This is a genomic window from Xanthomonas vasicola (assembly GCF_000772705.2).
GTDB classification, from domain to species: Bacteria; Pseudomonadota; Gammaproteobacteria; order Xanthomonadales; family Xanthomonadaceae; genus Xanthomonas; species Xanthomonas vasicola.
Genome location: NZ_JSBW02000002.1, coordinates 1 through 57,259 on the forward strand (window position 1 = coordinate 1; position 57,259 = coordinate 57,259).

Annotated in this window: 49 protein-coding genes, 1 other RNA gene and 6 pseudogenes (1 of these 56 cut by a window edge); 32 read left to right on the forward strand and 24 right to left on the reverse strand. The window is 64.1% G+C overall.

Features of this window, described 5'->3' with window-relative positions:
* Positions 1-388: 388 nt before the first annotated feature.
* Positions 389-1,600 carry a tyrosine--tRNA ligase gene (gene tyrS, locus NX05_RS00065; protein WP_039431503.1) on the reverse strand — a complete coding sequence of 404 codons (1,212 nt, stop codon included), beginning with the start codon at positions 1,598-1,600 and terminating at the stop codon, positions 389-391.
* 170 nt (positions 1,601-1,770) lie between these two features.
* Between tyrS and NX05_RS00070 the strand changes: the two genes are divergently transcribed.
* Both NX05_RS00070 and NX05_RS00075 read left to right on the forward strand, forming a co-directional pair.
* Positions 1,771-3,189 (forward strand): M23 family metallopeptidase, encoded by a 1,419-nt coding sequence (locus tag NX05_RS00070; RefSeq protein WP_039431506.1) that lies wholly within the window; start codon positions 1,771-1,773, stop codon positions 3,187-3,189.
* Positions 3,190-3,572: 383 nt separating this feature from the next.
* Positions 3,573-4,706, forward strand: a complete 1,134-nt coding sequence (locus tag NX05_RS00075; protein WP_039431508.1) for an anhydro-N-acetylmuramic acid kinase — start codon at positions 3,573-3,575, stop codon at positions 4,704-4,706.
* 41 nt (positions 4,707-4,747) lie between these two features.
* On the opposite strand, the gene NX05_RS00080 is transcribed toward NX05_RS00075, so the two are convergent.
* The 3 genes from NX05_RS00080 to NX05_RS00090 all read right to left on the reverse strand — a co-directional run bounded on the left by NX05_RS00080 (position 4,748) and on the right by NX05_RS00090 (position 7,449).
* Positions 4,748-4,975, reverse strand: coding sequence for a hypothetical protein (locus tag NX05_RS00080; RefSeq protein ID WP_039431512.1), 228 nt, complete (start codon positions 4,973-4,975; stop codon positions 4,748-4,750).
* A 58-nt stretch (positions 4,976-5,033) separates the two neighbouring features.
* Positions 5,034-6,329: an AmpG family muropeptide MFS transporter gene (locus NX05_RS00085; RefSeq protein ID WP_017115463.1), complete on the reverse strand. Its 1,296-nt coding sequence runs from the start codon at positions 6,327-6,329 to the stop codon at positions 5,034-5,036.
* 319 nt (positions 6,330-6,648) lie between these two features.
* Positions 6,649-7,449 carry an exodeoxyribonuclease III gene (locus tag NX05_RS00090; RefSeq protein ID WP_039431517.1) on the reverse strand — a complete coding sequence of 267 codons (801 nt, stop codon included), beginning with the start codon at positions 7,447-7,449 and terminating at the stop codon, positions 6,649-6,651.
* Positions 7,450-7,570: 121 nt separating this feature from the next.
* Between NX05_RS00090 and pyrE the strand changes: the two genes are divergently transcribed.
* From pyrE to NX05_RS00140, 9 genes are all read left to right on the forward strand, one after another.
* Complete coding sequence (gene pyrE, locus NX05_RS00095; RefSeq protein WP_010381976.1) at positions 7,571-8,230, forward strand: orotate phosphoribosyltransferase; 660 nt, start codon at positions 7,571-7,573, stop codon at positions 8,228-8,230.
* A 22-nt stretch (positions 8,231-8,252) separates the two neighbouring features.
* Positions 8,253-8,933, forward strand: a complete 681-nt coding sequence (locus NX05_RS00100; protein ID WP_042504360.1) for a hypothetical protein — start codon at positions 8,253-8,255, stop codon at positions 8,931-8,933.
* A gap of 115 nt (positions 8,934-9,048) precedes the next feature.
* Entirely contained in the window at positions 9,049-9,846 is a 798-nt protein-coding gene (locus tag NX05_RS00105; protein WP_039431521.1) for a ParA family protein, read from the forward strand.
* Positions 9,846-10,775, forward strand: coding sequence for a ParB/RepB/Spo0J family partition protein (locus NX05_RS00110; RefSeq protein WP_010374720.1), 930 nt, complete (start codon positions 9,846-9,848; stop codon positions 10,773-10,775). Before NX05_RS00105 ends, NX05_RS00110 begins: the two co-directional genes overlap by 1 nt.
* 35 nt (positions 10,776-10,810) lie before the next feature.
* Entirely contained in the window at positions 10,811-11,119 is a 309-nt protein-coding gene (locus tag NX05_RS00115) for a helix-hairpin-helix domain-containing protein (protein ID WP_039431524.1), read from the forward strand.
* 204 nt (positions 11,120-11,323) lie between these two features.
* On the forward strand, positions 11,324-12,289 hold the full coding sequence (locus NX05_RS00125) for an NAD-dependent epimerase/dehydratase family protein (RefSeq protein WP_039431527.1): 966 nt from the start codon (positions 11,324-11,326) through the stop codon (positions 12,287-12,289).
* A 380-nt stretch (positions 12,290-12,669) separates the two neighbouring features.
* Positions 12,670-13,392, forward strand: coding sequence for a glycosyltransferase family 2 protein (locus NX05_RS00130; RefSeq protein WP_039431530.1), 723 nt, complete (start codon positions 12,670-12,672; stop codon positions 13,390-13,392).
* A complete protein-coding gene (locus NX05_RS00135; RefSeq protein WP_010374733.1) occupies positions 13,392-13,733 on the forward strand; it encodes a lipid-A-disaccharide synthase N-terminal domain-containing protein in 342 nt (113 codons plus the stop codon). Before NX05_RS00130 ends, NX05_RS00135 begins: the two co-directional genes overlap by 1 nt.
* Positions 13,734-14,138: 405 nt before the next feature.
* Entirely contained in the window at positions 14,139-14,708 is a 570-nt protein-coding gene (locus NX05_RS00140) for a hypothetical protein (protein WP_039431534.1), read from the forward strand.
* 108 nt (positions 14,709-14,816) lie between these two features.
* Here NX05_RS00140 and NX05_RS00145 read toward each other — a convergent pair whose 3' ends face one another.
* From NX05_RS00145 to coaBC, 3 genes are read right to left on the reverse strand one after another with little or no spacing between them, the layout of a single operon-like run.
* Positions 14,817-17,165: a phosphomannomutase/phosphoglucomutase gene (locus NX05_RS00145; RefSeq protein WP_039431536.1), complete on the reverse strand. Its 2,349-nt coding sequence runs from the start codon at positions 17,163-17,165 to the stop codon at positions 14,817-14,819.
* Between the two features lie 13 nt (positions 17,166-17,178).
* Positions 17,179-17,646, reverse strand: a complete 468-nt coding sequence (dut, locus tag NX05_RS00150) for a dUTP diphosphatase (protein ID WP_010374738.1) — start codon at positions 17,644-17,646, stop codon at positions 17,179-17,181.
* Positions 17,643-18,914, reverse strand: a complete 1,272-nt coding sequence (coaBC, locus tag NX05_RS00155; RefSeq protein ID WP_039431540.1) for a bifunctional phosphopantothenoylcysteine decarboxylase/phosphopantothenate--cysteine ligase CoaBC — start codon at positions 18,912-18,914, stop codon at positions 17,643-17,645. Before coaBC ends, dut begins: the two co-directional genes overlap by 4 nt.
* Positions 18,915-19,010: 96 nt before the next feature.
* Here coaBC and radC point away from each other — a divergent pair, with 96 nt between their 5' ends.
* The 5 genes from radC to NX05_RS00180 all read left to right on the forward strand — a co-directional run bounded on the left by radC (position 19,011) and on the right by NX05_RS00180 (position 23,849).
* On the forward strand, positions 19,011-19,688 hold the full coding sequence (gene radC, locus NX05_RS00160; RefSeq protein WP_010381948.1) for a RadC family protein: 678 nt from the start codon (positions 19,011-19,013) through the stop codon (positions 19,686-19,688).
* 87 nt (positions 19,689-19,775) lie between these two features.
* Positions 19,776-21,464 (forward strand): arginine--tRNA ligase, encoded by a 1,689-nt coding sequence (argS, locus tag NX05_RS00165; protein ID WP_039431543.1) that lies wholly within the window; start codon positions 19,776-19,778, stop codon positions 21,462-21,464.
* A 168-nt stretch (positions 21,465-21,632) separates the two neighbouring features.
* Positions 21,633-22,514: an SPOR domain-containing protein gene (locus NX05_RS00170; protein WP_039431545.1), complete on the forward strand. Its 882-nt coding sequence runs from the start codon at positions 21,633-21,635 to the stop codon at positions 22,512-22,514.
* A gap of 6 nt (positions 22,515-22,520) precedes the next feature.
* Positions 22,521-23,054 carry a hypothetical protein gene (locus NX05_RS00175; RefSeq protein ID WP_039431547.1) on the forward strand — a complete coding sequence of 178 codons (534 nt, stop codon included), beginning with the start codon at positions 22,521-22,523 and terminating at the stop codon, positions 23,052-23,054.
* Between the two features lie 39 nt (positions 23,055-23,093).
* The gene (locus tag NX05_RS00180; RefSeq protein ID WP_010374757.1) at positions 23,094-23,849 is read left to right on the forward strand and encodes an SDR family NAD(P)-dependent oxidoreductase; all 756 of its coding nucleotides are present in this window, start codon (positions 23,094-23,096) and stop codon (positions 23,847-23,849) included.
* 170 nt (positions 23,850-24,019) lie between these two features.
* On the opposite strand, the pseudogene NX05_RS24590 reads toward NX05_RS00180, so the two are convergent.
* From NX05_RS24590 to speA, 6 genes and pseudogenes are all read right to left on the reverse strand, one after another.
* Positions 24,020-24,142: pseudogene (locus NX05_RS24590) on the reverse strand (acyltransferase family protein); the annotation flags it as partial.
* A pseudogene (locus NX05_RS00185) lies at positions 24,139-24,264 on the reverse strand (acyltransferase family protein); the annotation flags it as partial. The pseudogenes NX05_RS00185 and NX05_RS24590, both read right to left, overlap by 4 nt.
* A 100-nt stretch (positions 24,265-24,364) precedes the next feature.
* Positions 24,365-25,696: a glycosyltransferase gene (locus NX05_RS00190; protein ID WP_039431549.1), complete on the reverse strand. Its 1,332-nt coding sequence runs from the start codon at positions 25,694-25,696 to the stop codon at positions 24,365-24,367.
* A 151-nt stretch (positions 25,697-25,847) separates the two neighbouring features.
* Positions 25,848-26,324 (reverse strand): annotated as a pseudogene (locus tag NX05_RS25315) (non-ribosomal peptide synthetase); the annotation flags it as partial.
* Positions 26,317-27,813 (reverse strand): annotated as a pseudogene (locus NX05_RS00195) (condensation domain-containing protein); the annotation flags it as partial. The pseudogenes NX05_RS00195 and NX05_RS25315, both read right to left, overlap by 8 nt.
* Positions 27,814-28,711: 898 nt before the next feature.
* A complete protein-coding gene (gene speA / locus NX05_RS00200) occupies positions 28,712-30,598 on the reverse strand; it encodes an arginine decarboxylase (protein WP_010379314.1) in 1,887 nt (628 codons plus the stop codon).
* 237 nt (positions 30,599-30,835) lie between these two features.
* Here speA and speE point away from each other — a divergent pair, with 237 nt between their 5' ends.
* Both speE and NX05_RS21305 read left to right on the forward strand, forming a co-directional pair.
* Positions 30,836-31,693 carry a polyamine aminopropyltransferase gene (gene speE / locus NX05_RS00205; RefSeq protein ID WP_039431552.1) on the forward strand — a complete coding sequence of 286 codons (858 nt, stop codon included), beginning with the start codon at positions 30,836-30,838 and terminating at the stop codon, positions 31,691-31,693.
* A 456-nt stretch (positions 31,694-32,149) separates the two neighbouring features.
* A non-coding RNA gene (locus NX05_RS21305) (sX9 sRNA) lies at positions 32,150-32,225 on the forward strand.
* Between the two features lie 62 nt (positions 32,226-32,287).
* Here NX05_RS21305 and NX05_RS00210 read toward each other — a convergent pair.
* The gene (locus NX05_RS00210) at positions 32,288-32,896 is read right to left on the reverse strand and encodes a PH domain-containing protein (RefSeq protein WP_039431554.1); all 609 of its coding nucleotides are present in this window, start codon (positions 32,894-32,896) and stop codon (positions 32,288-32,290) included.
* A 193-nt stretch (positions 32,897-33,089) separates the two neighbouring features.
* Positions 33,090-33,880 (reverse strand): annotated as a pseudogene (locus tag NX05_RS00215) (outer membrane beta-barrel protein).
* Positions 33,881-34,441: 561 nt separating this feature from the next.
* On the opposite strand from NX05_RS00215, the gene NX05_RS00220 reads away from it, so the two are divergent.
* Entirely contained in the window at positions 34,442-35,098 is a 657-nt protein-coding gene (locus NX05_RS00220) for a kinase (protein ID WP_039431557.1), read from the forward strand.
* 213 nt (positions 35,099-35,311) lie between these two features.
* Here NX05_RS00220 and NX05_RS00225 read toward each other — a convergent pair whose 3' ends face one another.
* On the reverse strand, positions 35,312-37,297 hold the full coding sequence (locus tag NX05_RS00225) for a glycoside hydrolase family 84 protein (RefSeq protein WP_039431560.1): 1,986 nt from the start codon (positions 37,295-37,297) through the stop codon (positions 35,312-35,314).
* Positions 37,298-37,923: 626 nt separating this feature from the next.
* Positions 37,924-38,298: a P-II family nitrogen regulator gene (locus NX05_RS00230; RefSeq protein ID WP_276329941.1), complete on the reverse strand. Its 375-nt coding sequence runs from the start codon at positions 38,296-38,298 to the stop codon at positions 37,924-37,926.
* 153 nt (positions 38,299-38,451) lie between these two features.
* Between NX05_RS00230 and ubiK the strand changes: the two genes are divergently transcribed.
* The 3 genes from ubiK to NX05_RS00245 all read left to right on the forward strand — a co-directional run bounded on the left by ubiK (position 38,452) and on the right by NX05_RS00245 (position 41,209).
* The gene (ubiK, locus tag NX05_RS00235) at positions 38,452-38,730 is read left to right on the forward strand and encodes a ubiquinone biosynthesis accessory factor UbiK (RefSeq protein WP_010374776.1); all 279 of its coding nucleotides are present in this window, start codon (positions 38,452-38,454) and stop codon (positions 38,728-38,730) included.
* A gap of 16 nt (positions 38,731-38,746) precedes the next feature.
* On the forward strand, positions 38,747-40,267 hold the full coding sequence (locus NX05_RS00240; RefSeq protein WP_039431563.1) for a YifB family Mg chelatase-like AAA ATPase: 1,521 nt from the start codon (positions 38,747-38,749) through the stop codon (positions 40,265-40,267).
* A 432-nt stretch (positions 40,268-40,699) separates the two neighbouring features.
* A complete protein-coding gene (locus NX05_RS00245) occupies positions 40,700-41,209 on the forward strand; it encodes a lipocalin family protein (protein ID WP_039431682.1) in 510 nt (169 codons plus the stop codon).
* Positions 41,210-41,378: 169 nt separating this feature from the next.
* On the opposite strand, the gene NX05_RS24300 is transcribed toward NX05_RS00245, so the two are convergent.
* A complete protein-coding gene (locus tag NX05_RS24300; protein ID WP_010374782.1) occupies positions 41,379-41,555 on the reverse strand; it encodes a hypothetical protein in 177 nt (58 codons plus the stop codon).
* A 383-nt stretch (positions 41,556-41,938) separates the two neighbouring features.
* Between NX05_RS24300 and NX05_RS00250 the strand changes: the two genes are divergently transcribed.
* Positions 41,939-43,501, forward strand: coding sequence for an EAL domain-containing protein (locus NX05_RS00250; RefSeq protein WP_039431566.1), 1,563 nt, complete (start codon positions 41,939-41,941; stop codon positions 43,499-43,501).
* A 65-nt stretch (positions 43,502-43,566) separates the two neighbouring features.
* Here NX05_RS00250 and NX05_RS00255 read toward each other — a convergent pair whose 3' ends face one another.
* The gene (locus tag NX05_RS00255) at positions 43,567-44,688 is read right to left on the reverse strand and encodes a fatty acid desaturase family protein (RefSeq protein ID WP_026112168.1); all 1,122 of its coding nucleotides are present in this window, start codon (positions 44,686-44,688) and stop codon (positions 43,567-43,569) included.
* A 9-nt stretch (positions 44,689-44,697) separates the two neighbouring features.
* Positions 44,698-45,774, reverse strand: a complete 1,077-nt coding sequence (locus NX05_RS00260; protein WP_010374790.1) for a ferredoxin reductase — start codon at positions 45,772-45,774, stop codon at positions 44,698-44,700.
* Positions 45,775-45,866: 92 nt separating this feature from the next.
* Here NX05_RS00260 and fabR point away from each other — a divergent pair, with 92 nt between their 5' ends.
* From fabR to NX05_RS00280, 4 genes and pseudogenes are all read left to right on the forward strand, one after another.
* On the forward strand, positions 45,867-46,514 hold the full coding sequence (fabR, locus tag NX05_RS00265; RefSeq protein ID WP_010374793.1) for an HTH-type transcriptional repressor FabR: 648 nt from the start codon (positions 45,867-45,869) through the stop codon (positions 46,512-46,514).
* A gap of 710 nt (positions 46,515-47,224) precedes the next feature.
* Positions 47,225-47,585 (forward strand): annotated as a pseudogene (locus NX05_RS24595) (SPFH domain-containing protein); the annotation flags it as partial.
* A gap of 54 nt (positions 47,586-47,639) precedes the next feature.
* Complete coding sequence (locus NX05_RS00275; protein ID WP_017121515.1) at positions 47,640-48,860, forward strand: RtcB family protein; 1,221 nt, start codon at positions 47,640-47,642, stop codon at positions 48,858-48,860.
* Between the two features lie 206 nt (positions 48,861-49,066).
* Positions 49,067-49,867 carry a hypothetical protein gene (locus NX05_RS00280; RefSeq protein ID WP_010374802.1) on the forward strand — a complete coding sequence of 267 codons (801 nt, stop codon included), beginning with the start codon at positions 49,067-49,069 and terminating at the stop codon, positions 49,865-49,867.
* Positions 49,868-50,124: 257 nt separating this feature from the next.
* Here the strand turns inward: NX05_RS00280 and NX05_RS00285 are convergent, their stop codons facing one another.
* The 3 genes from NX05_RS00285 to NX05_RS24305 all read right to left on the reverse strand — a co-directional run bounded on the left by NX05_RS00285 (position 50,125) and on the right by NX05_RS24305 (position 52,340).
* Positions 50,125-50,994, reverse strand: a complete 870-nt coding sequence (locus NX05_RS00285; RefSeq protein WP_039431578.1) for an alpha/beta hydrolase family protein — start codon at positions 50,992-50,994, stop codon at positions 50,125-50,127.
* Positions 50,994-52,088, reverse strand: coding sequence for a DUF3182 family protein (locus tag NX05_RS00290; protein ID WP_039431581.1), 1,095 nt, complete (start codon positions 52,086-52,088; stop codon positions 50,994-50,996). Before NX05_RS00290 ends, NX05_RS00285 begins: the two co-directional genes overlap by 1 nt.
* Positions 52,089-52,175: 87 nt before the next feature.
* A complete protein-coding gene (locus NX05_RS24305) occupies positions 52,176-52,340 on the reverse strand; it encodes a hypothetical protein (RefSeq protein WP_010374806.1) in 165 nt (54 codons plus the stop codon).
* Positions 52,341-52,745: 405 nt separating this feature from the next.
* On the opposite strand from NX05_RS24305, the gene NX05_RS00295 reads away from it, so the two are divergent.
* The 4 genes from NX05_RS00295 to NX05_RS00310 all read left to right on the forward strand — a co-directional run bounded on the left by NX05_RS00295 (position 52,746) and on the right by NX05_RS00310 (position 55,124).
* Positions 52,746-53,027 (forward strand): hypothetical protein, encoded by a 282-nt coding sequence (locus NX05_RS00295; protein ID WP_003486531.1) that lies wholly within the window; start codon positions 52,746-52,748, stop codon positions 53,025-53,027.
* A gap of 52 nt (positions 53,028-53,079) precedes the next feature.
* Complete coding sequence (locus tag NX05_RS00300) at positions 53,080-53,355, forward strand: hypothetical protein (RefSeq protein ID WP_010379292.1); 276 nt, start codon at positions 53,080-53,082, stop codon at positions 53,353-53,355.
* A gap of 78 nt (positions 53,356-53,433) precedes the next feature.
* Entirely contained in the window at positions 53,434-54,027 is a 594-nt protein-coding gene (locus tag NX05_RS00305; protein WP_039431584.1) for a DUF4142 domain-containing protein, read from the forward strand.
* 209 nt (positions 54,028-54,236) lie between these two features.
* Positions 54,237-55,124, forward strand: a complete 888-nt coding sequence (locus NX05_RS00310) for a TIGR01777 family oxidoreductase (protein WP_039431589.1) — start codon at positions 54,237-54,239, stop codon at positions 55,122-55,124.
* Positions 55,125-55,396: 272 nt separating this feature from the next.
* On the opposite strand, the gene NX05_RS00315 is transcribed toward NX05_RS00310, so the two are convergent.
* Positions 55,397-56,248, reverse strand: coding sequence for a hypothetical protein (locus NX05_RS00315; protein ID WP_039431591.1), 852 nt, complete (start codon positions 56,246-56,248; stop codon positions 55,397-55,399).
* Between the two features lie 242 nt (positions 56,249-56,490).
* Here NX05_RS00315 and NX05_RS00320 point away from each other — a divergent pair, with 242 nt between their 5' ends.
* Positions 56,491-57,259 carry the 5' portion of a Do family serine endopeptidase gene (locus NX05_RS00320; RefSeq protein WP_039431594.1) on the forward strand. The gene runs 668 nt beyond the window's last position, so the window shows 769 of its 1,437 coding nt (coding positions 1-769); the start codon lies at positions 56,491-56,493; its stop codon lies beyond the right edge, outside the window.

The following is a 57,259-nucleotide window of genomic DNA, read 5'->3' on the forward strand; positions in this document are numbered from 1 at the left end:
GCAGGCTTTTCATCCTCGTCAACCCCTCGTGAAGAGGAAGTTGCCGCCACTGCACCTCAATCCGCCGTAGCGTCTTTCCGTGTAGCTAGCCGCCCATCATAGCCGGCTTTTCCGTTTCGTCAACACCTTATTTCAAGGATTGTCGAACCCTTTCCGCTTCGGTTTCGCAGTTGCGATGCCGTTGCGTCGGGGAGGCGAACTATATGCCCGCCAAACCAATTTGGGAAGTGTTTTGTGAAAAATTTTTCACGAAATTGCCAAAAATTTGCGCTACGCCCCAGTCACCCTTGCGAAAGGCCTTCAAGGCCCCTGCAACCGCTACCTCTATCTGATAGGTACGCAGTGTATGACCACAGAGATTGCCGCCCTGCAGCAACCTCGATGCGCTCTATCCAATAACCAGCGACACGCGGGCAAAATTGCGCTTACCCACTTGGATGAGGCCTTCAAAGCCCTGAGTGAAAACGCGGCTGGCGTCTTCCATCACTTCCCCGTCGATCCTGACCGCGCGTTCCTTGAGCTTGCGGGTCGCTTCGGAATTGCTGGGCGTCAGCCCGGCAGTAGTCAGCAGGCTGGCGATACGCAAACCTTCGGCCGGCACCAGGATTTCCTGCAACGGCAATAGACTGGTGTCACCCTGCCCTGTTACCACGGCATGCCAGCCGGCAATGGCCTGCTCTGCCGTTGCGGCATCGTGGAACCGTGTGGCCAGTTCGCGCGCCAGCCGCAATTTGACCTCGCGCGGGTGCAGTTCACCGGAGGCGACCTGCTCTTTCAGGCGCAACGCTTCGGCCACGCTGATATCGAAGGACAGCAGATCGATCCAGCGCCAGGTCAGTTCGTCGCCGATCTTCATGGTCTTGGTAACGATGTCGATGGCTGGCTCGTTGATGCCGATGTAATTGCCCAAGGACTTGGACATCTTGGCGACACCGTCCAGGCCTTCCAGCAGCGGCATGGTCAGCACGATCTGCGGGGCCTGGCCGTAATGCTCCTGCAGGCCGCGACCCATCAACAGGTTGAACTTTTGATCGGTGCCGCCCAGCTCGACGTCCGCCTTCAAGGCGACCGAGTCGTACCCCTGCACCAATGGATAGAGGAATTCATGGATGGCGATCGGCTGCTGGCTGCCGAACCGCTTGGCGAAATCGTCGCGTTCGAGCATGCGCGCGACCGTGTGCTGGGCGGACAGCTTGATCATGTCCGCCGCGCTCATCTGGCCGAACCATTCAGAGTTGAAGCGTACTTCGGTGCATTCGCGGTCCAGGATCTTGAAGACCTGCTCTTCATAAGTCCGTGCGTTGGCCAGCACATCCTCACGGCTAAGCGGCTTGCGGGTGGCATTCTTGCCGCTCGGGTCGCCAATCATTCCGGTGAAGTCGCCAATCAGGAAAATCACCTGATGACCAAGCTGCTGGAACTGCCGCATCTTGTTGAGCAGCACGGTGTGGCCCAGGTGCAGATCCGGCGCGGTGGGATCGAAGCCGGCCTTCACCCGCAATGGCATGCCTGATTTCAGCCGTACTTCGAGCTGATCGAACTTGAGGATCTCTTCAGCGCCACGGCCGATGAGTGCGAGGGATTCTTCGATAGTGGCCAACTACAGACTCCAGCGGCGCTTGCCGTCAAAAACGTGAACGATGTTAAACGCGAGTTAATTTTGCGCCGAACGAAAATAATGAACAGGCTCAATGGTTTGACGCGCTGTTACAGGCTCTCTATGGTACTGGCGATTGGGCTCGCACTTCGAGCCAGTTAGGAATTTGAACGATGCAGAATTCAGAGCAGGGCCGTGCACGCAAGCGGCGCTTTCAAGAACGCCTCCACGTCCTCCACGACACTGCACTGCATCGCAAGCTCAAGGCGCATCTTCCGGCAGCATTCAAAGACCGTTGGACCCGCCGCCATTGGATCCATGCCAGCCTGTTCGCCACGATCGGCGCGCTAGTTGCCACGATTGTGCCGGGCTTCTCCAACGCGATCGACACACCGCTTTCCAGCCCTTCCACGCTGGCATTGCCGTTGCCGCCGCTGCTGCCCAGCCGAAAGCAGCTGGCGCCGAGTACCGACTGGGAAATTCTGCAGGTCAAGCCAGGCCAGACGCTGAGCACCTTGTTCGGCGAGCTGGGGATTCCGACCACGGTGATGTATCAGGTGCTGGCGCATCCCGGCACCAAGGAGGCGCTGACCAAGCTGCGTCCGGGCGCAGAGATCGCTTTCGATATGCCGACACCGGGGCAGTTGCGCGCACTGCGCTTTGATCGCGACGACAGTCATCGGGTGGAGCTGCGCCTGCTGGGCGACAGCGTGCGCGAGAACGTCACCGAGCGCGCGACCACCACGCGCACGGTGGTGGCTAGCGGCGAGATCAGCAGTTCGCTCTATGCATCGGCCAACAAATCCGGGCTATCGCCAGCGGCGGTAGCGATCATGACCGACGAGATCTTCAAGTACGACATCGACTTCGACAAAGATCTGCAACCCGGCGACCGTTTCAGCGTGGTGATGGATGAGACCTGGCGCGAAGGCGAGCGGATCAGCACCGGCGACATCCTGGCGGCGACGTTCACCACTGGCGGCAAGACCTACACCGGCTTCCGCTTCGAGCGCGCCGGCAAGCCGGCCGAGTACTTTGATATCAATGGCCGGCCGCTGAAGAAAAGCTTCATCCGCATGCCGGTGGCCTATAGCCGGATCAGCTCCACCTTCGGTGCGCGCATGCATCCGGTACTGGGGACCATGCGCATGCACAAGGGCGTGGACTACGCGGCCGCCTCGGGGACGCCGATCATGGCGGCTGGCGATGCGCGGGTGGTGTTTGTCGGCACCCAGCGCGGTTACGGCAACGTGGTGATCCTGGATCACGGCAAGAACTACAGCACCCTGTACGGGCACATGTCGCGCTTCGGCAAGATCAAGGCCGGGCAGCACATCAACCAGGGCACCGTGATCGGCTATGTCGGCATGACCGGCATGGCCACCGGACCGCACCTGCATTACGAATTCCGCGTGGCCGGGCAGCAGCGCAACCCGATGTCGGTGACGATGCCGCCACCGGAACCGCTGCAGGGCGCCGAGCTGGCGGCTTTCCGTGCGCAGACGGCGCCAGCCATGGCGCGCATAGAAGGGATGGAGAAGCTGATCTACGCCGATGCGGGCAAGCCTGCCAATGGCAAGTCGCGCGGCTAATTGCGTGCGGCTGAGCAACTGCGCCGGCCGTTGAGGTGGTTGCACAGTGCAAGGTCCGCCGAAGCTGACATCGCGTGCAGTGATGACGCGCGGCGAGCTGCCGTGCGGGCACTTGCTGCAACCAACTATGCGCAATGACGGCCCGACTTCACGCACACGGTGTTGGGCCTGACCTGTCGCCCCGCATGCCGTGAACGCGTTCATTAGAGATGCCTGCGGCTTGCGGGCAATCTCGAAGCCTCCCCCGATCGGCGGCAACGCGCGTAGCGCAGGTACCGGTGCCGCGGTGATTTCCCGCTGCGCATCTATTTCCAGATGCAAGAAGAGTTGACGGACATGGCACAGCTGCACAAGCTGGCCGACCGTGCATATTTGGCCTCGGCATGCCTGTCCTGGAACACGTTGACTCCCCTCTTTATCTGGGCCTGATGTCGGGCACCAGCGCCGACGGCATCGATGCGGCACTGGTACGCTTTGCCGATGACACCCACCGCCGCTGCGAATTGGTGGCCGGGACGACGGTGGCGTGGGAGCCGCAGTTGCGCGAGACCTTGGTGGCGCTCGGCCAGGGCGCCGAGACCGTGGCCATTGATGCGCTGGGGCAGTTGGATGCGCAGGTGGGGCTGGCATTCGCGGCGGCGGCCAATCAGTTGATCCGCGACAGCGGCGTGGCGCGCCGGCAGATTCACGCGATCGGCTCGCATGGGCAAACCATCCGCCACCGGCCAAAGGCCGACCCGGCCTTCACCTGGCAGATCGGCGATGCCAGCCGAATTGCCGAGCACACCGGCATCACCACGGTGGCCGATTTCCGCCGTCGCGACGTGGCCGCCGGTGGCCAGGGCGCGCCACTGATGCCTGCCTTCCATCTGGCCATGCTGGGCGCAGGCGACGAAGACCGCGCCGTACTCAATCTGGGTGGGATCGGCAATCTGACCTTGATTCCGCGCGATGGCGCGGTGCTGGGATTCGATACCGGCCCGGCCAATGCGCTGCTGGACAGCTGGTGCCAACGCCATCGCGGCACGTCGTTCGATGTCGATGGCGCGTTTGCGGCCAGCGGGCGCGTCGATGCAGCGGTGCTGCAGACGCTGTTGGCCGATCCGTGGTTTGCGTTGCCACCGCCCAAGAGCACCGGGCGCGAGCAATTCCATCTGGACTGGGCCCTGCAGTCGATGGGCAGCGCGACGCTGGATGCCGCCGATCTGCAGGCGACCTTGCTCGAACTCACCGCTGCCAGCGTGGCCGATGCCTTGCTGCGGCTGCAGCCAACCACGCGTCGCGTGCTGGTCTGCGGCGGCGGCGTGCGTAACCCGGTGCTGTTGGCGCGACTGGCGGCGCGGCTGCCGGGCGTGGTGGTGGAATCCAGCGCGCGCCACGGACTAGACCCGGATTACCTGGAAGCGATGGGCTTTGCCTGGTTGGCAGCCGAGCTGCTGGCCGGGCGCGCAGCCAATCTGCCTTCGGTGACTGGAGCGGCCGGGCCACGGTTGTTGGGAGCGATCTATCCGGCGTGACCCGGTCGGTCTATTCCAGGCTCGATGGAGCGACTGCGGCGCTAGGGATTATTTCCCGCCGGCAGCGCCTTGAGCGCGGCGATCGCTTCGGCCAGGGCATCGACCTCCGGGTGCTGCAGGCCGCCAGTGACCTCGTATTCGCTGGAGAACAGGCCTTGTTCGAGCAGATGCATGACGGTCTGGTGCTGGGTCCAGCCACGTGCGACGGAAATGCGGCGAATACGGTCTACCAGCACCGGGTCGATGTCACGCAATACCAAATCGGTCATGCCCTGCCTCGTGCAATGCGCTGCCCCGCGGGCATCATCGGCAACCTTTGCGGACGTTTCAATCCGGTCGTCTGTCGTGCGCCAACAGCCGCGGCCACAACCAAGCCAGCAGCATCAGGGTGGGAATGACGGTCAGGGCGCTGAGGATGAAGAACGTGCTGTACGAAGTCGCCTGGACGAGGAATCCAGACACACCACCTGCGAACTTGCCCGGCAGATTGGCCAGCGAGACCAGCAACGCGTACTGGGTGGCGGTGAAGTTGCGGTCGGTCAACGAAGACATGAAGGCCACCAGCACCGTGGCGGCAAACCCCTGGAACAGGTTATCGGCGCTGAGCGCGGCATAGAACGCCCACAGCTTACCGGGGTTGTGCGCCATCAGCAGGAACGCCAGGTTGGATAACGCCACACCCAACGCGGCTACCAGCAACATGCGCCGGAACCCGAACGCGGCGATTGCGGCACCGCCAGCGAAGGCACCGACGATGCCCATCCAGACGCCGAACAGTTTGGAGACGGTGGCGATATCGGCTTTGGTGAAGCCCGAATCCAGGTAGAACGGCCCCGCCATGACGCCAATCACTTGGTCGGGAAATTTGTACAAGCCCACGAACAGCAGCAGCACGACACCCATCGCCAGCCCATTGCTGGAGAAGAAACTGGAAATCGGCTGCCAGAAGGCGCCGACCACATCGATGCGACGCACCACGGTCGCCTCGGGACGGTCGGGCTCGCGGCACAGCAAGGTGGTGACGATCGGCACCAGCATCAGTGCGGCCATACCCACGTACGCCCACGTCCAATCCAGGTATTGGGCCATGTACAACGCGCCTGCACCGCCCAGGATCAGGCCGATGCGGTAGCCCAGCGTGTAAGTTGCCGCTAGCGCGGCCTGCGCGGCATCCGGAGCGATTTCAATGCGGTAGGCATCCACCACCGAGTCCTGGGTGGCACCCCAGAACGAGGCAAACAACACCCAGCCCACCAAGCCCGTAACGCTCAGATCCGGGCGCGAAAATGCCAGCGCGAACAGGCCGATGGTGACGCCGATCTGCGCCACCAACAGCCAGGAACGACGACGCCCCAGAAACGCGGTGAGCGGAAACGCATAGCGGTCGATCAGCGGCGCCCACAGAAACTTGAGCAGATAGAAGAAGCTGGCCAGGCTGATCAAGCCGATGCTGCCCAGGTCCAGCCCCACATCGCGCAAGCGGGTCGACAAGGTCTGCGAGGCGATCAGCAGGAACGGAAGACCACTGCCGAAGCCGAGCAGCGCCATGGTCGCCGCCGATGGCGTAGCGAAGGCGCGCTGGATGCCGCGCCAGCCTTTATAAGTGGATGCGGGCTTGGTCATGCGTCAAACCGGTGAGAACGAACGCCGGTAGCTGTGGCGGGCAAGGCAGACTGCGCCGCTGCGTGCAGCGCGCCGTCGACAACAACCATCGCCGCCGAAGTCATGCCTGCGATGGTGTGTGCGGCATCGCCACGACGCTGGGCCGTCCCGAAGAGAAACGCCTTGCTCGCCATCGACCGACCGCGTGATGGCGACTGAGAGCCACCGCGCGAGCTGCACTGCCCGAAGCGTGACCGAATGGCGATGCTGCCAGCAAGGCTGTCGCCTTGTTCAGTAAAACGCTGGCGCGATGTTGCGCAAACCACTGACCTCGCCTGCCTCACTGCGCGTAATCCACGATGTAGGGCGCGTGGTCGGAGAAGCGCTCTTCGCGGTAGATCGAGCAGGCCTTCAAGGTGTCGCGCAGGCCGGGGGTGACCAGTTGGTAGTCGATGCGCCAACCGACATTGTTGGTGCGCGCAGCGCCGCGGTTGCTCCACCAGGTGTAGTCCTGGCCTTGTGGATGCAGCACGCGGTAGCTGTCGACCCAGCCGCGGCCTTCGGCGGCGTTGGCGTCTTCTGGCACGTCGGCGCACAGGCCGTTGAGCCAGTCGCGCTCGGGCGGCAGGCAGCCGGAGTTCTTCTGGTTGGATTTCCAGTTCTTGATGTCCAGTGCAGTGCGCACGATGTTCCAGTCGCCGCACAGCACGTACTGGCGGCCACTGGCCAGCCATTCGTCCAGGATTGGCCGCAGCCATTCCATTACCTGGAACTTGTAGCCCTGGCGCAACTCGCCCGAGGAGCCGGAGGGAATATAGAAGGACACCACGCTGAGGTTGCCGAAGCGCGCTTCGATATAACGGCCTTCTTCGTCGAACTCGGGCCAGTCCAGCGCGGTACGCACCTCATCGGGCTCGTGCCGGCTGTAGATCGCCACGCCGCTGTAGCCCTTCTTGGTGCTGGCGTCGCGGAACCAGGCCTTGTAGCCGGTGGGCAGGAAGTCGGGCCCGGCCAGTTGGTGCTCCTGGGCCTTGGTCTCCTGCACGCACAGTACGTCGGCGTCCTGGGCGGCGAACCACGCGAAGAATCCCTTGCTGGCGGCCGAGCGCAGGCCGTTGGCGTTGAAACTGATGATGCGCATAGGGGCCGGGAATGGGAAATTGGGAATGGAGAATCGTAAAGCCTACCCCAGGCGCATGCGGAAGGCTGCCGGCGCGCGATGCGTTTACCATTCCCGATTCCCTATTCCCCATTCCTGGCCAATGACCGACCACCGCACCCGTTTCCTGCAGCTGGCCCTGGGCGCCGATGCCCTGCGCTTTGGCGAGTTCACGCTCAAGTCCGGGCGACTCAGCCCGTACTTCTTCAATGCCGGGCGCTTCGATTCGGGCGTCAAGACCGCGCAGCTGGCGCAGTGCTATGCCGATGCGATCGATGCGGCCGGGGTGGACTTCGACCTGTTGTTCGGGCCGGCCTACAAGGGCATCCCGTTGGCGACCGCGCTGGCGTGCGCCTATGCCGGGCGCGGGCGCGACCTGCCGCTGGCGTTCAACCGCAAGGAAGCCAAGGACCATGGCGAAGGCGGCACCCTGATCGGCGCGCCGCTGGCCGGGCGCAAGGTCTTGATCGTCGATGACGTGATCACCGCCGGCACCGCGATCCGTGAGGCGCTGGGGATTATCCGCGCCGCAGGCGGGGTTCCGTCGGGCATCGTGGTGGCGCTGGACCGCCAGGAGATCGCCTCCGAGCAGGATCGCCGTTCTGCCGCGCAGGCAGTCGCCGCCGAGGCCGGCATTCCGGTGATTGCGGTGGCAAACCTGGGCGACCTGCTTGCTTTTGCGGCAAGAAACGCCGACCTTGTGGACTTCCGGGAACCGCTGTTGGCCTATCGTGGCCGCTACGGGACCGACACCACAGGCTGACGGCAGGCGACAGGGGGCTGCGATGATGCCAATACACACACGTTTGGCGTTATTCGCCGCCATCGCGGCAAATGTCGCTGCGACATTTGCCGTTGCCGTACCGGCCGGTGCGCAAGACAAGGCGACAGCCAAGAAGCTGTACTGCTGGAACCAGAACGGCGCCCGTGTGTGCAGCGATACGCTGCCGCCGGAGGCAGTGAACCAGGCGCGCGACGAATTCAACGCCAAGAGCGGTATGCGCAGCGCCGAGGTGCAGCGCGCGATGAGCAGCGACGAGCGCACTGCCGCCGCGGCCAGCGAGCAGCAACGCCAGGCCGATCTGGCCGCCGAGCAGATGCGCCAGCGCACCGACCAGGCAATGTTGATGTCCTATCAGAGCGAGGACGACCTGCGCCGGGTGTTTAACGAGCGCATCGTCATCGTCGACAACAACATCCATACCGCGCGCTTCAACGTGACCAGCCTGCGTGAGGGGCTGGCCAGCATGCTGCGTAGCGCCGGCGACCGTGAGCTGGCCGGACAGGCGGTGGCCGACAAGCTGGCAGCCGACATCCAGCAACGCCATCGCGATTTGATGGCGCAGTTGCGTCTGCAGACCAGCTTCGAGCAGCAACGGGTGGCGCTGGACAGCGAGATCGCTGACATCCTGCAGCGCTACCGGGCCATGAAGGAGCCACCCGGCGGCGCCTCGCCCACCGGCTGACCGAGGCCTGCGTCATTCCCGCCCGTGCGGCGTACCGCCGCGGGCGGCATTTCCCGATCCGACGCCCTGCCCGCATAATGGCCGGTCTTACTCTTCGCCCACGAGGCTCTCCCGCATGGCCCGGATCATCGCCATTGCCAACCAGAAGGGCGGCGTCGGCAAGACCACGACCGCAGTCAATCTGGCGGCCGGCCTGGCGCGCGCGCCCAAGCGTGTGTTGCTGGTGGATCTGGACTCGCAGGGCAACGCCACCATGGGCAGCGGCATCGATAAGCGCGATGTGGCCGCCTCCACCTGCGATCTGCTGCTGGGCGAAAACACCGCCGCCGAGATTCGGGTGACCGCGCCGGAAGGCTTCGACCTGCTGCCGGGCAACATCGACCTGACCGCCGCCGAGATCCAGCTGATGGACCAGGGCGAGCGCGAACAGCGGCTCAAGCGCGCATTGGCGCCGATCCGCAACGAATATGACTTCATCCTGATTGACTGCCCGCCGGCGTTGTCGCTGCTCACGCTCAATGCGTTGACTGCGGCCGATTCGATCATTGTGCCGATGCAGTGCGAGTACTACGCCCTGGAAGGGCTAACCGCGCTGCTGGAAACCATCGAAGCGCTGCGCGCCAACCTCAACCCGGCGCTGGAAATCGAAGGCGTGCTGCGCACCATGTTCGACATCCGCAACAACCTGGCCAATGCGGTGTCGGCGGAGTTGACCGAGCATTTCGGCGACAAGGTGTTCCGCACCATCGTGCCGCGCAACGTCCGCCTGGCCGAGGCACCCAGCCATGGCCAGAGCATCGTCGGTTACGACCGCACCTCGCGTGGTGGGGTGGCTTACCTCGGGCTGGCCGGCGAGATCGTGCGCCGCCAGAACGACCGCAATAAGACCTACCGGCCGGTGGAGACCGTCTGATGAACAAGCCGATGCCCGCAAAGAAGCGTGGCCTGGGCCGTGGCCTGGAAGCGCTGTTGGGACCGAAGGGCGCAGCCGCCGCCGCAGCGCCAAGCGCCGCTAGCGAAGACGCGTTGCAGCCGGGCGACAGCTTGCGCCAGTTGCCGGTGACCCAGTTGCAGCCGGGCAAGTACCAGCCGCGCCGGGAGATGGACGAGGTCAAGCTGGCCGAGCTGGCGGAGTCGATCAAGGCGCAGGGCGTGATCCAGCCGATCGTGGCGCGCGCGCTGGCGCCGGGGCAGTTCGAGATCGTGGCCGGCGAACGCCGCTGGCGCGCCTCGCAGCTGGCCGGGCTGACCGAGGTGCCGGTGGTGGTACGCGAGCTGGACGACCGCACCGTCATCGCGATGGCGCTGATCGAAAACATCCAGCGCGAAGACCTCAATCCGTTGGAAGAAGCGCAAGCGCTGCAGCGGCTGATTGACGAATTTTCGCTGACCCATGCCGAAGCCGCCGGTGCGGTGGGGCGTTCGCGTGCGTCGGTCTCCAACCTGCTGCGGCTGCTGGAATTGCCGGTAGCGATCCGCGTGCTGCTGGAAACCCGCCGCCTGGAAATGGGCCATGCGCGTGCGCTGCTCACCCTGGCGCCGGAACTGGCCAGCAAGCTGGCGCAGGAAGCGGCCGACCAGGGCTGGTCGGTGCGCGAAGTCGAACATCGCGCGCAGCAGTTCGCCGCCGGCAAGGTGCCCGGCTCGCTGCGCAAGGGCAAACCGGCACCGGTGGCCCCACAGGCCGATATTGCCTCGCTGGAAACCGAACTGTCCGAGTCGCTGGGCACCAAGGTGGTGTTCAATCACGGCCGCGGCGGCAAGGGCAAGCTGGTGATCCATTACACCGATCTGGACACGCTGGACGGTGTGCTCGAACGTCTACGTCTGCAGCGCAGCTGATCGCTGTTGCGCATCCAACTGGATCCTCGCCGGCCATGAATCCCGCCAAGGTGGACCGCCAGCATCTGCTGCAGCTGACCGACCTGCCCAACGTCGGGCCGGCCTGTGAAAAGGATCTGCGCCTGATCGGCATCCGCGTGCCTGCGCAGCTGCGCGGTCGTGATGCCTACGACATGCATGCACAGCTGTGCCTGCGCACCGGCGTACTGCACGACCCATGCGTGATCGATGTGTTCCTGTCGATCCTGCGCTTCATGGACGGCGAGGCGGCGCAGCCGTGGTGGAAGTTCAGCGCCGAACGCAAGGCCAAGCTTGCCAGCGAAGTACCGCTCGCCCTGCGGTGAACGAACACGCATGGCGCGCTGCAGCCTTTACCCGGAGCACCGCATGAGCTGCGACCAGTGCGAATCACGCCTGACGCGCTGCGCATCGCAGGCGCGTCAACAGCATCAAAGCGCCGACGCCGTACGCGGCGATGTCTGCGGCGCGCCGCACGTGCAGATCAGTTGCGCCGGCCTTTTGTTTCCGCATTTCCCAGGATCACAGCCATGACCATTCTCGTCACCGGCGCTGCCGGCTTCATCGGTGCCTACACCTGCCGCGCGCTGGCGGCCCGCGGCGAGACGGTGGTGGGGTTGGACAACTACAACAGCTACTACGACCCGCAGCTCAAGCACGACCGCGTGGCGGCGCTGTGCCCCGGCCTCGATATCCGCACGCTGGACCTGACCGATAGCGATGGCCTGGCTGCGTTGTTCGATGAGATCCAGCCCACACGCGTGGTGCATCTGGCTGCGCAGGCAGGCGTGCGGTATTCGCTGGAGAACCCGTCTGCCTACGTCGACAGCAACCTGGTTGGCTTCGTCAACATGCTCGAGCTGTGCCGGCACCGCGGCGTGCAGCACTTGGTGTACGCCTCCAGTAGCTCGGTGTACGGCGATTCGGCTACCCCGCCGTTTTCCGAAGACCAGCGCGTGGATCAGCCGCGTTCGTTGTATGCGGCGACCAAGGCGGCCAATGAACTGATGGGCTACACCTACGCGCAGCTGTACGGCCTGCGTGCGACCGGGCTGCGCTTTTTTACCGTATACGGGCCGTGGGGCCGGCCGGACATGGCGCCGCTGATCTTCAGCCGCGCGGTGCTGGCGGGGCGGCCGATCGAGGTGTTCAACCACGGCAAGATGCAGCGCGATTTCACGTTCGTCGACGACATCGTGGCCGGCGTGCTGGGCGCGCTGGATACGCCCGGCAGCGAGCCGGTGCCGCACCGGGTGTTCAACCTGGGCAACCACACGCCGGTGGAGCTGGAATACTTCATCGACGTGATCGCGCAGGCCGCAGGCCGCCCGGCCGAGAAGGTCTACCGGCCGATGCAGCCAGGCGACATGATCCGCACCATGGCCGACACCCAGCGCGCGCAGGCCGCCTTCGGGTTCGATCCGGCCACCCCAGTCGAGCGTGGGTTACCGCAGGTGGTGGCTTGGTGCCGGCAGTATTTCGGCGAGCGCGCCTAGGGCTTGTCGGGAGTCGATAGGGTTGGGCGCGTTTGTGGTTGATGGGCGTGCGCGGCGTAGGGTGTTGCGCCACGGCCCGGGCTGCTGGCTGGGCTACGATGTTGCGGGGACCGTGACGCCTATTTTCGCCCTTGCAGCATCTGATCGCGTGCGGCGAACAGAGCAAGTCGCGGCGCAAGACTTCTGCACGGCTGCGCCGAAATGCACGATGTGCCCACTCACCCACGCAGTGTGACTCTCTCTGGTACGCGCCACACGCTCCAGACCGCTTCCCGATCGCTCCGATTCGCATAACGCATGCTTGCTTCATGCCTGACTCAGAGAGTCAGGGCACAATGCGCGATCTTTTCGCTCAGCCTTCATCCGGCCACCCTGCATCCATGAGCCAACCTCAGCTGTCCGTCGTCGTCCCGGTGTTCAACGAGCGCGATAACGTCGCCACGCTGGTGGGCGAAATCGTCAGCGCCCTGCGCGGCGTGGTGGCCTTCGAAATCGTGTACGTCGACGATCATTCGCGCGACGACACGCTGTCAGTGCTGCAGGGCCTGAAGAGCACCACGCCGGAACTGCGCGTGCTGCATCACGTCACCCAGAGCGGCCAGAGCACGGCGGTGCGCAGCGGGGTGAAGGCCGCACGCGCCAGCTGGATCGCCACGCTCGATGGCGACGGCCAGAACGATCCGGCCGACATCCCCAAGCTGCTCATCGCGCGCAGCCAGGCGCAGGCGCAGGTGAAGCTGTTCGCCGGCTGGCGGGTCAATCGCCAGGATTCCGGCTCCAAGCGCTGGGCCAGCAAGTGGGCCAACGCGATCCGCTCGCGCATGCTGCGCGACAACACGCCCGACACAGGATGCGGCATCAAGCTGTTTGAGCGTGAGGCGTTTCTGGACCTGCCCTACTTCGACCATATGCACCGCTACCTGCCGGCGCTGATGCAGCGCGCCGGCTGGCGTACGGTGAGCGTGCCGGTCAACCATCGCCATCGCACCGCTGGCGTCTCCAAATACAACAATCTCAATCGCGCCCTGGTCGGCATCCGCGACCTGCGCGGTGTGGCGTGGCTGATCACCCGCAGCAAGCGCACCGTGGTGCAGGAACGCTGATGGACCCGTCCTTTCTCGACCAACCACTGACCTGGCTGTACTGGACCGGGATCCACGTTACCGGCTGGAAGCTGATCGGCTATGTCGGCGCGCTGATGTTCGGCGGCCGCTGGCTGGTGCAGTTCGTGGCCTCCAAACGCGCCGGCAAACCGGTGATTCCGCGCTTGTTTTGGTACATGAGCGTGGTCGGCAGCCTGATGACGCTGAGCTATTTCGTGTTTTCCGCGAAGCAGGATTCGGTGGGCGTGCTGCAGAACCTGTTCCCGGCGTTTACCGCGTTTTACAGCCTGTATCTGGATGTGAAGCATCGCGGGTGGAAGCGGGATCGGGCGGGTCATTGAGGCGGGGATTGGGGTTCCGATCTTTGATCCGTAACGTCTGGTCTGGATGTTTGTTTAATGATGATCGATGGTCGCTGATGCACGTCATGGCGCGTTGATGCGATCCGGTTGCATGTGCCGATGCAGATGCATTCCTGGACCAAATCTTTGGGCGATCGATTTTGTTAGCGATGCCTCAGCGCATTGATGCGACCGGTGCATTGCCGATGCATCGGATGCCTGACTGGGTTGTTTAGGCGGTGATGCATCGTGAGTGATGCGCGCCGGAGCGCATTGACGTGATCAGCACGCATCAACCGAGGCACTGCTGATTGCTGGACGCGTAGCGCTATCGCTGAAGGTTGACGCCTGCTTTTCGGACACACCACTGCGCATGTGGCCGACGCGATAATAGGGCGCCAGCCGATGTTGCCGTCGTTACGCCGCGGGCAGGCTGTGGTCATGTCCAGCGCCCCCTCTCATCGCCCGATGTCCATGACAATGCGCGAGGCAGCGTATTGGTATCTGCGACTGCCCACGCATCAGAACGTGCCGTTGTTCGCGGACTGGCGTTGCGCGCGCGCAGCAGCTGCCAGCTTGGCGCTGCCGCGGCATTGGCCAGGTGCGCAGTTGCTGTGCTGGGTGCTGCTGCCGGACGCATGGTGCGGGTTGCTGCAGGCACCGGGCAAGGCCGTGTTGCTGCAAGTGGCCGCGACGGCGCGGCTGATGGCTGCCGACGCGGTCAATCGCGCGCGCGGACGTGGCGGAACAGTGTGGCAGCCGCAGATGGAGGTTTCGGCGCTTCCGCTACGGGACGATCATCGACAGTTCGCCCGCACATTGGTCGCGATGCCGTTGCGTGCAGGACTAGCCGAGCAGATCGGCGGGTATCCGTACTGGGACGCAGTGTGGTTGTTGCCGGAGGATCACAACGCCGCACCAATCCACACGCCACATGGCCCTGCTGAGGTCACCAGAACAGGCGGAACACGCTGATGGCCACTTTCGCCGGGGGAGTTATCGGATAGCGGTCAGCCGCGCCCCGCGCCGGCCCGGCTGCGCTGCCTCTCAACAGGAAGCGCAGCTGACGCCCGCATCTGGCAATCAGAACGCCAACGGATGCTCCGGCAACAAGGTCTGCAATTCGCTGCGGAACAGCGCGCGAATCCGCTCCAATGCTGCCTCGCTGTCGGCTTCGAACCGCAGCACCAGGATCGGCGTGGTGTTGGAAGCGCGTACCAGGCCCCAGCCGTCGACGAAATCCGCCCTCAGGCCATCGATGGTCGACAGCCGTGCCGATTCGAACGGCGATTCTTGGGCGGTCTGCGCACGCTCAACAAAACGCGTAACCAGCGCATGCGCATCGCCCTGCACCGATACCTTGATCTCCGGCGTGGAGACGCTTTCGGGCAAGGCGTCCAACACCTCGGACGGGGTCTGCTCGCGCTGGGCGAGGATTTCCAGCAGGCGTGCGGCAGCATAGATGCCGTCGTCGAAGCCGTACCAGCGCTCCTTGAAGAAGAAGTGCCCGCTCATCTCACCGGCCAGCTCGGCATCGGTCTCGCGCATCTTGGATTTGATCAGCGAATGCCCGGTCTTCCACATCAACGGGCTGCCGCCATTGCGCAGCACGTAGTCGGACAGCTTGCCGGTGCACTTCACGTCGTAGATGACCAACGCGCCGGGATTGCGCTGCAGCACATCGGCGGCGAACAGCATCAACAGGCGGTCGGGGAATACCACCGTGCCTTCCTTGGTCACCACGCCCAGACGATCGGCGTCGCCATCGAACGCCACCCCGATCTCCGCATCGAAGCGCTGCACCATCCTCACCAGGTCGTCGAGGTTGTGCGGCTCGCTCGGGTCGGGGTGATGATTGGGGAAAGTGCCGTCGATATCGCAATACAACTGAACCACTTCGGCGCCGATCGCTTCCAGCAGACGTGGCGCGATCTCACCGGCGACGCCGTTGCCGGCGTCCACCACCACCTTGATCGGGCGATCGAGCTGTACGTCGTCGGCAATGCGCTGGATGTAGGCATCGCTGATATCGCGCTGCTCCAGCTCGCCGGGCGTGGCAGCGGTATGCAGGCGGCCTTCGTTGATGCGCTGATGCAATTCGGCAATGGCTGCGCCGGACAAGGTCTCGCCGCCGATCACGATCTTGAAGCCGTTGTAGTCCGGCGGATTGTGGCTGCCGGTCACCGCTACGCAGCTGCCGGCACGCAGCTCGTACGCACCGAAGTACACCACCGGCGTCGGCGCCAAGCCGATGTCGGTGACATTGCAGCCGGCGCGGCGCAGGCCTTCGATCAGGCCGTTGGTCAACTCAGGCCCAGACAGCCGGCCGTCGCGGCCGACCACCACATCGCGCAGTCCCTGCGCCTGCATCACGCTACCGATGGCCTGGCCGATCAAGGCGGCAACGCCGGGGTTGAAATCTTTTCCCACCACACCACGGATGTCGTAGGCGCGGAACATCTCGGTGGCGATCTGCACCACCGGCACCAGCACCGGCGGCGCTGCGGGCGAGGTCTCGATGTCCAGCGCGCGCGCTTCGCTGGCAATGCTGGCGTCGTGCTGCAGGCTCTGACTGAAGGTGGGTTCATCGGCGCTGGATTGGCCGGCAACCCGGCGGCGTGGCAAGGCCACCTGCCCCCGGCTGGCCAGCACCAGCAGCACGGCAATGATCAGCAGCAGCGCCGCCACAATCGCGCAACCAACGGCGCCCAGGCCCAACGGTCCGCTATCGCCTTGCGGCACCGCTGCAGCCACGCGCAGACCGCTGCTACCGAGCGGTTTGGCCAGCGTTTCGGCCGCACCGGACAACCCGGCATCGCCCTGCTGGGCCACGTTGTAACTGCCCTGGCGCAGTGCCAGATAGGCGCTGCCGGGCACCGCAATCGCGCCCATCGGGCCGGTCAGACGCAATAGCGGCAAGCGTGCATACGCCACCGCTGGCTGCCCGCCCAGGCGCACCGCGGCAGCCACACCCACCCGGACCTGATTGGCGTCGCGCACCACGCGCACCTGCGCATGATCGGCCACCAGCGCCGATTCGAGCAGGCTCAGACGCGCGTAACCGAAATCCTTCGGGTTGGCATAGGCCGCGGCAAGGTCGCCAGGCAATACCTGTACATCCTCGGCGCCCTTGAAGCGCTCGCCGATGGCCGATGCAGCCGCCAGCGCGTCGCCACCGGCCAGCACAGCGACGACCGACGGCTGCTTGAGCACGGCGTCGAGCTGGCTGGCCTGTGTGGCCATCGCCTGACCCACGTCCTGCACTGCGCGGTCGCGCGCCTGCTGCAGTTCCTGCGCCACCGCGTCTTGGCGCCATTGCGCATAACTGTTCCAGCCGAACCAAGCAGCCAGCAACAGTAATATGCCCCCCAACACCGGACCACTCGTACGCACGCTGGACATCGATTGCCTGCGCTCGTTCGCCTTGCTCATGTGATTTCCCCAGTCAGCGCACGCCGGTGTGGCCGAATCCACCCGCTCCCCGCGCGCTGTCGACGAAAGTATCCACCACTTGCAAGCCCACGCGCACGATCGGCAGGATCACGAACTGCGCGATGCGGTCGCCCGGCTCGATGGTGAAGGCCTCGCGGCCGCGATTCCAGGTACTGATCAGCAGCGGCCCTTGGTAATCCGCATCGATCAAACCGGTACCGTTGCCGAGCACAATGCCGTGGCGATGGCCCAACCCCGAGCGCGGCAGGATCACTGCGCACAGCTGCGGGTCGGCCAGATGGATCGCGATGCCGCTGGGGATCAGCGCCGCATCGCCCGGCTGCAGCGTCATCGGTGCTTCCAGCGCAGCGCGCAGGTCCATGCCTGCGCTGGATTCGGTGGCATAGGCCGGCAACGGCCACAGATCGCCAAAGCGCGGGTCGAGCAACTTCACCTGCAAGGACTGGGTCGGGTTACTCATGCCTGCAATCTCTCCGCGATCAGGGCCAGCAGTTGGTCGGCCAATTCGGTCTTGCTGCTACTGGGGAATGCCTGTTCGCCGCCTTGCCAATACGCAGTGGCGGCGTTGTTGTCGCTTTCGAAGCCGCCGCCTTCGATCCCCACCTGATTGGCGATGATCAGATCCAGCCGCTTGGCCGCCAGCTTGCCACGCGCGTAATGCTCCACGTCGTGCGTTTCAGCAGCAAAACCGACCACCAGTTTCAATGCACCGGTCTGCGCGGCAACCTCGGACAGAATGTCCGGGGTGCGCACCAGTTCCAGGGTCAGCGTCTGGCCGGTCTTCTTGATCTTCTGCGACACCACCCGCTTGGGGGTGTAGTCGGCCACGGCGGCGGCGCCAATGTAGATGTCGGCCGGAAATGCGCCCAGCACCGCATCGCGCATCTGCGCGGCCGAGCGCACGTCGATGCGCTGCACGCCGGGTGGCGTGGTCTGATGCACCGGCCCGCTGATCAGTACCACATCGGCGCCTTGCTTGGCAGCTGCGGCAGCCAGGGCGTAGCCCATCTTGCCGCTGCTGCGGTTGCCGACGTAGCGCACCGGGTCCAGGTCTTCGAAGGTGGGGCCGGCGCTGATCACGATGCGCAGGCCCACCAGCTGCGCGCTGCTGGGCACGAACACCGGCGCAGCGGTGCTCTTGCCACCGGCCGGTGCCGCGTTTGCGACAGCACCGCAGACCAGCGCGGCAATGATCGCCGCCGGCTTGGCCAGCCGCCCGGGGCCGGACTCGCCTTCGGCCAGCGGGCCGTCGTCCGGGCCCACCACCGCCACCCCCCGCGTGCGCAGGGTGGCGATGTTGGCCTGGGTGGCCGGATGCAGCCACATGCGGTGGTTCATCGCTGGCGCCACGGTCAGCGGCGCGGTGGTGGCCAGGCACAGCGTGGTGACCAGATCGTCGGCCAGGCCATGCGCCAGACGCGCCAGCAGGTCTGCAGTGGCCGGGGCGACGATCACCCGATCGGCCCAGCGTGCCAATTCGATATGGCCCATCGCCTGCTCGGCGGCGCTGTCCCACAGCGTGGTGCGGGTGGGTTGGCCGGACAGTGCCTGGAAGCTGAGCGGGGTGACAAATTGTTGCGCGCCGCTGGTCATGGCGACCTGCACCTGCGCGCCGGCGTCGCGCAGGCGACGGACCAGTTCGAGCGATTTGTAAGCGGCAATGCCTCCGCCGACGCACAGCAGCAAACGCTGTCCGTCCAGGGGGCGGGCCTGAGTGGAGCCGATCACGTCGGAGTCGTCCTACGGTTACGAGGACAACTAGATTAGCCGATGCCCTCGCTTGGCCTGATGGGCGTCGGCGATGAGCACCGGCAAACTCGCCATATGCACATACACGACTGGCCCACCCACGAACGCCCGCGCGAGAAACTCCTGGCGCGCGGGGCCACTGCCTTGTCCGATGCCGAGCTGCTGGCGATCTTCGTCGGCTCCGGCCTGCGCGGCCAGGACGCGGTACAGACCGCGCGCGATCTGCTGCACCAGCACGGGCCGCTGCGCCTGCTGCTGGACCGCCCGGCCAAGGCGCTGACACGCCTGCCAGGGCTGGGCCCGGCCTCGGCCTGCAAGCTCGCTGCGGCGCTGGAATTGGCCCATCGCCACCTGATGAGCGCGCTGGAGCGCGGCGAGGCGCTCAGTGACCCGCCCAGCGTCGGTCGCTACTTTTCGCAGCGGCTGCGCGCGCGGGCCTACGAAGTGTTCGCGGTGCTGTTCCTGGACAATCGCCACCGTGCCATCGCGTTCGAAGAATTGTTCACCGGCACCATCGACGGCGCCGACATCCATCCGCGCGAAGTGGTACGGCGGGCGCTACTGCACAACGCGGCGGCGGTGATCGTCGGGCACAACCACCCGTCCGGCAATCCGGAGCCCTCCGAGGCCGACCGCGCAGTCACCAAACGGCTGCTGGAGAGCCTGGAGTTGGTCGACATCCGCCTGCTGGACCATTTCGTCATCGGCGATGGCCGGCCGGTGTCGCTAGCCGAGCGCGGCTGGCTGGAATGAGCAGTGGTGCACCGACCTGAACCATCGGTCGGACCCTGCGGCACGCGGTCGGGTAAAATCGCTGGTTTGGTTCCAAGCAGGTCCCACGTGAAAGCCCTACTCCGCGCACTGATCGGCCAAGGCATTGAAGCCTTGCGCGCCAACGGCACCCTGCCTGCCGACACCCTGCCGCCGGATTTTGTGGTCGAGCGACCCAAGACCCGCGAGCACGGCGACTTCGCCACCAATGCCGCCATGCTGCTGGCCAAGGCCGCGCGCAGCAATCCGCGCGTGCTGGCGCAGGCGCTGTTGGCGGCGCTGCCGGCCAGCGACGACGTGGCCAAGGTGGACATCGCCGGCCCCGGCTTCATCAATTTCCATCTGGCGCCTACCGCGTATCAGCGCGAAGTAGCGCATGTGATCAAGCAAGGCCACGACTACGGGCGCGGGCTGGCCGGCAACGGCCGCTCGGTGGGCGTGGAATACGTCTCGGCCAACCCCACCGGCCCGCTGCATGTGGGCCACGGCCGCGCCGCGGCGATCGGCGACAGCCTGGCGCGCGTGCTCGATGCCAACGGCTGGAACGTCAAGCGCGAGTTCTACTACAACGATGCCGGCGTGCAGATCGAGAACCTGGCGCTGTCGGTGCAGGCACGTGCGCAGGGGCTCACTCCCGACAGCGCGGGCTGGCCGGAAAACGGCTACCGCGGCGACTACATTGCCGATGTGGCCAACGCCTACCTGGCCGGCGACACCGTCGACCTGGAAGGCCATCTGGTCACCGGCACCAAGGATCCGGCCGATCTGGAATCGATCCGCCGCTTTGCGGTGGCGTATCTGCGCAACGAGCAGAACCACGACCTGGCGGCGTTCCGGGTCGATTTCGATATCTACTTCCTGGAAAGCTCGCTGTACAAGGACGGCAAGGTCGAAGAAGCGGTGCAGAAGCTGATCGCCTCCGGCCACACCTACGAGGAAGGCGGCGCGTTGTGGTTGAAGTCCACCGACTTCGGCGACGACAAGGACCGCGTCATGCGCAAGTCTGACGGCACCTATACCTACTTCGTGCCGGACGTGGCCTATCACCTGACCAAGTGGCAGCGCGGCTACGAGCGCGCAATCACTGAACTCGGCGCAGACCACCACGGCTCGCTGACGCGCGTGCGCGCCGGCCTGCAGGCAATGGAGTTGGGCATCCCGCAGGGCTGGCCGGAATACGTGCTGCACCAGATGGTCACGGTGACGCGCGGCGGCGAGGAGGTGAAGCTGTCCAAGCGTGCCGGCAGCTACGTCACCCTGCGTGACCTGATCGAAGAAACCAGTGCCGATGCGGTGCGCTGGTTCCTGATCGCGCGCAAGCCCGATTCGCAGCTCACCTTCGATATCGATCTGGCGCGTGCGCAGAGCAACGACAACCCGGTGTTCTACGTGCAGTACGCGCATGCGCGGGTGTGCAGCGTGCTGCGCCAGGCGCAGGAAAAGGGCTACAAGTACGACCAGACCCATGGCCTGGCCGAGCTTGCACACCTGGACGACGAGCACTCGCTGGCGGTGATGCTGGAGCTATCGCGTTACCCGGAAGTGGTGGAAATCGCCGGCCAGGCGCTGGAGCCGTACCAGATCGCGCAATACCTGCGTGAATTGGCGCACGCCTTCCACACGTGGTATCACAACAGCAAGGTGCTGGTGGACGATGCCGCCGAGCGCGACGCCAAGCTAACCCTGGCCGTTGCCAGCCAACAGGTGCTGGCCAATGGCCTGGAACTGCTCGGCGTCAGTGCTCCGGAAAAGATGTAATCGCGCGGGAGCATCGCGGGCCGCTGGCCCAGCGCATGGCACTGCGGTAACGCCGGCCTGCAACCTCGAGCGCTGATCGCGTTCACCAGGCAATGCGCGCAGCAGCGCGCATTGCCGCAGCAAGTCGGGCCAGCTGGCCCGCAACGACATGATTCGGAGAAGTGGTAGATGGCAGCACGACGCGGTAAGAGTCAGGCCCGACGCAACACCAGCAATGGCACCCCCGGTTGGGTGTGGCTGGTGGCTGGCGCCGCGATTGCGGCAGTGATCTTCCTGGCCGCACCCAACCTGTTCAAAAAGGACGGCGACGGTTTCCTGCGCGTGGGCCCGCGTGCCAACCCGGACGCGCAGCCCGAGCCGGTGGCCGATGCCGACGTGGATACGCCGACCGAATTGCCCAAGCCCAGCGTGCAGCCGGCCAAGCCGCAGGCCAAGCCGGGCGATGCGCAGACCCAGTACGACTTCTACACCTTGCTGCCCGGCAAGGAAGTGCAAATGTCCGACGCCGAACTGGCTGCCAGCGCGCGCGCCGAAGAGGCCGCACGGGCACGTGCGGCGTTGGAAGGCAAGCCGGTTGCGCCTGCACCCGGTGCCAGCGCAGCGGCAGCCACACCGGCCGCCAGCGGACCGATGCCGTTGAAGGAAACCGCCGCCAGCGCGCCCAAGCCGCTGCCGCAAACCGCACCGGCACGCCCGGCAGCTGCCCCGGCCCCGGCCAGCACCGCCGCGCTCACCACGCCGGCCGCCGCTGCGCCCAAGCCCGCCGCAACCGCCGCCACTGCAACAGCGACGACGGCTGCCCCGGCGGTTGCCGACAACACCCGCTACATCCTGCAGGCTGGCTCGTTCGGCGCCTCGGGCGATGCCGAATCGACCAAGGCCAAGCTGGCGATGATGGGCCTGGCCGCACGCGTGGAATCGGCCGACATCAGCGGCAAGACGGTCTATCGCGTGCGCATGGGGCCCTACGGCAGCGCCAGCGAACTGGCCGAAGCCAAGCAAAAGCTCACCGGCAGTGGCCTGTCCGCCATCGCGATCAAGGCGCAGTAACCGCGCGTGATACGGCGCATCGCTGGCGTGTTGCTGAGTGTGCTGGCGTGGACCGGCCCGGCGCATGCCACCGATCAGATCCCTGACCTTATCCAGGTCGACGGCCGGCAGGCGACACTGCTGGCCGAGCCGTTGTCCGCTCCACTGGACGACCCAGCCACCTGGAAGCGCTTCGTGGCGCACGCCGGCAGTGCGCTGGGCGGCTGCAGTGCCAACTGGCGCGGTTATCGCGCCGACTGGCGGCTGGACGGGCAACAACTGTGGCTCGATCGCGTGGTTCTGGGCGCCTGCAACGACGCGCCGCCCACGCTGCCGCTGGATGTGCTGTTCCCCGGCCAACTCTCACCGGTGCCTGCAGCCTGGGTGGATGGCGAATTGATCGTCGAGCTGGCCGCCACCGCGACGACTGCGGCGCCCGCACCGGCCACATACGTGTTGCTGCAGCTGCGCCGTGGCCATGTCGTCGCACGCGAGACCTTGACCGCAGAAATGCTGCAAGCACGGCGTGACGCAACGGCAAGCCCGCACCCTATTCCGTGAATCTGGTTGCACGAATCCCCCTGTCCCCTGGAGTTCCCCATGTCCAAGACCGTCCTGATCACTGGTGCCACCTCTGGTTTCGGCAGCGCCACCGTGCGCCGCTTCGCCGCAGCCGGCTGGAAGGTCATTGCCACCGGCCGCCGCGGCGAGCGCCTGCAGGCGCTCGCCGCTGAACTGCCGGCCGGGCAGGTGCACACCGCCGCGTTCGACATGCGCGATGCGCAGGCTTTATCGGACGCAATCGACGCACTGCCGGCCGCATTCGCCGACATCGACGTGCTGGTCAACAACGCCGGTCTGGCGCTGGGCACCGCGCCTGCGCAGCAGGCCGACCTGGCCCAGTGGCAGCAGATGATCGACACCAATGTCACCGCACTGGTCACGCTCACCCACCGCCTGCTGCCGGCGTTGATCGCGCGCCGCGGTGCCATCATCAACATCGCATCGGTCGCGGCGACCTACCCGTACAGCGGCGGCAACGTCTACGGCGGCACCAAGGCCTTCGTGCAGCAGTTTTCGCTGGGCCTGCGCGCGGACCTGCATGGCACCGGCGTGCGCGTGACTTCGATCGAACCGGGCATGGCCGAAACCGAATTCACGTTGGTGCGCACTGGTGGCAACCAGGCGGCGTCGGACACGCTGTACCGCGGCGCCACGCCGATGACGGCAGACGATATCGCCGAACAAATCTTCTACGTCGCCAGCCTGCCGGCGCACTTGAACATCAACCGTTTGGAAATCATGCCGGTGACGCAGTCGTTCGCTGGGTTCCAGGTGGCGCGCGACGCGCAGTGAGGCGTTGCAATGTAGGCACGGCGGCAGCGGTCAACGCGCAGCGTGCAACCACGTGGTGCGGTGCACCGCGTAAGCCATAGCAAGCATCGAACAGATGCATCGAAAAGCCGCGCACTGCGCGGCTTTTCCTTTCAACATCCGCTCGTGCGATGGATGAACCGCAGATCGCCTCACGCCAGCTCGGCATCGCTGCGCACGGCAGCATGTCGCCGCAGCAGCACTCCACGCAGCTGCAGGAACGGGCGCTCCACCGCGTAATGCAGCAACGCGCCTGCCACCAGCGCTACCGCCCCAGCCCGCCGACGACAAACGAATGAAACAGCATCACCCAGACGATGGCGATGCCACGCAACAGATCCAGAGCGGGATAGCGCATGCGGGCGAGATAAACCGAGGGAGCCCGATTGTGCCGCATGCCGGCAGCGCGCAGTGCGTCGCTGCCAACGACGCACTGCCGCACACCACGCTGCAGTGCGCCTATCGAACGCTGCGGCGGATGCGCAGCGTCATCGCACTTATGCGATGGCGTGCTGCGCGGGCCGTGCCGCTGCTGCGGGCGTCACCTCCGTCGGTTTCAGCAGTTGCCAGGCTTCCAGCTGATCGACCGCATTGCGCACGCCGTGTTCCGCGCGAATCCGTTGACCGAGCGCCTGCGCAGCTGCACGCATGGCCGGCTTACTCGCCTGCTGGATGGCAGCGGCCAGGGTTTCTGGCTGCAACCCGGCACGTGCGAGCCATGGCGGCGCAACGCCGCGCTGGGCCAGGCAATACGCCCAAAACGACTGGTCGTAGCCAAACGGGAGCACCACCGAAGGAATCCCCGCCGCCAACGCGGCACCGCTGGTGCCGGCGCCACCGTGATGCACGGCCACCGACACGCGCGGGAACAGCCAATCGTGCGGTGCCTGTTCCAGATGGAAAAAGCGCTCGGCGTCATCGGCGGCAGCGGCGTCCCCAGCCCCCAGACCGCCCCAGCCACTGGCCAGCAACGCACGCTGCCCGGTCAACCGCACGGCTGCCTTGACCGTGGCAGTGAGCTGCGCGACGGCGCTGCTGGTCATGCTGCCGAAGCCAACATACAGCGGCGGTGGCCCGGCCTGCAAAAACGCCTGCAGCGCGGCCGGCGGTTGCCATTGCGACCGGGGCAGCTGCCAGAAGCCGCACACCTGTGCGCTTTCCGGCCAGTCTGGCGGACGCGGGCACACATGCGCGCTATAGCCGTAGATCACGCGTAGCGCGCTGCGATCCGGGCCGCTCCACGGATACCCCGGCAGCCCCAATGCCGGACGCACGATGCCGTTGACGGCCGGCCGCATCAGCTGCCAGCAGATAAAGCGCATCGTGCGATGCAATGCCACGCTGACCCTTCCAGGCAGACGCAGGTTGGGCAACAGCATCAGCGGCAGATGGCGCGACTCGGTGAGCGGCTGCAACTGCGCAAACGCCACCGGCACGCCATACGCCTCGCCCAGACTATGGACGAGGAGGCTGGCACTGCCCACGCCCAGGATCAAGCCGGCATCGGCACACGCCGCGCTGCTTTGTGCGGGCCAATCGCGCGCCCACTCCAGCAACTTCTTGCGCAAGATGCCGGGGGCACCGCGCATTTCGGCGACGTCCGGATGGTCTTTCAACAGCTGCTGAAGATCGCCGCTGAGCGGGAAGAATTCTAGGCCGTTGGCACGGATGAACGTCTCGAAGTTGGAACTGGTCAGCACCCGCACCGGGTAACCGCGCCGCTGCAGGCCAAGGGCCAGCGCAATGATCGGGCGCACGTCCCCATGCGTGCCAAGGGTGGCAATGACCACCGGGCGTTGGCGTGCCGAATCGGCTCTGGACTCGGGCATATTCGGTCTCTCCGTCGCTGGCGACGGCACGATGGCCGGCATGCTCTACCGCCTGTACAGCCCGCGCAGCCTCTGAAGTGGCGGCGTGCAGCAATGTGCTGAGTGTGGCCGAATGCCTCGACGAGAGCATCGAATGGTGGTCGCTGTCTAGAACGTGCAGCTGCAAGTTGCGCACGTACGGCTGCCACGCCTGGGGACGGTAATCCACCCACAGTGCATCGTCGTCGCCGCCAGAGCTCATGCGCACGCTCGCTTCGACAAACACCACATCCTGGTCCAGCTGCTTGGGCCGATGACGCCGCGCCAGGTGCAGGTGATGCTGGGTGAGCCCGCCAAGATCGTCCAGCAAGGTGGGACGTTGCTCCAGCAACTGGCGCACCGCAGGCAAGTCGTTCAGCCCGTAGTGATCGCACAACAGCCTGGCAAGCTCGGCGACCGTGGTCGGCATCGGTTCATCCGGCGCCAGGGTCAGCCCCAGTGCCTGCACCGAGACGCGCACCTTGTCGGCCACCGGCAGCGAGGCGGCCTGTTCCAGATGCGGATAGCTGTCCAGCATCGCCAACAACTGGACCTCTTCGCCGAGTGCGTGCAGCTCGGCAGTGATGGCATGTGCAATCAGACCACCCAACGACCAGCCGATCAGTCGATACGGTCGTGGCGTAATCGAGCGTGCGGTTGTCGTACTGCGCCACCACCGCTGCAGGCATCAACTCGGCGCGTTGCAGCATGCCGTGCAACAGCGTGGCCGGTTCCGGCAACGGCGCTGCAGTGTTGTTCCAGGTGTGCAGCAAACGCCGGCGTTCGCTATCGCCGAGTATATCGACCTGGCCCAGCGCGCATTCCGGATCGGCCAGCACTGCATCGGCCAGATGGGTCAGACGACGGCAGTGTTCGGCCAGCTCCTCGCTGTCGTACAACGCCGGGTTGGCATCCAGATCGAAACGCAGGGCAGCGCCATCGCCGCGTTCGTAGCAGAAGATGGTGAGGTCGTCGGCCGGGCCATTGGAAAGGTTATGCGGCACCGCGTACGCCTCGCCGAAGCGCAAGGTGTAGTCGAAGGCCTCGATGTTCACCGCCAGGCGCGCGAACTTCTGCTCCATCCCGAACATGCCCAGATCGCGGCGCACGTCCTCGAAGCGATATTGCTGATGGCGCAGCGCATGCCGCACCACCGAGGACACCTGCGCGAACAAGGTATGGATGGGCTGCTGCGGGTCCATTTTCAGCCGCAGCGAAATCACGTTGGCCACCAGGCCGGCGGTCTGCCGATAGCGCGCGTTGATGCGTCCGGTCACCGGCATTGCCAACACCAGATCTTCCGCGCCGGTGCAGCGGTAGTAATAGGCCGCAATCAGCGAAATCAACATCTGCGGCAGACTGGCGCCGTACTCCTTGCCGAGCGCACGCAGACGCACCACCTGCTTCGGCGAAAACTGCCCGGCGCCACGCAGCAACCCGGTGGACAGATGATTGCCCGGCCGCGCCAGCGTCGCCGGCGGCGGCAGATCGGCCAGCTGCTGCATCCAGTACTCGCGGTCGCGTTGGAACCGATCGGAGTTGCGATAGTGCTGTTCCATTTCGAGCAGCGACAGCGCACTGCCGTACTGCGCAGGCTCGGGCTCCACGTCGGCCACGTAGGCGTTATAGAGCACAGCCATGCGCTGCATCATGACCGACGCGCAATAGCCGTCCATCACCAGATGGCTCACGCATTGCATCCAGATATGATGATCTTCACCAAGACGGAACACCGCGCAGTGCCAGAGCGGCCCGTTCTGCAGATCTTCCGGCTTGCGAATTTCTTCGTCGATCCAATGTTCGGCGGCGTTGCGTGGAGCAGGGTCCGAGCTGACGTCGAAATACGGAATCGTGCCGTTGTACTCGGGCAAGACCACCTGCGAAGGCACGCCCTCGTGCTCGACGATGCACAGTCGCAACGTGTCGAACTCCTGCGTCAGCTGCATGCTGGCGCGGATCAGCACCTGAGGGTTCAGTGGGCCGAACATTTCCAACACTTCGGCCAACATCAAGGTGTTGTCGGTGTGCAACTTGTTGGCCACCCAAAGGCCACGTTGCGCTTTGGTCAAGGGAAAAACGGGAGAGGCGTCAGCGTACATTGCGTGCATCCTTCTGGTGTGGCGCGCAGTCCGTCGACACCTCTCAACCGTGATACGGTCGATGGACGCCGAATCAGTACCTGGCCTGAGAAAACGAGGGATAGAAAAACTGCCGACTGCCGACAGTTGCCGGCAATACGCGGTGGAAAGGCACGATGAAGACGCATAGCAAAACGACTTGCACAACAAAAACAACGATGTGCAGGTGACCTAGTTGAATCACTTGTATGCCTACGGGCTAAGCGAACACTAACAACTCGCGCAGGCGTGAAACCGTGCAAAAATCACGGAAATCACCTAATACCTTAATTTTTTTACCGAAGTGTGATTTCAACTAGTGTTCCTGATGCATACATCGGCTCAAGTCCGGCGCCGCATCCAGCGCACGCCAGTGCCAAGCCACGCACGCGGCATGCTCGACGACAAACACTGTTTTCCATGCAAATAAACGCGCACCACGGTATATCCGGTGCCGCGTTGAATAAGACCATCTCCAAATCAACGTTGCTGGAATCACGTTATTTTAAACATCACTTTAGGAGAGGAATGTGTTTTTACGGCGTGCGCTTCAATCCGTGGGTACGATCACGCGATGGTCACCTGACTGTCATTGTCGTGCAGCACAACGCACGAGGGAGCGTACGGCCGAGCCGATCGCAAGGCGTGGCGCAAGGCTAAAGTCGGGCGCATTCCTCGATATGAGGACGCGCGTCGCACGAGGCGCAAGACGGAGCGAACGCAAAAACGGCGGGCCACGCGATGGAGCCCTGCAGACCTACAGCAGCCATGCCGCTGATGCGCATGGTCTGCTTTTAAGCGGAATTTGCGACGTGGCGCGGCAGATGTGCCACGCACTGCACAGCAAGCGCTGCGGCACAGGCCGCAGCGCTTGCCGGGATCAGCCCAACGGTTCGTCGGACAAATAGGTGTAACCGGTCAGGCCGGCTTCCAGCGCAGCGCTGAGTTCCTGCGCGCGCTCGGGCGACAATTGCGCGGCAGCGATGCGCTCGGCATAGGTGGCACGCAGCGTGTCCAGGTGATAGCCCACGTAATCCAACATCACGTCGGTGGTGTCGCCGCGACGCTGCTGCGCGATACGATAGCCATCGCCATTCACCACAACCTCCACTGCATCGGTATCGCCGAATAGGTTATGGATATCGCCCAGAATTTCCTGGTAAGCACCCACCAGGAAAAAGCCGATGCGATAGCTCTCACCCGCATTCAAACTGTGCAGCGGCAACGAGCTGTCCAGACTTTCGTTCTCGACATAGGTCTTGACCATACCGTCGGAATCGCAGGTCATGTCGGCGATGATGCCGCGCCGCTGCGGCGCTTCGTTCAAGCGTTCAATCGGCACGATCGGGAACACCTGATCGATCGCCCACACATCCGGGATCGATTCGAACACGCTGAAGTTGACGAAGTACTTGTCCACCAGCCGCTCGTTGAGCTCATCCAGCACCGGCCGATGGCTCTTCTCGTCGAAGCTCAGGCGCGCACGCACGCCGTGTGCGATGGCATAGAACAGATCGTCGATGCGCGCACGGTGGGTCAGGTCGATCTGGCCCAGCGCATACGCACTCAAGCCCTCGGCATGGAAGTGCTGGGCTTCCTGAAACAGTTCCACTGCCGGGCGCACGTCGAGCTCGTCATGAATCTCGCGCAGGTGGCGAATCGCTGCCGGTTCGTCGGCATGCGCGTCCGGCACGCGGCCTTCGGGCGCCTGCTCCACTTCGGAGACGTTGGCGATCAGCACCGCGTGGTGCGCCGTCATCGCGCGCCCGCATTCGGTGACGATGCGCGGTGGCGGCAGGCCATGTTCTTCGCAGGCGCTAGCCAGCGGCTGCACGATGTTGCTGGCGTACGAATGCAGGCCGTAGTTGATCGAGCAATAGCTGCGCGAGCGGGTGCCTTCGTAATCGATGCCCAGGCCGCCACCGACGTCCACGTGGCTGATCTTGGCGCCCAGGCGCGAAAGCTCCACGAAATAGCGCGTGGCCTCGCGCATGCCGTTGGCGATATCGCGCACATTGGAGATCTGCGAGCCCATATGGAAATGCAGCAACTTCAGGCTGTCGGCGTATTCGGTGTCGCGCAGCGTCTTCCACAGGTCCAGCACCTGGCGCGGCGAAAGGCCGAACTTGGCCTTGTCGCCACCGCTGTTCTGCCACTTGCCCGCGCCGAGCGAGGCCAGGCGCATGCGCACGCCCAGGCCCGGCTGGACGTCCAACGCGCGTGCCTCTTCCAACACCAAGTTCAGCTCGGACGGCTTTTCGATGACGATGAAAGTCTGCAGGCCGAGCTTGCGACCGATCAGCGCCAGGCGGATGTATTCGCGATCCTTGTAGCCGTTGCACACGATCAGCCCGCCTGGGCGCGACAGCGCCAGCACCGCCATCAACTCCGGTTTGCTGCCCGCTTCCAGGCCGAAGCCGTCGCCGTGATGGCTGGCCAGGGTACCGGCCACGCCGCGGTGCTGGTTGACCTTGATTGGATACACCGCGGTGTAGCCGCCGGCGTAATCCCATTCCGATTGCGCCTGTGCGAAGGCTGCCTGCAGCTTGCCCAGGCGCTGGCCCAGGATGTCCGGGAAGCGCACGAGCAGCGGCAGCTTGGCGCCTGCAGCACGCGCGGCATCCACCACCTCGGGCAGCGACACCGCCGGGCCATCGGCGGTTGGGGTGACCACCACGTGTCCGGCAGCATTCACATCGAAATACCCGTCGGCCCAATGCGGGATCGAATAGGTCTTGCGGGCTTGGTCGAGGGACCAATCGCTCATTTCGCTGTCTCGGCTGGAATAAAAAAGGGCGTGAAGTGTAACGCCTGGCATGCGCAGGGTCCGTTACAATCCGCGCCGACTTCACGCCCCTCTCCTGTTGGAGCGGGGCCGAGCAAGGGTTAGCCGCTGCGCAGTTTGGCTGCATGAGGCTGCGCCCGACCCTCATCCGGCGCTTTGCGCCACCTTCTCCCGGTGGGAGAAGGAACCGCCCGCTTCTTCCAGCATTAGGACGTCCGCATGAGCAGCAACGACAACTGGTACATCGAACACTTCCAGCCGACCGGCTCGGCGATCGGCTTCCGCATCAGCGGCAAGCTGGACGAGGTGCAGTCCCCGTTCCAGAAGATCGAGATCTACCAGACCACCGATTGGGGCAAGCTGATGCTCATCGACGGCGCGGTGATGCTGACCAGCCGCGACAATTTCTTCTATCACGAAATGATCAGCCACCCGGCGCTGTTCACCCACGCCGCGCCCAAGCGCGTGGTGATCATCGGCGGCGGCGACTGCGGCACGCTGCGCGAGGTGCTCAAGCACCCGGGCGTGGAAAGCGCCACCCAGTGCGATATCGACGAGCAGGTCACGCGCATGTCGGAGAAGTATTTCCCCGAGCTGTGCGATTCCAACCACGACACGCGCGCCGAACTGCTGTTCGACGACGGCGTGGCCTATATGGCCAATTGCCCGGCCGGCAGCGTGGATATCGTGATCGTCGATTCCACCGACCCGGTGGGCCCGGCCGAAGGCCTGTTCAACAAGGCGTTCTACGACAGCTGCTTCAAGGCATTGAAGGACGACGGCATCCTGGTGCAGCAGTCCGAGTCGCCGCTGGCGCTGCTGGACCTGATCAACGAAATGCGCACCGAAATGGGCAAGGCCGGCTTCCAGTCATTCAAGACCCTGCCGTTCCCGCAGCCGTGCTACCCCACCGGCTGGTGGAGCGTGACCATGGCCAGCAAGCAGGCCAACGCGGATTTTGCGTTCCGCCAGGATGCTGCGCAGACCAAGGGCTTCGAGACGCTGTACTACACCGCCCATCTGCACACTGGCGTGCTGGTTGCGCCGCCGTTCGTGGCCAAGGCGCTGGGCGAGTAAGCGGCGAGCCACAGCCACATAGAGTGAGCAGTCTGCCTCGAGGTGGTCGTCGGTCCGCTACCGGACGCGTCACCACCTCGGCACTGCCGAGATCTGCACCGCACTGGCCGCCTTCAAGGGCGGCCCTTGTGTATGAGCGGTGGCAGGCGCGCAGATGCGCAGTGGCAATTGATCCATCTCTCGGCCGCGCCTGTCTGATGGCTGGATACAGTTGTCGATCGCCGCGGTCGGTCACCCACGTTCGGCATTGTGATTCGCATGCCGGCGGCCAAAAGCGCTGAGCAGCATAGGCCGCCACTTGAGGACTTCCAGAATCGCTACCGGCATCGCTTGGCGCGTCCAGTGCCTGCTCGTCTCTGCAGCGCACTTGGCGCGGCCCGTACGTCCTTGCACTGTAGAGCAGCTAACCAAACGACTGCGCCGCCGCCAGGCGTCGCGACCGGTGCTCGGTGTGGCATCTACCACTCGTCCACTGTGGTTCCTGCGCGCCGTCCGCACCTGCCTGACGACTGCTCGCTACGTGTTGTTAGCTGCTCTAAAGTTCCGACGCAATCCTCCCGCCCGGCTGGCGGGTGCCTGTTGCATGTATAGCCCTTACAGCCGTGCCAACACCTCGGCTTTCTTGGCGTCGAATTCTTCCTGCGTGACCAAACCGGCATCCAATAACTGCTTGAGCTTGCTCAGCACCTGCACCGGATCATCGGAGGCGGCCAACGCGATCTGCTGGGCCGAAGGCAACGCTCCCTGCGCGCTGGGCGCATGCACCACCACGCCACCAGCTGCCGCACGCAGCTTGTCGATTTCCAACTGCTGGCGCTTTTCGTAGGCAGATTCTTCCACCTGCTGCGCGTAGGCATACACGCGCCGCGCCTGTTTCTTGGGCAGGCTGTCGATGGACGCGTAGGCACCCTGCGTGGTGCGGCACATGATGGTCGCCCCGAGCATTTGTTCGCTCATGTGCACATCGAGCACCTCGCGCCAGGGGAAATCGCGGAACGTCATGCCGAGCAATTTCGGGTACACCACGATGAAGCGGCGGTTGGTCAGCACCACCGCGTCCGGCGACAGGTTCACCATCTTCTTCTGCACGGCAATGTACTCGACCTGCTCGTCGCGGGTCAGCAACTCGGTGATCTTGGGCAGGATCTTGCCCACAGCCACCGGGTCATGCTCGTCTGTCAAAAACTGCGCCAATGCGTCCATCTGCCCTCGCCCACGGCTGAATCACTGCGTTGAGCGCGACACTACAACACCCCGCATGGATGGCTGTGCAATGCCGATAACCGTTTGCGCTACCGGGTTCAAATGGAGTTGCTGTCTACTGCATAGCTGTTGCGTGCGGCATGACGCAGAAGGGCGAGCGCTGCCGCCCGCCTTTCTTTGCCGTTGACCCGCATCAAAAGCGGATTTCGGCTCCGCAGCTCAGCACTTCCGCACGGTTGATCGTGAGGTCTTCGTAGTTGCCGTAATACGCGTCAGCGTAGACGTAATTGGTGTAAAGCGCGCTCAAGCTGACGTGCTTGCCGATATCTACACCGAGACCGGCACCAACGTATGCGCCATAAACGCGTTCGTTGTCGTCCTCACCTTTCGCCGTGCCGCCCCAATAGCCCAGCCGCACAAGCGCAAAGACAGGTGCATCGCCAAAGTTGAAGCGCGCCGTTCTACCGACGCTGCCGGAATCCACGTTTGGAACGACAACAAAGCCGTCCTCATCCTTGGAACCATCCACTTTCCCGGTTGCGGCTTCGATGCCGAGCAATGTGACCGGACCTGCGCGCCAGCGGTAGCCAACGTTGAAGCCCTGCATGTCCTGCTTGCCGTTTTCAAACACTTTGGCTTTGCCACTCTGGACACCGAGGAACACGCCGCTTTTGAGGCGTTGCTCTTCTTCGCGCGGCGGCGGCGGTACGTAGGCAGGCGCGGCGGGCGCTGCCTCGGCCGATGTCGGCTCAGTCACCGTGCTGAAACCACCGGATTCGCCGGTTCCGGTTTCGCTACTACCGACAACAGCCGTCGTCGCGCCCGCTTGCGCAGGGCGCGACGACGGCGCTACCGGCGCGGTGCCGGCCTGCTGCTTTTGCTGTTGACGGTAGCTGTCCCACCGCGCGACAACGATTGCCCCGAAGCCTGAGCCGTGACGCCGAACGCCGTGCAGGCCAACAGCAGTGTTGCGATACTTTTCATTGCATCCCCAATGAGTCGTACTCCATCGTTCCCGCATCCTTGCGCACGCAGGGTCACCCTGACGGCGTCTGGAAGTGGCACAGTTGCTGTCGAATTCGTGGGCTTTCCCGGCATCACCGGATGTTGTTCGACATCGCTCCGGGCGTCGCCCGAAGAACTTGCCCGTGCTAACGGATGATGCAGCCCCTGACCGTAGCCGGCACAGTGCCTGGAGTCCCAGCGGCTGCAAGAAGCGATGTGACCGTTGCTTGCATTGTCAAACGACGTGGGTTGCCTGATTGTGGGCCGGGAGCCGGAGCCAGGGAGCGCGCTGGCGGTACGACAAGGCAACTTGTGGCTGGCGTTGCCCGCATCCATCGCCAGCGCGCGGTAAAAAATCGAAGAGAATTCCATCAAGCGCTTGATTAGCAAAGCCGTTCCACTTCCAGAACATTACATTTATTAAATAGATGTAATTTCAGTACTCAAAAGTTCTAAAATTCCCCGAACCGATCCCCTGCGATCATCGTGAACCTGTGCAACGCGTGACATCTCCGCGCCGCCACGGTCCGGAGAACTGCCATGCATTACCAGCCGCTGGATGTGTCCAGCCTGCACCTCGTCACTCCCGTTCTGCTCAAGCAAGGCACGCGGATGCTTGAGCCCGACGTCTACCGCACCCACCTGGATGGGCAGCTGGCGGTGGTCAAGGACTACGGCCGCTATCGCAGCACGTTGCTGGCGCCCATTGCGCGGCTGATGGTGCGCCATGAGGCCAGCATGCTGCGGCAGTTGCAGGGCTGGCGGCATGCGCCGGCCCTGCTCGGCACGTTGGGCGGCCTCGCGCTAGGCATGGAATTCATTCCTGGCGACACGCTCAGCACCAGCACAATCGTGGGCCAGGAAGTCTTCCAGCAATTGCAGCAGGCGTTGCGCCGGCTGCATGCGTTAGGCATCACCCATAACGACCTGCATGGCACCAATGTGGTGGTCAGCGCGGGCGTGCCGGTGCTGATCGATTTCACCTCGGCGTGGCGATTCCCGCGCTGGCTGCAGCGCGGCACGCTGGCACGTCAGCTGCAACGCAGCGACGTGGCCAACTTCCAGAAAATGCGCCAGCGCCTTGCCAGCATCGCGCCGACTGCCGACGAATCCGCACTCAGTGCCGAACCGCGCTGGGTATACGCGATTCGCAGTGGTTGGAAGCGGCTGTATCGGCGTTTGAAAGACACTGCGTGATCAGCGCTGCTGACATAAGGGTGGCTGAGCACGTTGTGTCATGCCATCCGCTGCGCTAATTGCGTCAGTTTCATTTGCAGAGCGGAACATGCTTATAAGCGTTCTATCCCATGCCACCTGCTGCGATGCAGATGGCAATAGCGCTCCGGTGTTTGCATGCACAGCCACGCGCACAGTCACCCATGCGCGTCGCTGTGCTTCTGCGCTAAGCCATCACTTTGCAGCTGCCGACTCGGCGACTGCCGGCACGCGGTAAGCAATCAAGCGCGGTGCCTGCGCGATGAAGCGGTCGAGCACGCCGTCAGCGATCTTGACCGGGCCACCGAAGCGCGTGGCGCCGGGAATGGATGGAACCGAAGCAGCTGCGGCGGCAAGCGCAGCCGCCTCGGCAAACAACGCCGGTGTCTGCGTGTCGCCGCGATTGCCCGCATCCAGCCCGGCTGCCGTCTTCTGCAGCGCGCGGCCCCAGCCTTCCATCGCGGTCAGCCAGGGACGCGATTGCTCGGCAAAGCCCTTGTCGGCAACGCCATCGCGAATGATCTGCGGCGCGGCAGCCAACTCGTCGGCAGTGCGCGCCAATTCGGTAATGGCCTGCGTGCGCGCTGCCGCATCGCCCAGTGCGATCGCTTCGCGCACATGATCAAGCACCGCCTTCAGACGTGGCGCCTGTTCCTGCCACGGCTGGCTGCCGAAGGTTGGTGCCAGGTGCTGGGTATCGAAGAAGGTCAGCAATGCCGCCGTGACACGTGCATCGCCGCCGGCCAGATCGCGCGCTGCCGCATGCCAGGTGCGTTGCGCGTCGTAGTCTTTGTCGTTCCAGGCGAACGCGGTCAGTCCCATCACAGCGACGCGGCTGGGCACTTCCTGATTCATCGGGTTGGAGACAATGCCGGACAATTCGGCCGACAGGCCGGCCTCGCGCCGCGCATACGGCGCCATCAGCAAGCGCCCGGCCGAGGTTTCGAAATCGTTGACCGGGTAGTTGTCCCACAACAGCGTCTTGCGGCCGAATGCCTTGGTGGCAGCGCGCGCATCGGGGATGGAAATGGCCGGCGGCACCACGTCGGTACCGGTCCACTGCACCACGATCTTCGGGTCCAGATGCTTGCGCAACGCTTCCTTGTAAGGGCTCTCTTTGGCGTCGTAGTACTCGGTCGGCACCATGATCAATTCCGACGTTGCATCGTGCCGCGCAACCAGATCGGCCTGCACCAGATTGAGCAGATGCGACTGCGCGATACCGGCTGCCTGCGCGCCGGACTCACCAAAGGTGGTCTTGTCGCGCTCGCAATTCCACTTGGTGTATTCGATATCGTCCAGCGCCACGTAGAAACTGCGCACGCCCAGCGCGCGGAACGCATCGAACTTGCGTAGCAGCGCCTTGGCATCGGCCGGATCGGAGAAGCACACCGTGGGGCCGGGCGAAATCGCATAGACGAAATCGACGTGATTACGCTTGGCGGTGGCGGCCAACTGACCTAGCGCCTTCAAGGTCGCCTTCGGATACGGTTCGCGCCAGCGATCAAGCGCGTAGGGGTCGTCCTTCGGGCTGTAGATAAAGGTGTTGGCCTTGGTGCGGGCGAGGAAATCGATGTGCTTGCTGCGGTCGCTCATCGACCACGGCGCGCCGTAGAAGCCTTCGATCGTGCCGCGAATCGGCATGGCTGGGTAATCCTGGATCGTCAGCGTCGGGATAGCCGGCCGCTCGACCAGCTGCCGCAGCGTCTGCGCCGCATGGAATAGGCCATCGTCGTCGTGACCCGCCAGCGTGATCAGGCTGCCGCGATCGAGCGCAACGCTGGCCAGCGTGTAGCCCTCCTTGTGGGTGTCCTGCACGGCCTTGCTACGCGTGAGCGCATCGCGCACCACAGCCGCATCGCCGGTACCGAGCACGATGTGCGGGCGGTCCAGCGTGGCAGGCAAGCGCGTGGCGGTGGAAATCTTGCTGACACCGGCGCTGCTGAGCATGCTGCGCACCAGCGCGACGGTGGCCTTGTCCGCGCCAGGCGCGACCACCAGCACTGCCGAGCGGCCCAGCGCGATGGTCGCGCCGTCCAGCGTGATCGATACCGGCGTCGGATAGATCGCTGGCTGGGCCACAGGCTCGGTCACCGACTGCGCTAACGCCGGGGCGGCCATGCCCAGCGCCACCAATACCGAAAGCAGGCGCACGCCCGGCTTGCTGTTGCGTCGCTTCATATCGAACTCCGGTATTGGAATGGTATTACGCCCTAGAGTAGGCAAGTCGCGTGGCGGCGACAAGCGCGGCCGCATCTGCGTGCGGGCACGGCTTTCTTTGGGGCCTTTCCCAGCGCCGGCTCACGCCCTCGCATTGATCGGAACGGGTCCGTCCGCAAGATGTTGCGGTATTGAAATGGTATGAGCTTCATTGGCGAGGATTGTCCAACATGCACAGTAACTTGGCGCATGCACGCGTCCAGCAGTGGGTTAGCCCGTCAGCCGCAGCCGTCAACAGCGTGGACTAGGGTGCAATCGGAGCACGGCATGGCCACGTCACGCTGCCAGCGCTGCCGTCAGCGCGTCGCTGCCAACATCCTTGCCTCGATCAACAGCACACGTCGTGGTCAGCGCAATGGCGCAAACACGCACACATAAAACGCATTACCGCTTGCATCCCCACACCACTGTCAACGCACGGATGCCCCGGCCAAGGGCAGCTAACAAAAGATCGCGCTCACCCCCAAACGGGAACAGCCGGGGACTCGGCATCGGTATGTACCAGACGCGTGCGGTGCGTTCCCTACGTGCGGCCCACTCACCCAACCATGCTCGCTGGGTTTTGTTTGCCGCTCTCAGCAGCAGACCTACAGCGCATCGCTATCCAGCTCGCCGGTGCGGATACGCACCACCGTGTCCAGGTCGTACACGAACACCTTGCCGTCGCCGATCTTGCCGGTGCCGGCCGCCGCGACGATCGCCTCGACCACGCGCTCGGCCTGGTCGTCGGTCACCGCCACTTCGATCTTCACCTTGGGCAGGAAATCGACCACGTATTCGGCGCCGCGATACAGCTCGGTGTGGCCCTTCTGGCGTCCGAAGCCCTTGACCTCGGTCACCGTAATGCCTGCCACCCCGCAGCCGGCGAGCGCTTCGCGCACATCGTCGAGCTTGAACGGTTTGACGATGGCCATGATCATTTTCATCGGTGCAGGTCCCAGGGCATGACGGCCGCGCAGCATACCGTGGACGGGGGCAACACTCATCCCACCGCGCGCTGCCGTCAGCGCGGACGACAGCCGAATGGGACTATCCTTACCTTCTGCCGACTGCCTTGCCGATGTCCCGCGTGTCCCGGCCTGCACTAGGCTTCCTACGGACCTGCGGAGAACACCATGATCGATTTCAATCAGCTCGACGACCTTGCCCGCCGCCTCAGCGACCTGGTACCGCCGGGCCTGCGCCAATCGCGCGAAGAACTGCAGAGCACCTTCAAGGGCGCGCTGCAGGCAGGGCTGGGCAAGCTGGACCTGGTCACCCGTGAAGAGTTCGACGTGCAGCGCGCGGTATTGCTGCGCACCCGCGAAAAACTCGACGCGCTTGAGCAGACCGTCGCCGCCATGGAAGCGAGCGCGCCCGGCACGCCGCCCGCTGCGCCGCCCACCACCCCCTGAGTCAAGGCCACCCACGATGAGTCTGGCGCTGGTGCACAGCCGTGCCCGCGTGGGGGTGCATGCGCCTGAGGTTCGGGTGGAAGTGCATCTCTCCGGCGGTCTTCCCTCCACACAGATCGTGGGCCTGCCCGAAGCGGCAGTGCGCGAATCGCGCGAGCGTGTACGCGCTGCCATGCTGTGTGCACAGTTCGAATTCCCCGCCCGGCGCATCACCATCAACCTGGCACCGGCCGATTTACCGAAAGAAGGCGGCCGGTTCGATTTGCCGATCGCGCTCGGCATCCTGGCTGCCAGCGGGCAAATCGACCGCCAGGCCCTGGCCGATTACGAATTCCTCGGCGAGCTTGCGCTCACCGGCGAACTGCGCGGTGTCGACGGCGTGCTGCCCGCTGCGCTGGCGGCCGCGCAGGCCGGGCGACGGCTGATTGTGCCACTGGCCAATGGTGCCGAAGCGGCGATTGCCGGGCACGTGGAAGCCTTCACTGCGCGCACCCTGCTGGAAGTCTGCGCCACGCTCAATGGCAGCCAGAAAGCACCTGCCGCCCAGCTGGCCATGCAGGTGCTCGGCGCACGCGCCCTGCCCGACATGGCCGATGTGCGCGGGCAACCGCACGCCCGCCGCGCGCTGGAGATCGCCGCCGCCGGTGGACATCATCTCCTTCTGGTCGGCAGCCCCGGCTGCGGCAAGACCCTGCTGGCCTCGCGCCTGCCCGGTCTGTTGCCAGAAGCCAGCGAAGCCGAAGCGCTGGAAACCGCCGCCATTACCTCGATCAGCGGCCGTGGCCTGGATCTGGCCCGCTGGCGGCAACGGCCTTACCGGGCTCCGCACCACACTGCCAGCGCAGTTGCGCTGGTGGGCGGTGGCACGCATCCGCGCCCTGGCGAGATCTCGCTGGCCCACAACGGCGTACTGTTCCTGGACGAATTGCCCGAGTGGCAACGGCAAACTCTCGAAGTGCTACGCGAACCCTTGGAATCTGGTCTGGTCACGATCTCACGGGCGGCGCGCAGCGTGGATTTCCCGGCACGCTTCCAACTGGTCGCAGCCATGAACCCGTGCCCCTGCGGCTGGGCGGGCGATGGCAGTGGGCGCTGCCGCTGCAGCAGCGACAGCATCCGCCGCTACCGCAGCCGTATCTCCGGCCCGTTGCTGGACCGCATCGATCTGCATGTCGAAGTGCCACGCCTACCACCGCAAGCACTGCGTAGCGGCAACCTCGGCGAGGACAGCGCCAGCGTGCGTGGACGCGTGGTCGCCGCGCGGCAGCAACAACTTGCGCGCGGAGCGCTGCCCAATGCGCAACTGGATCAGCCCGACACCGATCGCCATTGCCGTCTGCAGCACGACGATCAGTTGTTGTTAGAGCGTGCCATCGAACACCTGCAGCTGTCTGCACGCTCGATGCATCGCATCCTGCGCGTGGCACGCACCATCGCCGATCTCGACGACAGCGCGGACATCGCCACGCGGCATCTCACCGAAGCCATCGGCTATCGCAAACTAGATCGCGCACTAAGCGCTGCCAGCGCGGCGTAGCGTGTTTGGCCGGGCACTCCGGGGCATGTGATTCGGACGCCACGGCCGCTGAGGGCAGCATGGCCTTTATGAATAAGGCATACCACATGGCCGGCACCAAGGAATGGCACCACTGCGCCGTACGGTTTAAGGCTACGTAACGGCTGCTGCCAACGGCGACACGGGCACACCCGTCTGCAAATGCAGCACGTGCGCATTGTTAGGGCACTACGTATATCTTCAGGATGGTACGTAATGTGCCGCCGCTACGGCATTTCCCTGGCCCGGCAAATGCGCGGAAACATTCTGGCCAATGGCAGCAACAGCCCGAAGCGCAGCGCACGCAGCACCAATACGCTCGCAACCGTGGCCGCACCCGCTCGCCCGTATACCAACATGTATTTCATGGCGGTGCACGTACAACAGGCGCCATTCCATTATGCAGAGGCCCGCATGAGCCACCATCCCGAACTCACCACTGTCCCGGCGCTGGATCTGAATCGCTATCTGGGCACGTGGTACGAAATCGCTCGCCTGCCGATCCGCTTCGAGGACGCGGATTGCACCGATGTGTCGGCGCATTACACCCTGGAAGACGACGGCAGTGTGCGCGTGCAGAACCGTTGCCTCACCGCGGAAGGCGAGCTGGAAGAAGCGATCGGCCAGGCGCGCACCGTCGACGACACACACAGCCGGCTAGAGGTGACCTTCTTGCCCGAGGCCCTGCGCTGGATCCCTTTCACCAAGGGCGATTACTGGGTGATGCGCATCGACCCCGACTATACCGCCGCACTGGTCGGCAGCCCTGATCGCAAGTACCTGTGGCTGCTGGCACGGTTGCCGCAGCTGGACGAAAACATTGCGCAGGCCTATCTGGCGCACGCACGCGAACAAGGCTTCGACCTGGCACCGCTGATCCACACTCCGCACACCGGGCGACTGACCGAGCAACCGCTTCCGTAGTTAGGGAGCCGTCCTCGGGACGCGGGACGCGGGACGCGGCCTTGAGCGTCTCAACCGACACATCCCGTATGGCCCCGCCCACTGGCTTAATCGCCATGCACAAGGCAAGCGATCAAGCGCACGAACACAGTGGGTCGACCAGCGTGCCGCCGGCACGTGGCCTCCGCGGTCAGCCGTTGAGCGTGCCCAGATCCTTGGCAGCCGCCTGGGCACCTTCCAGGCTGTCGAAGGCCACGCCGGTGTCACCGACCACGTACTTGGTCAGTTCGCCATCGCGTGTGGTTTCCTGCATCTTGAAAATCGGCACTGCGTCAGTGCCGCCGACGCGTTCTTTCTGCGTTGTCATGGGTGATTCCTCCAGTGAAAGCGCCTTGCATGGGACCGGATTGTCCCGCTGCTCCCCTCCGGGAGCGCAGACCACCCGACCCTAACGCGGCATCGTGTTGAGGCACGTGAATCCGCAAGCGACCCCGACTGCCATGATGCGGCGCAGGACGATCGACAAAAATCACGGCCGCTTCGCTCCACAAACGCGCGCAATCCACGCGTGTGTCGTACATTCGCGACGTGCAGCCTCATCAGTCCATGCCGTGTGTCACCAATCGCTGCGCGCGACGCGTTCGCCTGCACTCCGGCGAGCCTGTGTCGGCCAGTCGCTACCGCGCGCATTGCGCGCATCGCCTCAGAGGCCGTGCGTGAACCGGCCGCACCGTCGATGCGGGTGGTGAGGTGAAACGCCAACGCATCATCAATGTGACCGTGCTGCTGGTGTTGCTCTGCGCAACACTTCCGGTCGGGCTGTCCTACTACCTAGCCTGGCGGCTGGCGTTGGCGCGCGAAGAGGGCAGGCTGAGCCAGCTGGCTGCACTGTCGATCCGGCGCACCGAAACCGCCTTCGACGAGGCACATGGTGCGTTGCTGAGCATGGCCGGCTCGCGGCTGCCGTCGTGCTCGCCCGCGCATCTGGCGCAGATGCGCGCACTGGTGCTGACCAGCCGCTACATCGTTGAGCTGGGGCGTTTTCAACAGGGTCGTCTTAGCTGTACCTCATGGGGCCAACTGCGCAACAGCATTCCGCAGACCAAGGCCGACTTCGTGGTCAAGCGCGGCATCGCGGTGACCACGCGGCTGCTGCCGTTAGCCAATCCGCAACGTCCGCTGATGGCCCTGCAACTGGGCGACTACAACGTCCTGATCAACCCCGACACGCTGGCCGACATCAATATTCCGCCTGGTCTGCAACTGGCGATCGGCACCCCGGAGGGGCAGCTTCTCAGCAGCACCGGAACCGCCGCCGAACAACTGCTGATCGGGGCAACCGCGGAACGCGCGCCGGACGACCGCGCGCTGTCGCAGGTGCTGTTCGGACGCGACCGCCGTGGCGACTGGACGGCGGTGGTCACAGAACCGGTGCCCTATCTGCGCGGACCGCTGGCGGCGGCACGGTTGCAGCTAGTGCCCGTGGGCATCGCGGTGGCGCTGCTGCTGGTCGGTGCCGTGCTTTTGGTCTCGCGGCGGCGGCTGTCGCCGCTGGCGCGGCTGGAAATCGCAGTGCAGCGTCGCGAATTCATCGTTCACTACCAGCCGATCATCGGGCTCGACAGTGGCGCCTGCGTCGGCGCCGAAGCCTTGGTGCGCTGGCAGCAACCCGACGGCGTGCTGGTGCCGCCGGATGCCTTCATTCCACTGGCCGAAGAAAGCGGCCTGATCCTGCCGATCACCGACCTGGTGGTGGCCGAAGTCATCCGCGAACTCGGCACCACCCTGGCTGCCGATCCGGCGCTGCACGTGGCCATCAATGTCTGCGCCCAAGACATCAAAAGCGGCCGCGTGCAGAGCGTGCTGGCGCAAGCGTTGCTTGGCACCGGCGTTAACAGCGGCCAGCTGTGGGTGGAGGCGACCGAACGCAGCCTGATGGACATCGACGCGGCACGCACCACCATTACCCATCTGCGTGGCGCTGGCCACACGGTGTCGATCGACGACTTCGGCACCGGCTACTCGAGCCTGCAGTATCTGCAAGGTCTGCCGCTGGATGCGTTGAAGATCGATAAGTCGTTCGTGGATACCATCGGCACCCATTCGGCCACCAGCGCAGTGACCGCGCATATCATCGAAATGGCCAAGACGCTGCGGCTGCGCACCATCGCCGAAGGCGTCGAGCGGCAAGAACAGCTCGATTATCTGCGCGCTCATGGCGTGGACCTGGCGCAGGGCTGGTTATTCTCGCATGCATTGCCTGCCACCGGTTTTATCGCCTATCACGCACAGGCACGCAGCACGGCGCATTGACCGCAGCAACAAAAAAGGCCGCCAGTGGCGGCCTTTTGATGTCGATCACGCGTTGCGCAATCCGATTACGCGCTCTGCAATGCACCGCTGCTCTGGCGCGCCGGCTTGGGCCGGCTCGGGAAGGCATGACGCACGATCCGCCACATCACCTGGCCGAACTGCCGCGGCAGCGAGCCGGTGTTGTAGTGCTGACCGTAGCGCGCACAGACCTGCTTCACTTCAACTGCGATCTGCGCATAACGATTGGCCGGCAGGTCCGGGTAAAAGTGATGCTCGATCTGGTGGCTCAGATTGCCCGACAGCACATTCATCAGCTTGCCACCGGTGAGGTTCGACGAACCGCGCAACTGACGCAGATACCAATGACCACGCGACTCGTTGCGGATGGATTCCTTTGGAAACACTTCCGCATCGGCAGTGAAGTGGCCGCAAAAGATGATCACGAACGTCCAGATGCTGCGCAGCATGTTGGCGGCCAGATTGCCCAGCAGCACGGTCAGGAAAAACGGGCCGGCCAGCAGCGGAAACACGACGTAGTCCTTGAGCATCTGGCGGCCCATCTTGCGGCCGACCGGCAGGAACAAAGCGCGCAATTCGGCTGTCTTCATCTTGCCCGCGAACCAACGGCCCAGACGCAAGTCCTGGATCGCTACACCCCATTCGAACAGCAGCGCGAACACCACTGCAATAAAGGGCTGCAGCAGGTAGAACGGGCGCCAGCGCTGTTCCGGGAAGATGCGCAGCAGGCCGTAGCCGATGTCATCGTCCATCCCACGCACATTGGTGTAGGTGTGGTGCTTGAAGTTGTGCGTCTTGCGCCAGTTGTCGCCGGTGGCAACGATGTCCCACTCGTAGGTGTTGCCGTTGAGCTGCGGGTCGCCCATCCAGTCGTACTGGCCGTGCATGACGTTGTGGCCCAGCTCCATGTTCTCCAGGATCTTGGACAACGTCAGCAGCACCACACCGGCGATCCATGCCGGAATCAGCACGCTGTGGACGAATGCGCCCACTAACAGCAGCGCACGACCAGCAACGCCGGTCCAGCGCACGGCAGCCACGATGCGGCGGATGTAACGCGCATCGTCGGCGCCCACCTGGCGCTGCACGCGGGCGCGGATGGCATCGAGTTCGTCGCCGAAAGACTGCAGCTCGCCAGCGGACAAAGCACGGTTATGGACTCGGCTCATGAAGATTCCTTACAGATCCAGGATCAGGTCAGTGCTCGGGGCACTGATGCACAGCCGGACCTGTGCGGTGGGTTCGTTGCTGCGCTCACCGGTGAGCAGGTGGCGCGTGGTACCGGACTGGCGCGCGCAGGCGCAGGTGTTGCAAATGCCCATGCGGCAGCCGTGTTTGGGCCGCAGGCCTTGCGCTTCCAGCCCTTCCAGCAGCGACTGGCCGCGCGGCAGGGTGAGCGTACGGCCGCTGCGTGACAGCTGGACCTGCACCTGCCCCGCTTCGCTTTCGTCCAGTGGCGGCACACTAAAGGCTTCGGCCTGAAATGCAGCCACGCGTCCTTGCAGGCGTTCGCGCGCGGCCTGCACAAAACCGCCCGGGCCGCAGACCATCACATGGCGCTGGTCCAGCGCGGCAATCTGATCCAGCGGATAGGTGTCGATGCGGGCGGCCGGTGTCTCACCTTCGCGGGTGGTCAGCAACTGCACGCGCAGGCGCGGATGCGCCGCGGCCAGCGCAGCGAATTCGTCCACAAAACAGGCTTCGTCGCGCTGGCGCACCCAGTACAGTAGGTCTACGTCCATCGGCATGCCGGCTTGCGCAGCGGCCTGCAGCAACGCGCGCATCGGCGTGATGCCCGAACCGGCGGCCAGCAACAGCAACGGCGTCGGGGTGGTCGGCAACAGCATGTCGCCGAACGCCGGCTCCAGCGACACCACCGTGCCCAGCGCCGCATCGTGCGCCAGGAAGCGGCTCACCAGACCGCCCTCGATCGCCTTGACGGCAATCGCCAGGCGGCCGTCGGCCAGCACGGTGGGGCTGTAGCTGCGCAGCAGACGGCGGCCCTCGATCTCCACGCCCAGGCTCACATGCTGGCCGGCCTGCAGGCCACGCCAATGGCCGTTGGGCTGCAAGACCAAGATCACCGCATCGCGGCTGGCCGGGCTGCGCTCGACCAGGCGCGCCATTGGCTGTTCCAGCGTCCACAATGGGTTGATCCGGGTTGCCCAGAAATCGAACAGCTGCGGTGACACCAGCCGGCGCGCCAGACGTGCCGGCAGCGGGGACTTGGGCTTGGGAGAAGATGCCAGGTTCATGGGTTGCACTATACGCATGCATGCACAGCCGTGTATACACTTGTATATTGCCAGAAGGGCTATGATTCAGGCCCACGCCCGGCTGCAGCCTCATGACCTCCATTGCCCTGCCTTCCCACGACGCGCCGCCGTCCCGCAAGCCAGCGATTTCACGGGAGGATCTCATTGCTGCCGCGCTGTCGTTGATCGGCCCGCACCGCAGCCTGTCTACGCTGAGCCTGCGCGAAGTGGCACGCGAGGCGGGCATCGCGCCGAACAGCTTCTACCGCCAGTTCCGCGATATGGACGAGCTCGCCGTGGCCTTGATCGACCTGGCCGGGCGTTCGCTGCGCACCATCATCGGCCAGGCGCGCCAGCGCGCGACCTCCACCGATCGCAGCGTCATCCGCGTCTCGGTCGAAGCCTTCATGGAACAGCTGCGCGCCGACGACAAGCTACTGCACGTGCTGCTGCGCGAAGGCGCGGTGGGCTCGGACGCCTTCAAGCAGGCTGTAGAGCGCGAGCTCAGCTATTTCGAAGACGAGCTGCGCGTGGACCTGATCCGCCTGGCAGCCGCCGACAACGCCAAGCTGCACGCACCCGCCCTGGTGTCCAAGGCGATCACCCGGCTGGTGTTTGCGATGGGCGCGGTGGCGATGGATTCTCCGCCGGAGAAAGATCCCGAGCTGATCGAGCAGATCTCACAGATGCTGCGCATGATCCTGACCGGCGCGCGCACCTTGGGCACGCACGGCGGCTGATTGCTCGCTTCGATAGTGGTGCGCGAGCGAGTTGTCGGGCGCGTGTGCGCATTGGCGGAGTTGGCTTAGCAAACAAGGCATTGCCAGACAGCGACGCGCTGCAGGTCACCGACATGGGTTACTGCATGGCCTGAAACCAGCGCATCGTCGGGCGACGATGCTTCTATCCATTCGCCGCAGCGCATCGCAGCCGCTGCATAAACTGCATTCTCTTTCGACTGCCCGAAAGATAATCAGAAAAATAATTGCATAAAGTGCTTGCGCAATGAAAAAGACGCGGGTAATGTTCGCGCCCTCAGCAGGCACGCCTGCACTTTCACCGAATCACATTCATGCCCCTGCTCACTTCCGCCACATTCAATCGACTGCCCGGCGCACACCGCGCGGCATCGTTTGTGCGCACGAAGAAAGCAGCCGTGCGCATCACCCTCTTCGACTGATGTCCTGACAAGGAGATCGGTCACCCGATCTCCGAGGCAAGCGAACGCCCTCGGATGCTGCAGCCGGGGGCGTTTTCGTTATGCGTTGGCATCGACTCTGGTGGATGACCTTCCAGGCACCCGGGCATGGAGCGCCCGACAATATGGACGTTGCACGCGACGAGGCGCGAAAGCGCTGTACCCAGGTGCAGTGCACGGGTTGCGCGTCATGCACATAAAAAGATTGCCGCTCTAATAAGGCTGCAATTAGAAACATTATGGAAGATATTCGACAAGGCCTCGCTGGATGCGGATATCTTCGGGTATGTTGCGTGGCAGCGTGAGCGGCTTCGGCATCGAAGTGCTGGTCGCCGGCGTCAAGGACGTGATCCTGTCGGGCGAGATGCGCGAGATCCTCAACGCGGTGGTACAGGCGGAGAAGCAGGCGCAAGCCAACGTCATCCGCCGGGGCGAAGAGGCCAACGCCGCGCATTCGTTGCTCAACACCGCCAAGCTGATCGAAGACAGCCCGGTGCTGATGCGTTTGAAGGAGTTGGAGGTGCTGGAAAAGGTCACCGAAAAGATCGACAAGCTCACCGTGTTCGGCGGCCTGGATGGCGTGCTGAAGCAATGGGTGACGATCAGGCAATAAAGGCTGCGCGTGGCAGAAGGATCTGCCACGCACTGCCGCAAAGGAATGACAACAATGAGTACTTCACAACACTTTGAATTTCTGCATGCCGAAGGCAGCACCCCGATCAAGGGCTGGGTGCGCGGCGTGCCACTGGAAGAGCAGGCGCATGCGCAGCTGCGCAATATTGCAGCAGTGCCGTTTGTCGGTCCGTGGGTCGCAGTGATGCCCGATGTGCATCTGGGTAAGGGTGCAACCGTGGGCTCGGTGATTCCGACCCGTGGCGCCATCATCCCGGCGGCGGTGGGCGTGGACATCGGCTGCGGCATGGCCGCGGTACGTACCACGCTGCGTGCCAACGACCTGCCCGACAACCTGGCGCAGTTGCGCTCCAGCATCGAGCGTAGCGTGCCGGTGGGCAACGGTCGTGGCGGCGAGCATCGCAAACTGCCGGACAGCATCGAAACCCGCATTGCGCAGTCGGGGTTGGTGCAACGTCTGGACGCGATCAAGCAGCAGCACAAGCGCATCCGCACCGACAAGCTGGACTGCCAGATCGGCACGCTGGGCGGCGGCAATCACTTCATCGAGATCTGTCTGGACGAAACCGATGCAGTGTGGGTGATGCTGCACAGCGGTTCGCGTGGCACCGGCAACCTGATCGGCACCTACTTCATCGAGCGTGCGCGTGAGCAACTGGCGCATCGTGTGTTGGGCTTTCATCTGCCCGACAAGGACCTGGCCTTTTTCATGCAGGGTGAGCCCTTGTTCGACGAGTACGTCGAAGCGGTGTCGTGGGCGCAGGATTACGCCCGCGAAAATCGCGAGGCGATGATGGCGCGTGTGCTGGCTGAGATGCGTCATCGGTTGCCGAAGTTCCAGCTAGAAAAGTTGGCAGTCAATTGCCACCACAACTATGTGCAGAAGGAAACGCACGCTGGCGAGGAATTGTTGATCACGCGTAAGGGCGCGGTGAGCGCACGGGCCGGTGAGCTGGGTATCATTCCCGGCAGCATGGGCACACGCAGCTACATCGTGCGCGGGCTGGGCAACGCCGACAGTTTCCATAGCTGTAGCCACGGCGCAGGGCGGGTGATGAGCAGAACAGCTGCACGTGCGCAGATCACGCTGGCGCAGCACCGCGAAGCCACCGCACATGTGGAATGCCGTAAGGATGCAGCAGTGATCGACGAGTCGCCTGCGGCGTACAAGTCGATCGATGCGGTAATGGCCGCGCAGCAGGATCTGGTCGAAGTACTGCACACCTTGCGCCAGGTGGTGTGTATCAAGGGGTAGAAAAGGGCCCGCACGAGCAACTTTTTTGGTTGCAGGCACCTTGCGCGCGCGAGCCAGCAACCTGATCCGCAGCGCGATGCACAATTCAGTCATGTCGCGATGGCACTCACATCAAAGCACGCACGTTTCACTCTTTCGACGCCATCGTTGCGCCTCGTTCGCGACCCGATCTACAGGGCGCATCCATCAGATCATCCGGAGGCGATATGAGCAATCTCGGCAACCAGGAACGCAAAGAAGAAGCAAAGGATTTGAACCGCGACCCGATCTCCGGTGCACCCGGTGCGCATCCGGTTGGCGTGGGTGTTGGTGGCATCGCCGGTGGTGCAGCAGCAGGCGCGCTCGCAGGCACGGTCTTCGGCCCGCTCGGTACCTTGATCGGTGCGGCAGCCGGTGTGGTCGCTGGCGCAGCAGCAGGCAAGGGCGTGGCCGAGCGTCTCGACCCGACCGTAGAAACCGAATACTGGCGCCAGGAGCATCGCAACCGTCCTTACTACAAGGAAGGCACCGACTACGACCGCGACTATGCCACCGTCTATGGATTCGGTTTGCAGGCACGCGAAACCCGCCCCACCAGCACTTGGGAGGAAACCGAAGCCACACTGGCTGGCGAATGGCCGCGTAACCGCGGCGAATCGCGCCTGGAATGGGAAGAGGCCCGTCTTGCTGCACGCGACGCGTGGGACCGTGCAGATCGCACCCACACTGTCTACCGCGACAACGACACACATTACGAAGGCCGCTTCGACAGCGCCAGCTACCGCGATGCCGAATATTCCTATGACGACTATCGCCCGGCCTATCGCTACGGCATGCAGGCGCGCCAGCAGCACGCCGGCCGCCAGTGGGACGACCATCTGGAGCGCGATCTGGGCGATGGCTGGGACCGCTTCAAGGCCAATTCGCGCCTGAGCTGGGAAAAAGCCAAACACGCAGTGCGTGAAGCGTTCGATTCTGAGAATCATGATGCAGCGGCACGTCGCAACCCGACCGACCCGCGCGTTTAAGGGCTCGTCGCCGCATGGCAGAAAGTGCCGCTGTAAACGTAATACGGTGAATCAGAACGGGCCCGCTTGGGCCCGTTCTGCGTCGTGGAGGCACGTCGAAGAGGTCATTCGCCAGCATCCAGAGCGCGTCTGTGCCGGCACGCATTTCGGGCCAATCAACTCCACAAGGCCTCCGATGCGCGCACTGCGCATCCATCACGCCGAAAAGGCGCCGCATGCGCGCCACCGTTCCTCTTCATGCGCCTCATTCCGGGTAACTACCCTGAGGTCTTCTCCACCGCACGGATATCGCCACGAAATACAGGCGCAGCCTGTTCCAGTTGGGCCGCAGCAGCACCCTGCTGATTCTTGAGCAGTTGCTTGCGTGTGGCCACCACTTCCTTGGCCAATGCGATGCGACGGCCGACGACCATTTCGGTCAGCCAGTCGATCAGTGCACGCGTGTACTGCTGCTGATGTTCCTTGATGCTCAGCGCATGGTCGGCGCCGGCAATCAAGCGCGTCGTGAGCGAACGCGCCTGCACGAAGGCCGCTGCGTAATTCTGCGACACAGGCTGTGGCACGATCACATCGTGCTCGGCTTCCACCAACAACACATCACCCTTGTAGTTGGCGCACGCGGCCAAGGCGATATTGTCTTCCGGACGCAGGCGCTGCTGGCGATAGGCCATCAGGTCGGGGTCGGCATTGAGGCTGACCTTGGGCTGGTCCCAATACGCATCCTTGTAGAGTGCAGGCGAACGCAACGCCAGCCATTCCACCGGGCGCTCGCGCGTGAGCAACGCCGACAGATAACCGCCGTAGCTCAGCCCGACCACTGCGATGGACTGCGCATCCACATACGACAGACTTGCCAACTGATCATAAGCGGCCTTGATGTCGTCCAGGTTCTGCGCGCGCGTCACAGTCTGGCGCATCGATGCGTAGCCTTCATGGCCGCGCAGATCGAAGGTCATGCAGATGCAGCCTAGGCCAGCCGCCTCGCGCGCGCGCACCAGACTGTGGTGTTGACTGCCGCCCCAACCGTGCACGAACAGGACCGCAGGCATGCCCGAGGGTGTCAGCAAGGTGCCACTGAGTGCATCCTCGCCGACAGGAATATCGATACTGGAAAGTTTGGCTTCCATTACGTCGCAGAGACCCTCCTGTATTTGTAACGCGGCCCCGGCCCGGATTGGGTTGCGCGGTAGTAGACCTGCGCATCGGCCGGCGGCTCGCCCTGATAGATTTCATGGGTGGACGCAGTGACCCACTGCAATGCGGGGTCTTGCTGAAATGCGGCGACTGCAGCGAGTTCAGCCGGTGTAGCGCCGCCAATCCGCCACGATTGTTCAAGCACGCCGCACACCTGCACGTGGCCAGCATCTTCCCCGCTCACCACATCATAGTTGCGGCGTGAGATCTGCAGCTCAGGATAAGCAGCGGTGATGAATCGATCGTATCTGCACGCCTGTTCGACCACCCGCTGCTCAAGCGGCGGCAATGCGGTGGCCATCAACGCCTCCAGCGATCCGCGGAACACGCGCAGCGCCGAGCCACCGTAGACATCGGTGCCATCCAGGTTGGGCACGCTGCATTGCGTACCGTAGTAAGCGACCTGGATGCCGGCGACGCACAGCTCGCCCACGCTATGCGTCAGGGGCTGCAGGATATTGCGCTCCAGCACCGCGCCATGCGTGGCTAGATAGGTGTCGGGCAGGCAGTCCAGCACCTGAGTGAGCTGCAGTACGTCAGCAACGCGCCACTGGTCGTTACCACCCACGCCAGTCGGCAGCTTCAAGCGCACGCCTCCATCGCCAGAAAGCGCCTCGAATGCATGTATCGCATCATGTCGAGAAAACACAGTGAAGCCCGGCAACGTGGCGGGAATCAGTGATGCGGCCAGCGCCTGATTCCAGCCTTCCGTACGTGCTGCACTGTCGTTGATCAATGGGTGACCAATCACCTTGGTCGCCAGAAACGCATGCGGCACGATTCCTCCGAGCAAATCGTCAGCGCCATGGATGCCGAATCCACGTGCTTGCGCCGTGGTCAGCGTGTCATCGGGCACATGAAAGGTGCCGGCATCGATGACGCCATCACCGGCGACGCCGGCATCGCGCACCCCCAGCAATCGCGCAATCTCACTGCACACCCACGCATGTGTGGCGCGCTCGTGACCATGCTCGGGCACACGGCGCGTGGCGTGCCCAAGCACTTGTCGATGGTGCGTCTGTACCATGACCTCTCCCCTGCGGCATGACCGCGCGTCGTTGCTGGCCTCGGTCGCAGCTGAGGAACGGGTCTGATGTGCGTTGGTGCTAGCGCCTTATTTCAGCGCCAGATACAGGCCTAATACGATCAAGAACACCACGATCAAGCTGACGGCGATACGCCCACCACGCAGCTCCAATAGGGCATGCCACCACACGCGTGCTTCTGCTGTGCCGCTGGCATGATGCGGCTTACGGCCACTGGTCTCGCTGTCCTGCATCCTAAGTACTCTCGCTCCATCACGTCGTTCTCCACCATAACGATCAGACGTTACACAAGTGTGGAGCGGTTCAGAATCTTCCGTAAAATTCGGCAGTGCACGAGCGAATTTGCCTGATCCGATAGCAATGTGCACATCTGCCTGCCGGGTGTAGCCCGCGCTCGGTAGCAGAGCGAGGCGAGCCCGCTGTCTTCGTTCGACGAAGTGGCTGCCGGCGCGTCATGTCGTGTGCGTTGACGACATGCATGCATCTGCATGCATCGCGTATAGAAACGCCGAAGTAGCCTGACCAATTAAGCGTGCGTCGCACTGCCACGCTGCAATGGTTGGGTTCGATGATCATTCGTTGACATACCCGCAGTTACTCTGCAGGTCAAGTTTGTTTACCCCGGAATACGTCAAGTCATGAGCAGAGATCCATCCGTCATCGATGTACAGGCCGAAATCGCGCATTGGCAGGCGCGGCATGCTCAGGGAAACCTGGGCGCAGGCAAGTTCAGCGAGTTGTCCCCGGTGGTGAAGATGGCCTGCGATATCTATTTGCAGGCACCGCGTTCGAGCGATCAGGAACGTCTGCGCCTGTTCCGCGACCGCTTGGAGCACCACTTCATTTCATCCAGCACACAGTCCAACTACGAACAGTTGGCCACCGATTGCTGGCAGCGTTTAGGTGCACGCAATAGTTGAGTTCGCAGCATCGAGCAGTCCGAGCAGTACCTGTTTTTCATTGGAGATTGTCATGAAAACCCCGTATCAAGTGCAGCAGGAGCTGGAACGACTGGAGCGGTTGGTTCCGCACATCGTCAGCGACCAGGGCGACCGCGCGGAGGAAATCCTTGGCTTCCACGTCGCCAGTCTGTTGGGTAGCGCACCGGCCAGCGAACACGCGTTGATTCGCGAACGCACCGCACGTATGGCACGCACCTGTCGCAGTGCGCAGGATGCGGTGCGCTCGCCCAAGGTACCTGTCAGACCATTGGGTATGGCGCCCGTTGCCCAGCCGCAGTGGGCCTAACCGACGCATCTCCGGAGCCGCATCGCGGCTCCTTTGCATTACACACTCGGCAGATGCCAATTCTTTTTCAGGACCCCCATGAAATCCACGCTCATCACTGCTTCGTTGTTGGCCATGCTCTCCCTGACCGCGTGCGATCGCCCTGGCGGCGATGCGTCGCGCACCGCACCAGCGGTGTCGCCCGAACCGACAGCTGCGCCTGTCAGCGGCAGCGGGGCGACCGAATTGGCCAAGGGTGATGGCGCAGTGCTGGGCGTACTGGCGGCCATCGACGAAAACGAGATTGCGCTCGCCAAGCAGGCCATCGAACAGGATCTGGGTGGCGCCACTGGCGACTTCGCGCAGCAGATGCTGCACGACCACGAAGCGAACCTCGAAAAAACCAAGTCGCTTGGCGCAGCCGGGAGCCCACGTGCTGAAGCCATGCGCGCCAAGGGCAAGGCTGCAGTGGAGGCGCTGTCCAAGACGCTGACCTTGCCCGACGGCAAGGACGCATACCGCAACGCATTCATGCGCAACATGGTGATCGACCATGGCGACACCATCAAGATTATGGATTCGGAACTGCTGCCCGCCGCCGAAAGCGCACCGGTCAAGCAGCATCTGGAAGAGACCCGCCGCGTGGTCTCGGCGCATTTTGAACGCGCCCATGCGGTGTCTTCGTCCAAGTAAGCAGTTGACCACGCTGCTCCCTGCAAACGCGCCGACTAGTCCGGCGCGTTTGTGTTTAGTGGCCCGCACAAGCTGCTACCTGTGAGGCACTTCGGCCACGCAAGAAGGCGGCCCAGCGCACAGCCGCGTGCCTATGCCCGTGCCAGCTTCACCTCGCTTGGCGTGATCCTGGCCTATGGTGCCGCATCGATTCGGCCCAGGAGCCCTCCATGCATCTGCTCATTACCGGCGGCACCGGCTTCATCGGACAAGCCTTGTGCCCGGCATTGCTGCAGGCCGGCCATCAGGTCAGCGTCCTGACCCGCGGCGTACGACGCGCCAGGCACACTCTGCCCGGCGTCACAGCAGTGGAGACGCTGGACGGGGTGCAGGCCGATGCCGTCATCAACCTGGCCGGCGAGCCGCTGGCCGCAGGCCGCTGGACCGATGCCCGCAAGCAGCGTTTCCGCGAATCGCGCCTGGGCATCACCCATCAGTTGCAGAACTGGATCGCGCAGCAGCCGGCCGCGCAGCGTCCGACCGTGCTGATTTCCGGCTCGGCCGTGGGGTATTACGGCGAACGCGGCGATACCGCACTGACCGAAGCCGACCCTGCCGGCGATGATTTTTCTGCATTGTTGTGCCGCGACTGGGAAGCGGCAGCCAACACCATCAGGGCGCTCGGCCCGCGCGTGAGTTGGGTGCGCACCGGTATCGTGCTGGATCGCGATGGCGGCGCACTGGCACGCATGCTGCCGGCATTCCGTTTCGGCGGCGGCGGGCCGTTCGGCGATGGCCGGCACTGGATGAGTTGGATCCACCGTGCCGATATGGTCGCGCTCTTGCTGTGGCTACTGCCGCACGGCCAGCCCGGCGCCTACAACGCAACGGCACCCAACCCGGTGACTAATGCGGAGTTCGCGCGCACGCTGGCCAAGGTGCTGCACCGCCCCGTCCTGCTGGCCTTGCCGAGCGGCTTGCTACGGCTGGGCTTCGGCGAGATGGCCGACCTGTTGCTGATCAGCCAGCGCGTGCTGCCGCAGCGTGCGCTCGCTGCCGGCTTCCGCTTCCAGTACGCCCAGCTGGACGCTGCGCTGCGCGCCATTCTTCAGCGCTGAGCGGCGGCTAGACGTGGGAATCGAAGAAGCTCCATCTTGTGCACGAGTAACGCAGCGACGCACGAGAGAGGTTTTCAAACAGAGCTCATAGAACTCCGCCGCAACGGCCGAGCAGGCCTCGACGAACGAGTGCAGACGAACGATTGCATAAGACTGCGACAGCAAGGCCAAAAATCAGCCACAAAAAAACCGACGCTGTTGCACAACGCCGGCTTTTCAACAGTACACGTGGTGCATGCGCTGCACGCAGCCTACGCCTCAGCGTAAGGACCTTAGCGCGTCACGCGCTTTACGGCCTTTTTTCCCACTGCTTTGCGGGCAGCAGTGGTCTTTGCCACCGCACGTGTTGCCGGGGTCTTGGTGACCTTAGCAGCCTTCTTCAACGCGGTTTTGGTCACGGCCTTCTTGAGCGGAGCTTTCTTCACTGCGGCCTGTTTGGTTGCGGTCTGCTTGGCGGCCGGCGCCTTCTTGGCCGCGGGCTTGGCCAGCGTCTTGGTAGCCGACTTCTTCGCTGCCGCCGACTTGGCCGCTGCCTTCTTCGCTGCCGTGCGCGCGCTCACCGTTGCAACAGCGGTCTTGCGTGCTGCGCTCTTGGCGGCGGTCTTGGCGCTGAGTGCAGCTGCTTCGGCCTTGGCATTGGCCTTGGCGGTTTCGAGCTTGCGCTTGGTGTTGGCCTTGGTGTCGGTGATCTTCCTCTTGGCCGCAGCGCTGGTGCTGCTCAGTTTCTGCTTGGCGGCATCGGTGGTCGAGGTCAGCTTTTGCTTGGCCGCGTCCTTGGTCGACACCAGCTTCTGCTTGGCAGCGTCTTTGGTGGCGACCAGCTTGTCCTTGGCAGCGTCCTTGGTCGCTACCAGCGAGCGCTTGGTCTTGGCCACGCTACGCTTCACTGCGGTGGCCGCTTTGCCAGCTTTCTTGGCCACATTCTTTTCGACCTTGACCACCGCCTTGCGTGCTTTGACCACACGCGTCTTGACCTCTTCCACCGCCGTGCCTGCAGCTTCCTGCACGCTGGCGACCGCCTCGCTGGTGGTGCTGGCGATGGTCTCGGTCAACTCGGTGGCGGTGCTCTTTACGCTATCGACGGCGTCGGACAGGGTTGCCGTTACACCATTGCCGTTGCTCATAGACCCTCCTTAAGGGCGTCAGTGCGGGAAATCGGGCGATGCACGACCGCACGCAACATGCTGAACAGGCATCGGATGAAGCGGACGCTACGCCGGGCCTGACGGGCTGTCAACGCAATCGGGGCAACGGATGCGCGGTACTTTCACCGGCAGTTAAATTGCACGCAGGCACCCTCGTTCAGCTTGATTTACGCAGTCAGACGCCCTATTCCTCTTTCACCGCGTAACCCGGAATCCGTTCCATGCGACCGCTGCCCACACTGCTGACTCTTTCGCTGGCCGCTGCCTTCGGCGGATTTGCCGCCACCGGCGTCAACGCCTGGCTCGACAACCGCGCCGAAGCCACGCCGCCGACCAATGCCGCCTTTACCCTGCCCACTGCCGCCGCGTTGCCGGCTGCAGTCGCCGGCCAGCCGGTGCCGTCACTGGCGCCGATGCTGCAGCAGGCGATGCCGGCAGTGGTGAGCGTCAACACCAAACAAGTGGTGCGCGTGCGCAATCCGTTCTTCAACGACCCGATCCTGCGCCGGCTGTTTCCGCAGGTGCCGCAGGACCGCATCAACGAGTCGCTGGGGTCGGGCGTGATCATCGATGCGCAAAAGGGCTACGTGCTGACCAATCACCACGTCATCGAAAATGCCGACGACGTGCAGGTGACTCTCGGCGACGGGCGCACGGTCAAGGCCGACTTCATCGGCTCCGACGCCGATACCGATATCGCCTTGATCCGCATCAAGGCAGACAACCTCACCGACATCAAACTGGCCGACAGCAACGCGCTGCGCGTGGGCGACTTTGTGGTGGCGATCGGCAACCCGTTCGGCTTCACCCAGACCGTCACCTCCGGCATCGTTTCAGCGGTGGGGCGCAGCGGCATTCGTGGGTTGGGCTATCAGAACTTCATCCAGACCGATGCCTCGATCAACCCCGGCAACTCGGGCGGTGCGCTGGTCAATCTGCAAGGCCAGCTGGTGGGCATCAACACCGCTAGCTTCAACCCGCAGGGCAGTA

Excerpts from the sequence above, each read along its gene's own strand:
- NX05_RS00070 (WP_039431506.1), top strand. The coding sequence starts at position 1,771 with ATGCAGAATTCAGAGCAGGGCCGTGCACGCAAGCGGCGCTTTCAAGAA.
- NX05_RS00075 (WP_039431508.1), top strand. The coding sequence starts at position 3,573 with ATGCCTGTCCTGGAACACGTTGACTCCCCTCTTTATCTGGGCCTGATG.
- NX05_RS00080 (WP_039431512.1), bottom strand. The coding sequence starts at position 4,975 with ATGACCGATTTGGTATTGCGTGACATCGACCCGGTGCTGGTAGACCGT.
- NX05_RS00085 (WP_017115463.1), bottom strand. The coding sequence starts at position 6,329 with ATGACCAAGCCCGCATCCACTTATAAAGGCTGGCGCGGCATCCAGCGC.
- NX05_RS00090 (WP_039431517.1), bottom strand. The coding sequence starts at position 7,449 with ATGCGCATCATCAGTTTCAACGCCAACGGCCTGCGCTCGGCCGCCAGC.
- pyrE (WP_010381976.1), top strand. The coding sequence starts at position 7,571 with ATGACCGACCACCGCACCCGTTTCCTGCAGCTGGCCCTGGGCGCCGAT.
- NX05_RS00100 (WP_042504360.1), top strand. The coding sequence starts at position 8,253 with ATGATGCCAATACACACACGTTTGGCGTTATTCGCCGCCATCGCGGCA.
- NX05_RS00105 (WP_039431521.1), top strand. The coding sequence starts at position 9,049 with ATGGCCCGGATCATCGCCATTGCCAACCAGAAGGGCGGCGTCGGCAAG.
- NX05_RS00110 (WP_010374720.1), top strand. The coding sequence starts at position 9,846 with ATGAACAAGCCGATGCCCGCAAAGAAGCGTGGCCTGGGCCGTGGCCTG.
- NX05_RS00115 (WP_039431524.1), top strand. The coding sequence starts at position 10,811 with ATGAATCCCGCCAAGGTGGACCGCCAGCATCTGCTGCAGCTGACCGAC.
- NX05_RS00125 (WP_039431527.1), top strand. The coding sequence starts at position 11,324 with ATGACCATTCTCGTCACCGGCGCTGCCGGCTTCATCGGTGCCTACACC.
- NX05_RS00130 (WP_039431530.1), top strand. The coding sequence starts at position 12,670 with ATGAGCCAACCTCAGCTGTCCGTCGTCGTCCCGGTGTTCAACGAGCGC.
- NX05_RS00135 (WP_010374733.1), top strand. The coding sequence starts at position 13,392 with ATGGACCCGTCCTTTCTCGACCAACCACTGACCTGGCTGTACTGGACC.
- NX05_RS00140 (WP_039431534.1), top strand. The coding sequence starts at position 14,139 with ATGTTGCCGTCGTTACGCCGCGGGCAGGCTGTGGTCATGTCCAGCGCC.
- NX05_RS00145 (WP_039431536.1), bottom strand. The coding sequence starts at position 17,165 with ATGAGCAAGGCGAACGAGCGCAGGCAATCGATGTCCAGCGTGCGTACG.
- dut (WP_010374738.1), bottom strand. The coding sequence starts at position 17,646 with ATGAGTAACCCGACCCAGTCCTTGCAGGTGAAGTTGCTCGACCCGCGC.
- radC (WP_010381948.1), top strand. The coding sequence starts at position 19,011 with ATGCACATACACGACTGGCCCACCCACGAACGCCCGCGCGAGAAACTC.
- NX05_RS00170 (WP_039431545.1), top strand. The coding sequence starts at position 21,633 with ATGGCAGCACGACGCGGTAAGAGTCAGGCCCGACGCAACACCAGCAAT.
- NX05_RS00180 (WP_010374757.1), top strand. The coding sequence starts at position 23,094 with ATGTCCAAGACCGTCCTGATCACTGGTGCCACCTCTGGTTTCGGCAGC.
- NX05_RS00190 (WP_039431549.1), bottom strand. The coding sequence starts at position 25,696 with ATGCCCGAGTCCAGAGCCGATTCGGCACGCCAACGCCCGGTGGTCATT.
- speA (WP_010379314.1), bottom strand. The coding sequence starts at position 30,598 with ATGAGCGATTGGTCCCTCGACCAAGCCCGCAAGACCTATTCGATCCCG.
- speE (WP_039431552.1), top strand. The coding sequence starts at position 30,836 with ATGAGCAGCAACGACAACTGGTACATCGAACACTTCCAGCCGACCGGC.
- NX05_RS00210 (WP_039431554.1), bottom strand. The coding sequence starts at position 32,896 with ATGGACGCATTGGCGCAGTTTTTGACAGACGAGCATGACCCGGTGGCT.
- NX05_RS00220 (WP_039431557.1), top strand. The coding sequence starts at position 34,442 with ATGCATTACCAGCCGCTGGATGTGTCCAGCCTGCACCTCGTCACTCCC.
- NX05_RS00225 (WP_039431560.1), bottom strand. The coding sequence starts at position 37,297 with ATGAAGCGACGCAACAGCAAGCCGGGCGTGCGCCTGCTTTCGGTATTG.
- NX05_RS00230 (WP_276329941.1), bottom strand. The coding sequence starts at position 38,298 with ATGCTGCGCGGCCGTCATGCCCTGGGACCTGCACCGATGAAAATGATC.
- ubiK (WP_010374776.1), top strand. The coding sequence starts at position 38,452 with ATGATCGATTTCAATCAGCTCGACGACCTTGCCCGCCGCCTCAGCGAC.
- NX05_RS00240 (WP_039431563.1), top strand. The coding sequence starts at position 38,747 with ATGAGTCTGGCGCTGGTGCACAGCCGTGCCCGCGTGGGGGTGCATGCG.
- NX05_RS00245 (WP_039431682.1), top strand. The coding sequence starts at position 40,700 with ATGAGCCACCATCCCGAACTCACCACTGTCCCGGCGCTGGATCTGAAT.
- NX05_RS24300 (WP_010374782.1), bottom strand. The coding sequence starts at position 41,555 with ATGACAACGCAGAAAGAACGCGTCGGCGGCACTGACGCAGTGCCGATT.
- NX05_RS00255 (WP_026112168.1), bottom strand. The coding sequence starts at position 44,688 with ATGAGCCGAGTCCATAACCGTGCTTTGTCCGCTGGCGAGCTGCAGTCT.
- NX05_RS00260 (WP_010374790.1), bottom strand. The coding sequence starts at position 45,774 with ATGAACCTGGCATCTTCTCCCAAGCCCAAGTCCCCGCTGCCGGCACGT.
- fabR (WP_010374793.1), top strand. The coding sequence starts at position 45,867 with ATGACCTCCATTGCCCTGCCTTCCCACGACGCGCCGCCGTCCCGCAAG.
- NX05_RS00275 (WP_017121515.1), top strand. The coding sequence starts at position 47,640 with ATGAGTACTTCACAACACTTTGAATTTCTGCATGCCGAAGGCAGCACC.
- NX05_RS00280 (WP_010374802.1), top strand. The coding sequence starts at position 49,067 with ATGAGCAATCTCGGCAACCAGGAACGCAAAGAAGAAGCAAAGGATTTG.
- NX05_RS00285 (WP_039431578.1), bottom strand. The coding sequence starts at position 50,994 with ATGGAAGCCAAACTTTCCAGTATCGATATTCCTGTCGGCGAGGATGCA.
- NX05_RS00290 (WP_039431581.1), bottom strand. The coding sequence starts at position 52,088 with ATGGTACAGACGCACCATCGACAAGTGCTTGGGCACGCCACGCGCCGT.
- NX05_RS24305 (WP_010374806.1), bottom strand. The coding sequence starts at position 52,340 with ATGCAGGACAGCGAGACCAGTGGCCGTAAGCCGCATCATGCCAGCGGC.
- NX05_RS00295 (WP_003486531.1), top strand. The coding sequence starts at position 52,746 with ATGAGCAGAGATCCATCCGTCATCGATGTACAGGCCGAAATCGCGCAT.
- NX05_RS00300 (WP_010379292.1), top strand. The coding sequence starts at position 53,080 with ATGAAAACCCCGTATCAAGTGCAGCAGGAGCTGGAACGACTGGAGCGG.
- NX05_RS00305 (WP_039431584.1), top strand. The coding sequence starts at position 53,434 with ATGAAATCCACGCTCATCACTGCTTCGTTGTTGGCCATGCTCTCCCTG.
- NX05_RS00310 (WP_039431589.1), top strand. The coding sequence starts at position 54,237 with ATGCATCTGCTCATTACCGGCGGCACCGGCTTCATCGGACAAGCCTTG.
- NX05_RS00315 (WP_039431591.1), bottom strand. The coding sequence starts at position 56,248 with ATGAGCAACGGCAATGGTGTAACGGCAACCCTGTCCGACGCCGTCGAT.